The sequence below is a fragment of the Ruegeria sp. A5 genome, from assembly GCF_056543005.1.
This window is the reverse complement of record NZ_JBQGAV010000001.1, coordinates 53,650-109,506: the sequence shown is the minus strand read 5'-3', so window position 1 is coordinate 109,506 and position 55,857 is coordinate 53,650. Positions and strand designations below refer to the sequence as shown.

The 55,857-nt window shown below is 58.6% G+C and carries 55 protein-coding genes and 1 riboswitch (2 of these 56 cut by a window edge); of the genes, 24 read left to right on the top strand and 31 right to left on the bottom strand.

Annotated elements, in window-relative coordinates:
- Window positions 1-240 carry the final stretch of a DUF2244 domain-containing protein gene (locus ACR0AY_RS00600; protein WP_170510555.1) on the top strand. 246 nt of this gene lie to the left of the window's left edge, so only the last 240 of its 486 coding nucleotides appear in the window; its start codon lies beyond the left edge, outside the window; the stop codon is at window positions 238-240.
- On the opposite strand, the gene ACR0AY_RS00595 is transcribed toward ACR0AY_RS00600, so the two are convergent.
- Window positions 241-723, bottom strand: coding sequence for a GatB/YqeY domain-containing protein (locus ACR0AY_RS00595; protein ID WP_170393469.1), 483 nt, complete (start codon window positions 721-723; stop codon window positions 241-243).
- Window positions 724-905: 182 nt separating this feature from the next.
- Here ACR0AY_RS00595 and carA point away from each other — a divergent pair, with 182 nt between their 5' ends.
- Window positions 906-2,072 (top strand): glutamine-hydrolyzing carbamoyl-phosphate synthase small subunit, encoded by a 1,167-nt coding sequence (gene carA, locus ACR0AY_RS00590; protein WP_170393471.1) that lies wholly within the window; start codon window positions 906-908, stop codon window positions 2,070-2,072.
- Window positions 2,073-2,134: 62 nt separating this feature from the next.
- Window positions 2,135-4,063, top strand: coding sequence for a glycosyltransferase family 2 protein (locus ACR0AY_RS00585; RefSeq protein ID WP_480453586.1), 1,929 nt, complete (start codon window positions 2,135-2,137; stop codon window positions 4,061-4,063).
- Here ACR0AY_RS00585 and ACR0AY_RS00580 read toward each other — a convergent pair.
- Window positions 4,020-4,667: a GntR family transcriptional regulator gene (locus ACR0AY_RS00580; RefSeq protein WP_170510558.1), complete on the bottom strand. Its 648-nt coding sequence runs from the start codon at window positions 4,665-4,667 to the stop codon at window positions 4,020-4,022. The genes ACR0AY_RS00585 and ACR0AY_RS00580 overlap by 44 nt on opposite strands.
- 100 nt (window positions 4,668-4,767) lie before the next feature.
- Here ACR0AY_RS00580 and ACR0AY_RS00575 point away from each other — a divergent pair, with 100 nt between their 5' ends.
- The 3 genes from ACR0AY_RS00575 to ACR0AY_RS00565 all read left to right on the top strand — a co-directional run bounded on the left by ACR0AY_RS00575 (window position 4,768) and on the right by ACR0AY_RS00565 (window position 7,017).
- Window positions 4,768-5,412 carry a pyrimidine 5'-nucleotidase gene (locus ACR0AY_RS00575; RefSeq protein ID WP_170510560.1) on the top strand — a complete coding sequence of 215 codons (645 nt, stop codon included), beginning with the start codon at window positions 4,768-4,770 and terminating at the stop codon, window positions 5,410-5,412.
- An 87-nt stretch (window positions 5,413-5,499) separates the two neighbouring features.
- Window positions 5,500-5,748: a hypothetical protein gene (locus ACR0AY_RS00570; protein ID WP_170510562.1), complete on the top strand. Its 249-nt coding sequence runs from the start codon at window positions 5,500-5,502 to the stop codon at window positions 5,746-5,748.
- 72 nt (window positions 5,749-5,820) lie between these two features.
- On the top strand, window positions 5,821-7,017 hold the full coding sequence (locus ACR0AY_RS00565; protein WP_170510565.1) for a UbiH/UbiF family hydroxylase: 1,197 nt from the start codon (window positions 5,821-5,823) through the stop codon (window positions 7,015-7,017).
- A 31-nt stretch (window positions 7,018-7,048) separates the two neighbouring features.
- Here the strand turns inward: ACR0AY_RS00565 and ACR0AY_RS00560 are convergent, their stop codons facing one another.
- Window positions 7,049-8,176, bottom strand: coding sequence for an aminotransferase class V-fold PLP-dependent enzyme (locus ACR0AY_RS00560; RefSeq protein ID WP_170510568.1), 1,128 nt, complete (start codon window positions 8,174-8,176; stop codon window positions 7,049-7,051).
- Between the two features lie 232 nt (window positions 8,177-8,408).
- Between ACR0AY_RS00560 and ACR0AY_RS00555 the strand changes: the two genes are divergently transcribed.
- The gene (locus tag ACR0AY_RS00555) at window positions 8,409-9,110 is read left to right on the top strand and encodes a GntR family transcriptional regulator (protein WP_170393483.1); all 702 of its coding nucleotides are present in this window, start codon (window positions 8,409-8,411) and stop codon (window positions 9,108-9,110) included.
- On the opposite strand, the gene ACR0AY_RS00550 is transcribed toward ACR0AY_RS00555, so the two are convergent.
- Window positions 9,107-9,565 carry an Lrp/AsnC family transcriptional regulator gene (locus tag ACR0AY_RS00550; protein WP_170393485.1) on the bottom strand — a complete coding sequence of 153 codons (459 nt, stop codon included), beginning with the start codon at window positions 9,563-9,565 and terminating at the stop codon, window positions 9,107-9,109. The two genes, ACR0AY_RS00555 and ACR0AY_RS00550, sit on opposite strands and share 4 nt — an antisense overlap.
- Entirely contained in the window at window positions 9,562-10,017 is a 456-nt protein-coding gene (locus tag ACR0AY_RS00545) for an Lrp/AsnC family transcriptional regulator (RefSeq protein ID WP_170510571.1), read from the bottom strand. Before ACR0AY_RS00545 ends, ACR0AY_RS00550 begins: the two co-directional genes overlap by 4 nt.
- A gap of 131 nt (window positions 10,018-10,148) precedes the next feature.
- On the opposite strand from ACR0AY_RS00545, the gene ilvC reads away from it, so the two are divergent.
- Window positions 10,149-11,171: a ketol-acid reductoisomerase gene (ilvC, locus tag ACR0AY_RS00540; protein WP_170393489.1), complete on the top strand. Its 1,023-nt coding sequence runs from the start codon at window positions 10,149-10,151 to the stop codon at window positions 11,169-11,171.
- Between the two features lie 45 nt (window positions 11,172-11,216).
- Here ilvC and ACR0AY_RS00535 read toward each other — a convergent pair whose 3' ends face one another.
- Together ACR0AY_RS00535 and ACR0AY_RS00530 are read right to left on the bottom strand one after the other, a co-directional pair.
- A complete protein-coding gene (locus ACR0AY_RS00535) occupies window positions 11,217-11,672 on the bottom strand; it encodes an SRPBCC family protein (protein ID WP_170510574.1) in 456 nt (151 codons plus the stop codon).
- The gene (locus ACR0AY_RS00530) at window positions 11,669-11,977 is read right to left on the bottom strand and encodes a metalloregulator ArsR/SmtB family transcription factor (RefSeq protein WP_170510577.1); all 309 of its coding nucleotides are present in this window, start codon (window positions 11,975-11,977) and stop codon (window positions 11,669-11,671) included. The genes ACR0AY_RS00535 and ACR0AY_RS00530 overlap by 4 nt, the downstream gene beginning before the upstream one ends.
- 78 nt (window positions 11,978-12,055) lie before the next feature.
- On the opposite strand from ACR0AY_RS00530, the gene ACR0AY_RS00525 reads away from it, so the two are divergent.
- Window positions 12,056-12,958: a DMT family transporter gene (locus ACR0AY_RS00525; protein WP_170405007.1), complete on the top strand. Its 903-nt coding sequence runs from the start codon at window positions 12,056-12,058 to the stop codon at window positions 12,956-12,958.
- On the opposite strand, the gene glmM is transcribed toward ACR0AY_RS00525, so the two are convergent.
- From glmM to ACR0AY_RS00480, 9 genes are all read right to left on the bottom strand, one after another.
- Entirely contained in the window at window positions 12,955-14,298 is a 1,344-nt protein-coding gene (gene glmM / locus ACR0AY_RS00520; RefSeq protein WP_170510580.1) for a phosphoglucosamine mutase, read from the bottom strand. The two genes, ACR0AY_RS00525 and glmM, sit on opposite strands and share 4 nt — an antisense overlap.
- Window positions 14,299-14,331: 33 nt before the next feature.
- The gene (gene folP / locus ACR0AY_RS00515) at window positions 14,332-15,330 is read right to left on the bottom strand and encodes a dihydropteroate synthase (RefSeq protein WP_170510583.1); all 999 of its coding nucleotides are present in this window, start codon (window positions 15,328-15,330) and stop codon (window positions 14,332-14,334) included.
- Window positions 15,327-16,247: a dihydroneopterin aldolase gene (locus ACR0AY_RS00510; RefSeq protein WP_170510586.1), complete on the bottom strand. Its 921-nt coding sequence runs from the start codon at window positions 16,245-16,247 to the stop codon at window positions 15,327-15,329. The genes folP and ACR0AY_RS00510 overlap by 4 nt, the downstream gene beginning before the upstream one ends.
- A gap of 105 nt (window positions 16,248-16,352) precedes the next feature.
- Window positions 16,353-17,726, bottom strand: coding sequence for a multicopper oxidase family protein (locus ACR0AY_RS00505; RefSeq protein ID WP_170510589.1), 1,374 nt, complete (start codon window positions 17,724-17,726; stop codon window positions 16,353-16,355).
- A gap of 73 nt (window positions 17,727-17,799) precedes the next feature.
- Window positions 17,800-18,438 carry a cell wall hydrolase gene (locus tag ACR0AY_RS00500; RefSeq protein ID WP_170510592.1) on the bottom strand — a complete coding sequence of 213 codons (639 nt, stop codon included), beginning with the start codon at window positions 18,436-18,438 and terminating at the stop codon, window positions 17,800-17,802.
- 186 nt (window positions 18,439-18,624) lie between these two features.
- Window positions 18,625-21,186, bottom strand: coding sequence for a pyruvate, phosphate dikinase (locus ACR0AY_RS00495; protein WP_170510595.1), 2,562 nt, complete (start codon window positions 21,184-21,186; stop codon window positions 18,625-18,627).
- A 36-nt stretch (window positions 21,187-21,222) separates the two neighbouring features.
- Window positions 21,223-23,442, bottom strand: coding sequence for a glycine--tRNA ligase subunit beta (glyS, locus tag ACR0AY_RS00490; RefSeq protein ID WP_170510598.1), 2,220 nt, complete (start codon window positions 23,440-23,442; stop codon window positions 21,223-21,225).
- A gap of 9 nt (window positions 23,443-23,451) precedes the next feature.
- A complete protein-coding gene (gene gltS / locus ACR0AY_RS00485) occupies window positions 23,452-24,660 on the bottom strand; it encodes a sodium/glutamate symporter (protein WP_170510820.1) in 1,209 nt (402 codons plus the stop codon).
- A gap of 5 nt (window positions 24,661-24,665) precedes the next feature.
- Window positions 24,666-25,187, bottom strand: a complete 522-nt coding sequence (locus ACR0AY_RS00480) for a DUF6446 family protein (RefSeq protein ID WP_170421080.1) — start codon at window positions 25,185-25,187, stop codon at window positions 24,666-24,668.
- A 78-nt stretch (window positions 25,188-25,265) separates the two neighbouring features.
- On the opposite strand from ACR0AY_RS00480, the gene ACR0AY_RS00475 reads away from it, so the two are divergent.
- Window positions 25,266-25,898 carry a MarC family protein gene (locus ACR0AY_RS00475; RefSeq protein WP_170404988.1) on the top strand — a complete coding sequence of 211 codons (633 nt, stop codon included), beginning with the start codon at window positions 25,266-25,268 and terminating at the stop codon, window positions 25,896-25,898.
- Between the two features lie 8 nt (window positions 25,899-25,906).
- Here the strand turns inward: ACR0AY_RS00475 and ACR0AY_RS00470 are convergent, their stop codons facing one another.
- Window positions 25,907-26,836 (bottom strand): glycine--tRNA ligase subunit alpha, encoded by a 930-nt coding sequence (locus ACR0AY_RS00470; RefSeq protein ID WP_170404985.1) that lies wholly within the window; start codon window positions 26,834-26,836, stop codon window positions 25,907-25,909.
- 205 nt (window positions 26,837-27,041) lie between these two features.
- Between ACR0AY_RS00470 and ACR0AY_RS00465 the strand changes: the two genes are divergently transcribed.
- Window positions 27,042-28,781 carry a serine protease gene (locus tag ACR0AY_RS00465; RefSeq protein WP_170510823.1) on the top strand — a complete coding sequence of 580 codons (1,740 nt, stop codon included), beginning with the start codon at window positions 27,042-27,044 and terminating at the stop codon, window positions 28,779-28,781.
- A 56-nt stretch (window positions 28,782-28,837) separates the two neighbouring features.
- Here ACR0AY_RS00465 and ACR0AY_RS00460 read toward each other — a convergent pair whose 3' ends face one another.
- The 5 genes from ACR0AY_RS00460 to metZ all read right to left on the bottom strand — a co-directional run bounded on the left by ACR0AY_RS00460 (window position 28,838) and on the right by metZ (window position 35,436).
- Window positions 28,838-30,412, bottom strand: coding sequence for a thiamine pyrophosphate-binding protein (locus ACR0AY_RS00460; protein ID WP_170510601.1), 1,575 nt, complete (start codon window positions 30,410-30,412; stop codon window positions 28,838-28,840).
- The gene (locus tag ACR0AY_RS00455) at window positions 30,412-31,860 is read right to left on the bottom strand and encodes a TrkH family potassium uptake protein (protein WP_170393516.1); all 1,449 of its coding nucleotides are present in this window, start codon (window positions 31,858-31,860) and stop codon (window positions 30,412-30,414) included. The genes ACR0AY_RS00460 and ACR0AY_RS00455 overlap by 1 nt, the downstream gene beginning before the upstream one ends.
- A 51-nt stretch (window positions 31,861-31,911) precedes the next feature.
- Window positions 31,912-32,679: a hypothetical protein gene (locus ACR0AY_RS00450; RefSeq protein ID WP_170510603.1), complete on the bottom strand. Its 768-nt coding sequence runs from the start codon at window positions 32,677-32,679 to the stop codon at window positions 31,912-31,914.
- 281 nt (window positions 32,680-32,960) lie between these two features.
- Window positions 32,961-34,064 carry a GTP cyclohydrolase FolE2 gene (folE2, locus tag ACR0AY_RS00445; RefSeq protein ID WP_170510606.1) on the bottom strand — a complete coding sequence of 368 codons (1,104 nt, stop codon included), beginning with the start codon at window positions 34,062-34,064 and terminating at the stop codon, window positions 32,961-32,963.
- Between the two features lie 181 nt (window positions 34,065-34,245).
- Window positions 34,246-35,436: an O-succinylhomoserine sulfhydrylase gene (gene metZ / locus ACR0AY_RS00440; protein ID WP_480453581.1), complete on the bottom strand. Its 1,191-nt coding sequence runs from the start codon at window positions 35,434-35,436 to the stop codon at window positions 34,246-34,248.
- A 62-nt stretch (window positions 35,437-35,498) separates the two neighbouring features.
- Window positions 35,499-35,576: riboswitch (SAM riboswitch) on the bottom strand.
- A 130-nt stretch (window positions 35,577-35,706) separates the two neighbouring features.
- Between metZ and ACR0AY_RS00435 the strand changes: the two genes are divergently transcribed.
- Together ACR0AY_RS00435 and ACR0AY_RS00430 are read left to right on the top strand one after the other, a co-directional pair.
- Window positions 35,707-36,396 (top strand): glutathione S-transferase N-terminal domain-containing protein, encoded by a 690-nt coding sequence (locus ACR0AY_RS00435; protein WP_170510612.1) that lies wholly within the window; start codon window positions 35,707-35,709, stop codon window positions 36,394-36,396.
- Between the two features lie 131 nt (window positions 36,397-36,527).
- Window positions 36,528-37,298, top strand: a complete 771-nt coding sequence (locus ACR0AY_RS00430; protein ID WP_170510615.1) for an extensin family protein — start codon at window positions 36,528-36,530, stop codon at window positions 37,296-37,298.
- A 40-nt stretch (window positions 37,299-37,338) separates the two neighbouring features.
- On the opposite strand, the gene ACR0AY_RS00425 is transcribed toward ACR0AY_RS00430, so the two are convergent.
- Window positions 37,339-37,476: an error-prone DNA polymerase family protein gene (locus tag ACR0AY_RS00425; protein ID WP_170510618.1), complete on the bottom strand. Its 138-nt coding sequence runs from the start codon at window positions 37,474-37,476 to the stop codon at window positions 37,339-37,341.
- Between the two features lie 310 nt (window positions 37,477-37,786).
- On the opposite strand from ACR0AY_RS00425, the gene ACR0AY_RS00420 reads away from it, so the two are divergent.
- Both ACR0AY_RS00420 and ACR0AY_RS00415 read left to right on the top strand, forming a co-directional pair.
- Window positions 37,787-38,110, top strand: a complete 324-nt coding sequence (locus tag ACR0AY_RS00420; RefSeq protein WP_170510621.1) for a 2Fe-2S iron-sulfur cluster-binding protein — start codon at window positions 37,787-37,789, stop codon at window positions 38,108-38,110.
- Window positions 38,110-38,901, top strand: coding sequence for an FG-GAP repeat domain-containing protein (locus ACR0AY_RS00415; protein ID WP_170510624.1), 792 nt, complete (start codon window positions 38,110-38,112; stop codon window positions 38,899-38,901). Before ACR0AY_RS00420 ends, ACR0AY_RS00415 begins: the two co-directional genes overlap by 1 nt.
- 94 nt (window positions 38,902-38,995) lie before the next feature.
- Here ACR0AY_RS00415 and purD read toward each other — a convergent pair whose 3' ends face one another.
- A complete protein-coding gene (gene purD / locus ACR0AY_RS00410; protein ID WP_170510627.1) occupies window positions 38,996-40,258 on the bottom strand; it encodes a phosphoribosylamine--glycine ligase in 1,263 nt (420 codons plus the stop codon).
- A gap of 74 nt (window positions 40,259-40,332) precedes the next feature.
- On the opposite strand from purD, the gene xseA reads away from it, so the two are divergent.
- Window positions 40,333-41,817, top strand: a complete 1,485-nt coding sequence (gene xseA, locus ACR0AY_RS00405) for an exodeoxyribonuclease VII large subunit (RefSeq protein ID WP_170510629.1) — start codon at window positions 40,333-40,335, stop codon at window positions 41,815-41,817.
- Between the two features lie 3 nt (window positions 41,818-41,820).
- Window positions 41,821-42,483 carry a glutathione S-transferase family protein gene (locus ACR0AY_RS00400; protein ID WP_170510632.1) on the top strand — a complete coding sequence of 221 codons (663 nt, stop codon included), beginning with the start codon at window positions 41,821-41,823 and terminating at the stop codon, window positions 42,481-42,483.
- Here ACR0AY_RS00400 and ACR0AY_RS00395 read toward each other — a convergent pair.
- Complete coding sequence (locus tag ACR0AY_RS00395) at window positions 42,459-42,854, bottom strand: hypothetical protein (RefSeq protein WP_170510635.1); 396 nt, start codon at window positions 42,852-42,854, stop codon at window positions 42,459-42,461. The genes ACR0AY_RS00400 and ACR0AY_RS00395 overlap by 25 nt on opposite strands.
- A 141-nt stretch (window positions 42,855-42,995) precedes the next feature.
- Between ACR0AY_RS00395 and ACR0AY_RS00390 the strand changes: the two genes are divergently transcribed.
- The 5 genes from ACR0AY_RS00390 to ACR0AY_RS00370 all read left to right on the top strand — a co-directional run bounded on the left by ACR0AY_RS00390 (window position 42,996) and on the right by ACR0AY_RS00370 (window position 47,223).
- The gene (locus ACR0AY_RS00390) at window positions 42,996-43,634 is read left to right on the top strand and encodes a lysoplasmalogenase (RefSeq protein ID WP_170510638.1); all 639 of its coding nucleotides are present in this window, start codon (window positions 42,996-42,998) and stop codon (window positions 43,632-43,634) included.
- 58 nt (window positions 43,635-43,692) lie between these two features.
- Window positions 43,693-44,832: a signal recognition particle-docking protein FtsY gene (gene ftsY / locus ACR0AY_RS00385; protein WP_170510641.1), complete on the top strand. Its 1,140-nt coding sequence runs from the start codon at window positions 43,693-43,695 to the stop codon at window positions 44,830-44,832.
- 88 nt (window positions 44,833-44,920) lie between these two features.
- The gene (locus tag ACR0AY_RS00380) at window positions 44,921-45,823 is read left to right on the top strand and encodes a DMT family transporter (protein WP_170510644.1); all 903 of its coding nucleotides are present in this window, start codon (window positions 44,921-44,923) and stop codon (window positions 45,821-45,823) included.
- A gap of 16 nt (window positions 45,824-45,839) precedes the next feature.
- A complete protein-coding gene (locus ACR0AY_RS00375; RefSeq protein ID WP_170510646.1) occupies window positions 45,840-46,445 on the top strand; it encodes an inner membrane-spanning protein YciB in 606 nt (201 codons plus the stop codon).
- Window positions 46,446-46,554: 109 nt separating this feature from the next.
- On the top strand, window positions 46,555-47,223 hold the full coding sequence (locus ACR0AY_RS00370) for a Crp/Fnr family transcriptional regulator (protein WP_170393550.1): 669 nt from the start codon (window positions 46,555-46,557) through the stop codon (window positions 47,221-47,223).
- A gap of 229 nt (window positions 47,224-47,452) precedes the next feature.
- On the opposite strand, the gene ACR0AY_RS00365 is transcribed toward ACR0AY_RS00370, so the two are convergent.
- From ACR0AY_RS00365 to rpiA, 6 genes are all read right to left on the bottom strand, one after another.
- The gene (locus ACR0AY_RS00365; protein WP_255612143.1) at window positions 47,453-48,889 is read right to left on the bottom strand and encodes a Do family serine endopeptidase; all 1,437 of its coding nucleotides are present in this window, start codon (window positions 48,887-48,889) and stop codon (window positions 47,453-47,455) included.
- 185 nt (window positions 48,890-49,074) lie between these two features.
- Window positions 49,075-49,269, bottom strand: coding sequence for a DUF2065 domain-containing protein (locus ACR0AY_RS00360; protein ID WP_170393554.1), 195 nt, complete (start codon window positions 49,267-49,269; stop codon window positions 49,075-49,077).
- On the bottom strand, window positions 49,269-50,165 hold the full coding sequence (gene hflC, locus ACR0AY_RS00355; RefSeq protein ID WP_170393556.1) for a protease modulator HflC: 897 nt from the start codon (window positions 50,163-50,165) through the stop codon (window positions 49,269-49,271). Before hflC ends, ACR0AY_RS00360 begins: the two co-directional genes overlap by 1 nt.
- The gene (hflK, locus tag ACR0AY_RS00350) at window positions 50,165-51,307 is read right to left on the bottom strand and encodes an FtsH protease activity modulator HflK (protein WP_170393723.1); all 1,143 of its coding nucleotides are present in this window, start codon (window positions 51,305-51,307) and stop codon (window positions 50,165-50,167) included. Before hflK ends, hflC begins: the two co-directional genes overlap by 1 nt.
- Window positions 51,308-51,379: 72 nt before the next feature.
- The gene (gor, locus tag ACR0AY_RS00345) at window positions 51,380-52,738 is read right to left on the bottom strand and encodes a glutathione-disulfide reductase (RefSeq protein ID WP_170393558.1); all 1,359 of its coding nucleotides are present in this window, start codon (window positions 52,736-52,738) and stop codon (window positions 51,380-51,382) included.
- Window positions 52,739-52,867: 129 nt separating this feature from the next.
- Complete coding sequence (rpiA, locus tag ACR0AY_RS00340; protein ID WP_170510651.1) at window positions 52,868-53,653, bottom strand: ribose-5-phosphate isomerase RpiA; 786 nt, start codon at window positions 53,651-53,653, stop codon at window positions 52,868-52,870.
- 167 nt (window positions 53,654-53,820) lie between these two features.
- On the opposite strand from rpiA, the gene ACR0AY_RS00335 reads away from it, so the two are divergent.
- A complete protein-coding gene (locus tag ACR0AY_RS00335) occupies window positions 53,821-54,522 on the top strand; it encodes a glutathione S-transferase family protein (protein WP_170510654.1) in 702 nt (233 codons plus the stop codon).
- 1 nt (window position 54,523) lies between these two features.
- Window positions 54,524-55,857: the 5' portion of an L-serine ammonia-lyase gene (locus ACR0AY_RS00330; RefSeq protein WP_170393564.1), read on the top strand. 40 nt of this gene lie beyond the right edge of the window; only the first 1,334 of its 1,374 coding nucleotides appear in the window; the start codon lies at window positions 54,524-54,526; its stop codon lies beyond the right edge, outside the window.

Sequence of the window (55,857 nt, the reverse complement as noted above, 5' to 3'; positions counted from 1 at the left end):
CTGACCTTAGGCCAGACGCAAGCCCACCTTGTGCACCACCACCCAGACAAGGGCGATCAGGAATGGACCTGCAACCGCTATTGGGCCCGTCCTGAAATGCACACCAGCGGTGGTCCGGTACCCCATTACGTAACGCTGATCGGCGATGGGCGCGAAGTTGAGATCGGCGCGTTCCTGTCCGAGGACGAGCGGATCGCGCTGTTTGATGATCTGAGTCAGAAACTGCGCAAATCGACGTGACTAAGCGCCGTTCGAGTTAGCGCAAAGATGATCTTTGACCATCGGTCCTACTTTGCCGAAATCCATCTGACCGGTATAGCGCGACTTCAACTCGCCCATCACCTTGCCCATATCGCGGATTGAGCCCGCCCCAGTAGACGTGATGGCGGTCTGAATGGCCTTGCTAACCTCGTCGTCGTCCAGCTGTTTGGGCAGGAATTCCTCAATCACCTCAACCTCGCGCAGTTCCCGCTCGGCCAAATCAAGTCGTCCGCCCTCTTCGTAGGCGCGCGCGCTTTCCTTGCGCTGCTTGGTCATTTTACCCAGAATTTCAAGCACTTCGGCATCGCCGCAGCCTTTGGTCTCTTCATTGTCAGAGGCGCGCGAAGCAATATCACGATCCTTGATCGCCGCATTGATCAGGCGCAGTGTCGAAAGACGCTCGGCGGCTTTGTCTTTCATAGCTTGCTTCAGGGCAGAGTTCACCCGTGATCGCATATCCATATGGTCTGTCCATCCCCATGGCAAAGGAACCCTGACCATATCGAAACAAAAAGGTTGGTACAACAGTGGACATTAATTGTAACTCATTGATTTTTAACAATAGCCCAAAATTTGAACAGACTTGACCCTAGCGTATAACCAACTTAGTTATGCGCCCGTTTACCTTACAGGAGAGTCGCGCCATGGCCCAGAACGCCCCGTCCAAGCCCACCGCATGTCTGGCGTTGGCCGATGGAACCCTGTTTTACGGTGTGGGCTTCGGCGCAACCGGTCAAACCGAGGCCGAGTTGTGTTTCAACACCGCCATGACGGGCTATCAAGAGATCATGACCGATCCTTCTTATGCGGGCCAGATCGTGACCTTCACTTTCCCGCATATCGGCAATGTCGGAGTAAATCCCGAAGATGACGAAACCGGCGACCCGGTGGCAGCCGGGATGGTGGTCAAATGGGACCCGACCGAGCCGTCGAATTGGCGCGCGACAGAAGAGCTAAAAAGCTGGTTAGCCCGACGTGGTCGCATCGCAATCGGCGGCGTCGATACCCGCCGCCTGACCCGCGCGATCCGCCAGCAAGGCGCACCGCACGTGGCGCTAGCTCATGATCCCGAGGGAAACTTCGATATCGAAGCCCTGATTGCTGCAGCGCGTAGTTTTGCGGGTCTCGAAGGGATGGATCTGGCCAAAGAAGTCACCTGCGCCCAAAGCTATCGCTGGGATGAGATGCGTTGGGCTTGGCCCGATGGCTACCAGCGTCAGGAAGCTCCGATGCACAAGGTGGTCGCGATCGACTATGGTGCCAAGCGCAACATCTTGCGCTGCCTCGCCTCGGCGGGTTGCGACGTAACCGTATTGCCCGCCACCGCAACGGCTGCGGAGGTGCTGGCACACAAGCCGGACGGAGTGTTCCTGTCAAACGGACCCGGCGATCCCGCGGCTACCGGCGAATATGCAGTTCCAATGATCAAGGAAGTGCTGGATACAACAGATCTGCCTGTCTTTGGTATCTGCCTAGGTCATCAGATGCTGGCACTGGCGCTTGGCGGGCAGACGATCAAGATGAACCACGGCCACCATGGTGCCAATCATCCGGTCAAGGATATGGAAACCGGTAAGGTCGAGATCACCTCGATGAACCACGGCTTCGCCGTGGACGCGGAAACACTGCCCGATGGCGTAGTCGAAACGCATCGCTCTCTGTTTGACGGCTCGAACTGCGGTATCCGCATGACGGGCCGCCCGGTTTATTCGGTGCAGCATCATCCAGAAGCGTCACCCGGCCCGCAGGACAGTTTCTACCTGTTCGAACGCTTTGCCGCGGCGATGGCGGATCAAAAAGCACAAGCTTAAAGGCGAATTCAACAGCGTTAACCGTGTGTTAACCCTGACTAAGCAACCCTGCCGGATGTTACATGCGGCAGGGTTTCGTTATGGTCGAATTGAATCTCCAGCGTCAGACACTGGCGCAGCCTGTGCCCGGGCCGCATTCGCGCAAACCGCTCGGCACATGTCTCGTCGAACAAGGCATCATCACATCCGACCAGTTGGCGCGCGCCCTGCGGATGCAAGTATTCCAGAACGCGCCATTGGGAGAAATACTGGTCAGTGAAGGATGGGCCAGCCGTGCGCAGGTTCTCTCGGCGCTGTCTGACCAAACCGGCCTTCAGATCGCCGATCTTGCGCAGGTACCACCTGCCGCAGATCTCTGCTTGCTCGAACCGGTCGAGTTTTGGTTGGAGCACAATGTACTGCCCTGGATGCGTGTGGGGCCAATCCTGCTGATCGCTACAGCCAGGCCAGATACATTCGACGCAGTGGCAGACGCATTGAAAGGCCACGGTTACACGATCATCCCGGTTCTGGCAGGACCCGAGCAGATCGATGCTGCCATCGCTCGTCAATATGCTCAACCGCTGGCACAAGCTGCAGAAACTCGCGTTGAGGCGCGGCAAAGCTGCAGGAATTGGTCGGCCCAGACGCGCCGTGGGCCGATCATTGGATTTATCCTGTTCGCGGCACTCTGTGTTTGTTTCCCAATAGTTGGCCTCGGCCTTCTTTTGGGCTTTGCACTGCTGACTCTGGGGCTGTTCTTGTCTCTCAGGCTGTCGGGGCTCATTGCTTATCTATGGCGAGAAAAATCTGAGCCAACAACAAAGACCTCTGAGTCACTTCGCCTACCCCGCGTCTCGATCCTTGTGCCGCTATATAAGGAACGCGAGATTGCCGATGACCTGATCGCCCGGCTGCGCCGCCTGACCTATCCCAAAGCGTTGCTGGATGTCATTTTGGTGCTGGAAGAGCGGGATGACGTAACCAATGAGGCGCTCAGGCAAATAGAACTGCCAACCTGGATGCGCGCCATTGTTGTGCCGGATCGGAGTGACCTGACTACCAAGCCCCGTGCGATGAACTATGCCCTGGATTTCTGCCGTGGAGAGATTTTGGGCGTTTGGGATGCCGAAGACGCCCCGCAACCCGATCAGATTGAAACCGTTGTCCGCCATTTCGCGAACGCCCCAAAGGAAGTGGTGTGCCTGCAAGGTATTCTAGACTACTACAATCCGCGCACCAATTGGCGGTCGCGCTGTTTTAGCATCGAATACAGCGGCTGGTTTCGCGTCGTCCTGAAAGGCATCGCGCGAATTGGTCTGGTCGTTCCGCTGGGCGGCACAACCTTCTTTTTTCGCCGCGACAAGCTGGTCGAACTGGGCGGTTGGGATGCCCATAATGTCACCGAAGATGCCGATCTGGGTGTCCGCCTAAGCCGTGCCGGATATCGGACCGAGATCGTCAGCACCACGACCTATGAAGAGGCGAACTTTCGCGCCTGGCCATGGGTAAAGCAGCGTTCGCGTTGGCTGAAAGGGTTCATGGTCACCTATCTGGTGCATATGCGCGCACCACGCCAATTGCTGCGCGATCTGGGGTTGCTGCGCTTTTTGGGCTTACAGGCCTTTTTTCTGGGAACACTGGGCCAATTCCTTCTGGCCCCGCTTTTGTGGGCGTTCTGGCCCATCTTTTTCGGGCTGCCCCACCTGTATCAACCAATCCTGACACCCGGTTTATTGACTGCCTGCGTGGTTCTGTTTCTCGTCGCCGAAGCCGCCAACCTATTGGTGGGTATCTGCGGTGTCATCGCAGGCAAACGCAGGTTCCTGCTACCCTGGGTGCCGACCATGGTGCTTTACTATCCGCTGGGCGTGTTGGCGGCCTACAAAGGCCTGTGGGAACTGGCGGTCAATCCGTTCTTCTGGGACAAGACCCAGCACGGGCATGCGGTCGAGGAACGTGAGACCGTTATTTCTCGCGCCGGATCGCATCCTGTTTCAGCCGCGTCATGAAGGCGACCGAAATGTGATCCTGCAACGCCTTGGCCGCCGCGTCCTCGTCTCGCGCCGCAATCGCGTCCACGATGCCTTTGTGCTCGCTCTGCGCAATCTCACCACGCCCTTCTGCGGCCAGCGATGTGGTCGCCATCAAGGCCATGGTCCGATGCACCAGATCAAGCTGCTGCACCAGATAGCGGTTATGCGAAGCCAGGTGAATCTGTTCGTGAAATCTCCGGTTGGCCCGCGACAGCGCAACAGGATCTCCGATCAACTCATTATCGGCCACCACCATTTCCTGAAGGACCCGAATTTCCTCTTCGGTTGCGTGTTTTGCGGCCAGACGTGCGGCCAGCCCTTCCAATTCACGCCGGACAACATAAAGCTCGGCCATCTGGTTGTGATCCAATGAGGCCACGATCAACGACCGCCCGTCCCGTTCCAGCAACGACTGCGTTTCCAGCCGCTGCAGCGCCTCGCGGATCGGAGTACGCGAAACGCCAAACCGCTCGGCCAGTTCGCTTTCCACCAGCCGATCACCAGGCTTGTAGACACCGACGTCTATCGCTTCGAGAATAAGGCTATAGGCGTCCGTATTGGAATGTTTGGATTGGGGCATCGGCTGAATTGTCTCCTCGTTCGGACCTGTCTAGCCGCCACACGCCCCCCCGATCAAGTGCGGCATTGAAAACCGCAGCCCATCGCCCTAAACCCAAACCATGGTCAAACCTGCCTTTTCCCATGTCACCCAATGGGTGTTCGATCTAGACAACACGCTTTACCCGCCGTATATGCGCCTGTTCGATCAGATCGAAGTGCTGATGACGGATTACGTCGTGCAAGCTATCGGCGTCGACCGCCCCGAGGCCGACCGGCTGCGTTCGCATTACTGGCGCGAATACGGCACGACACTCGCGGGCCTGATGGCAGAGCACGATCTGGACCCCGATCCCTATCTGCACGCCGTGCATCAGGTGGACATGAGCCATATGGAACCCGATGTTGCGCTGGCGGAACATATCCGCGCTTTGCCCGGGCGACGCATCGTCTATACCAATGGATCTGCACCTTATGCCGAGCGCGTTCTGGCGGCACGCGGTCTGATTGGGCTGTTCGACGCGATCTATGGCGTAGAACACGCAGGCTATCGCCCCAAGCCGCAAAAAGCCGCGTTCGAGGCGATCTTTGCGCAGGATGGAATCGATACCGCGAAAGCCGCCATGTTCGAAGATGATCCACGCAATCTGGCCGCCCCGCACGAGATGGGAATGCGCACCGTACACGTCGCGCCTGACCCGCACGAGGCTGACCATATTCACCATCACACCGATGATCTGACCGGGTTTCTGGGTCGCCTGCGATAGGCTGTCACACTGCGACGATCTGTTCGTTTCGCAGGTGCAGAAATGCCCCCATATGCAGCTCAGCGACGAACAGAATCGGAGACCCCAATGACCGCGCTTGAGATGCCTCAGCGCCTGCCTCTGTGGCAGCGCCTTTTGTTTGCAATTCCCGTGTTTGGCTGGATGGCCCGGGACGCGGCGAATGCCGAAGCTGAAGACCTGTACTACACCGCTGCAGCGCTCGTCAGCATGTGGGGCTGCTCCATCCTTCTGTTCGGCCTGCCCGGCCTTTACATTCCTGCCCTGATGATGGTGCCGACGATGTTCCTTGTCCTGATTTTGATCTCTCGGGGATAGGGCACGAGACAGGATGTCACTTGGCACCCACCTCGCAACAGCACTAGTGTCTGCGGCAACGGAGACATACTCATGACTGACAGCTGTGACATCCTGATTTCAGGCGGCGGAATCGCCGGATTGACCGCCGCCGCCACCTTTGGCGCTGCCGGGTTCGACGTGATCTGCGTTGACCCCACGCCTCCGATCACCGAACGGGACGTGGACGGCTCGGATCTGCGGACAACCGCTTTTTTGCAGCCCGCCCACGGTCTGTTGGAACAATGCGGGCTTTGGGCCAAACTGGATGCCCACGCCGCTCCCCTGCAGATCATGCGCATCGTCGATGCGGGCGGAGATGTGCCCGAACCCCGCGTCGTGCGTGATTTCAACGCCGCCGATATCTCGGACCAGCCATTCGGATGGAACCTGCCCAACTGGCTGCTGCGCCGCGAGATGGTGGCGCGACTAGCCGAACTGCCGAATGTCGATTTCCGCCCCGGCACCGGTACGGTCAGCCTGTTCACCCGCACCAATGAGGCACGAGTCGGCCTGAGCGACGGCACCCGCATCCGCTGCAAACTGGTAATCGCCGCTGACGGGCGCAGTTCACCAATGCGCGAAGCTGCCGGGATCAATGTTCAAACCACGCGCTACGGCCAAAAGGCCCTCGCCTTCGCCGTCACACATCCTATCCCGCACGACAATGTCTCGACCGAGATTCACCGCTCGGGCGGGCCGTTCACATTGGTCCCCCTGCCCGATTGGCAAGGCCAGCCGTCCTCGGCCATTGTCTGGATGGAACGTGGGCCACGTGCCGTTGAACTGTTAAACCTTGAAACCGACGCGTTCGAAGCCGCCATGACCGAACGCTCTTGCGGGCTGTTCGGACCGCTGAAATTGGCCTCACGCCGGACGATCTGGCCGATCATCAGCCAGTCGGCGGAACGGTTGTCGGGTGAACGCATCGCGCTGATGGCCGAGGCCGCGCATGTGGTGCCACCTATTGGTGCGCAGGGGCTGAACATGTCGTTGGGCGATCTGCGCTGCTTGCTGGAATTGACGCAAGCCCGGCCCGAGGGCTTAGGCGATGCGCAGATGCTGGATTCCTATCACAAGGCCCGCCATACCGAGATCGAACTGCGCGTCAAGGGCATCGACCTGCTGAACCGCGCCTCGATGATCGAAGCGCGTCCGCTGCGCGACGCACGAGCGATGGGGCTGAATGCGCTCTATTCCCTACCACCCGTGCGCAAGACGCTAATGCAAATGGGCCTCGGCGTCCGCTGAACCGTAGGGCGGGCTTCTGCCCGCCACGCTATTACAGCACCTGATCCAGAACCCGTTTCAGGCGCGCAATCGTGTCGTCAACATCATACAGCTTGTCCAAGCCAAACAGGCCGAGTCGGAAGGTGCTGAACCCTTCGGGTTCGTCACATTGCAGCGGTACGCCGGCTGCGATCTGCATGCCCAGGGCCGCGAACTTCTTGCCGTTCTGCACTTCGGGGTCTGCTGTATAGCTGACCACCACACCCGGCGCGCCGAACCCTTCGGCGGCAACCGACATGACACCCTTGTCCTTCAGGTAGGCCCGGACGCCATCACCTAGCGCCCATTGCGCTGCGCGCAGCTTTTCGAAGCCGTACGCGCGCGTCTCGGCCATTGTGTCGCGGAAGGAAAGTAGAGAATCCGTCGGCATGGTGGCGTGATAGGCATGACCGCCATTCTCGTAGGCCTGCATGATCTGGCGCCATTTCTTCAAATCTATCGCAAAGCTATCGGATGAGGTCTCGGCCAGTCGTGCCTCGGCGCGTTCGGATAGCATGACAAGACCGGCGCATGGCGTTGCGCTCCACCCCTTCTGCGGAGCCGAGATCAGCACATCCACTCCGGTGGCCTTCATATCGACCCAGGCACAGCCCGAGGCGATGCAGTCCAGCACCATCAACGCCCCCACCTCATGCGCAGCAGCGGCCATCGCTGTCACATAATCATCAGGCAGAATCACTCCGGCCGAGGTCTCAACATGCGGCGCGAAGACAATACCCGGTCTTTTCTCATGGATTGTTGCCACAACTTCATCAATCGGGGCCGGAGCAAAAGGTGACGGGCTGGAATTGCCGGTTTCGCGCGCTTTGAGAACGGTGGCCGACGATGTCAGATCACCTGACTCGATGATCTGGCTCCACCGATATGAAAACCACCCATTGCGTACGACAAGCACATCAGCACCCCGCGCAAACTGTCGCGCGACAGCTTCCATCCCGTAGGTGCCTCCGCCGGGAATGACCGCAACGCCTTCAGCATTGTAAACTTCACGCAGCATTGCCGAAATATCGCGCATGACTTGCTGAAAACTTGCAGACATATGGTTCAGAGAACGGTCGGTAAAAACCACCGAGAACTCCTCCAGCCCGCCCGGGTCAACAGTATTCAGTAGTGCCGGCATGACGCATCCTTTCTATTGGGTCCTTTTTGTTCTGCCTTGTCTTGCGCGCTCGGTAAAGCGTCAAACGCGGCCTGAAGTTGACCCAAAGTAACCCACAGCCAAAAATTTCATTTTGAGTTTTTACATGCCACAATTAGCAGAAATGACGCCAACCAGAGTCAGGTCCCCTTTACACCCTAGCGTGTTTCTGAACAGATACACACACTTTGAACAAGAACGGATAATTTTACTCGTGACTGCGCAAAAGCGGATTAGTTTTCAAGTCGTTCGAGACGAGGTAAAGCGGCGGATTGAATCCCGCATATGGCCTCAGGGCTCGCTTTTACCCACCGAAACCCAATTAGCGGAAGAATTCAATTGTGCCCGCGCCACGGTGAACCGGGCGCTGAGGGAGCTCGCTGAACAGGGCTTTGTCGAGCGCAAGCGCAAAAGCGGAACGCGGGTCAAGAAAGAACCACGAAAACAAGCCAAGCTTGAAATTTCACTTGCGAGACAAGCGGTTGAGAACCAAAACTCAGCCTATCGCTATGCTCTTGTGGAACGGAACGTGGTCTACAGCCCCGGCTGGCTGACCTCGCAACTGAATGTCGAACCGGACGCGCGCGTTCTGCACGTGATCTGCATGCACTATGCAGACAACCGCCCCTTCCAGCTTGAAGAACGCTGGATCAATATCGAAGCCGTGCCCGAGGTCGAGCAAGCCGACCTCAACAAAAGTGGCCCACACGAATGGTTGTTGAATGCTGCCCCGTTCACCGAAGCTGAAATCGCCTTTTGCGCGATCTCGGCGGACAATCGTCTAGCTGATTTCATGGGCACCACCACTGGCACTTCGATGATTCAGCTGGAACGGACCACGTGGAAGGACGGGCAGCCGATGACTTTCGCCCGCATGACCCATCATCCGGGGTTCCGCATCCGCACTAAATACTAACCGATCGGCCCGGGCAGGCGTTCTTCGCTCAGCAGTACATTGGCTTCGACCTCTCCGGCCCCTGGTAAGGTCATCACCCTCCGGCGCAGAACCCGTTCGAAATCTGCCAGATCCCGCGCCACAACGCGCAGGCGATAATCATAAAGGCCAAGCACATGCTCGACCGTCTGAACCTCGGGGATGGCACTGACGGCGCGCTCGAAATCTTCAAGGCTGACCTGCCCTTTTCGCGCAAGTTTCACGCCGAGAAAGACGGTCACTCCAAAACCCAGGGCCTCGGCATTCAGACGCAGCCGCCGCCCCTTGATCACGCCTGCTTCTTCCAGTCGACGAATACGCCGCCAGGTCGCAGGCTGCGATAAGCCAAAGCGGCGCCCCAGAGCCCCCGCGCTTTGGGTCGCGTCCTGCACCAGCGCGCGCAGAATTCTGCGGTCGATCTCATCCAGTTCGATCATACCGGCAGCACCTCATCCCGTTTGACTCGGGCGATATGCATAAGGGCTTCGATATCGGCGATATGCGGTAGGGTCAGAATGCGATCGCGATAGACCTGTTGATAATGCGCCATATCTCGCGCCAACACCGATAGGCGCACATCCACCCGACCAAGGAAGGTCTGGATCTCGATCACCTCGGCCACGTTCCGCGCCGCCGCCGTGAATTCGTCGAACGCCCGTGCCTGCGTCTTGTCCAGCGTGATCCGCAAAGAGACCTCGACCGCATAGCCCAAGGCGGCCCAGTCGACAACGGCTTCCTGCCCCTCGATCACTCCTGCCGCTTGCATCTTTTCGATCCGGCGCCAGCAGACGCCCGAAGTGATGCGGCATCGCTCAGCCAATTCTGCCGTTGTCAGGCTTGGCTCGGCCTGGAAGTGGCGCAGTATACGTCGATCAACATCATCAAGCATGATTTTTTCACATTTTGTTCAATAGAAGAATTATTCTTCATCTATTTGTCAAATACCCAATCCAAACCCTATCGCCAATAGCAATCACGCAAGATAGAAGCACATCAATCGAAACTGAAAGGACCGGCGAAATGCGCGTCTATTACGATCGCGATTGCGACATCAACCTGATCAAAGACAAAAAAGTGGCGATTCTGGGCTACGGCTCGCAAGGCCACGCCCACGCGCTGAACCTGCGCGACTCGGGCGCCAAGAACCTGGTCATCGCCCTGCGCGAAGGCTCCCCCTCGGCCAAGAAAGCCGAAGCGGAAGGCCTGCAGGTGATGGGCATCGCCGAAGCCGCAGCCTGGTGCGACGTTATTATGTTCACCATGCCTGACGAACTGCAGGCTGAGACGTACAAGAAATACGTCCACGACAACATCAAGCCAGGTGCGGCCATCGCGTTCGCCCATGGACTGAACGTCCATTTTGGCCTGATCGAGCCGAAAGAAGGCGTTGACGTGATCATGATGGCCCCCAAAGGCCCCGGTCACACCGTGCGCGGCGAATACACCAAAGGCGGCGGCGTTCCTTGCCTCGTCGCGGTCGACAACGACGCGACCGGCAAAGCGCTGGAAATCGGCCTGTCCTACTGCTCGGCCATCGGTGGCGGCCGTTCGGGCATCATCGAAACCAACTTCCGCGAGGAATGCGAAACCGACCTGTTCGGTGAGCAGGCCGTACTGTGCGGCGGTCTGGTTGAACTGATCCGCTGCGGCTTTGAAACGCTGGTTGAGGCCGGCTACGCGCCCGAGATGGCATATTTCGAGTGTCTGCACGAAGTGAAGCTGATCGTTGACCTGATCTATGAAGGCGGCATCGCCAACATGGATTATTCGATCTCGAACACGGCTGAATATGGCCAGTACGTCACCGGCCCGCGTATTTTGAAATACGACGAGACCAAAGCGCGTATGAAAGAGGTTCTGAACGACATCCAGCAGGGTAAATTCGTCCGTGACTTCATGCTGGAGAACGCTGTAGGCCAACCGACCATCAAAGCGTCGCGCCGTGCGAACGATGAGCACATGATCGAGGAAACCGGTGCAAAACTGCGCGCCATGATGCCCTGGATCTCGGCTGGTAAAATGGTCGACAAAGAAAAGAACTAAGTCTGACGAATGTCAGCGAAAGGGCGGTCCCGGTGGCCGCCCTTTTCATTTGGTGACAGCATTTGCGTAGCATTCACCCAGAACATAATCCCAGCCACTGTCGTAACCGGTGCGTTTGTCCGACGCCTCAGATGCCCAGACTTCCCAGCCCGAATGTGTCAGAGTGACCGTGGTATGCCCAGCTCCGTGGGCTGCGAACCGGATCTCAACCCGCGTGGGGCGGTCGGTGTTGGTGCCGGGGTGCCAGCTGAAGGCCAAGCGAGCCCCCTGTTCGAAGATCAACACCTTGCCCCAATCAGCGCGGGTGCCATCGAACATGGTTTCATAAACCGCACCGCCGACATGAGGTTCGATCACAACTGCCAGCGCAGGCTTGCCTTGCGCCGCTGAGACAGCGTGCCCATCCAATGGCCACCATTTGGCAATGCGATTTACAAAAACATCAAAGGCGTGCTCAGGCGTTGCGTTCACAACAATGGTCTTGATGATTGGTTCGATCATGCATCTCGTCCTTCGTTTACCTCGGCGGCGAAACTCTCCAACACGTCCGACCAGTATTGCTCGAGCCAGGCGCGCAGGTCTGCCAGCCCCTCGGGTCGGGCGGCATAGATGCGGCGCGTTCCCTCGGCCCGGCAAACGACAAGCCCGGCTTCGGACAAGACCTTCAAATGTTGCGAGACCGCCGGGCGGCTTACGGGCAAATCCGCAGCCAGATCACCAACCGCCCTGGGGCGCTTGGCCACCGCCTCAAAAACCTGACGACGGGTCGAATCCCCTAAAGCCGAAAGCACTTCTTCGTAAGCCATAACTTACGGTAAGTTATAACTTACCTAATGTCAATATCAGCGCGTGACACCGTCAGATTCGCGGGATAAGTGGATGGAATGGTTCAACAACCGACAAAACAAGATTGGAGCGGTGTTTTTACGCTAGGCCTCATCTGGGGCGGGACATTCATGGTGGTTGCCATGGCTCTGGAAGGCTATGGACCGGTCACCGTAGCGACGTCGCGCACCACATTGGGTGCCGTTATGCTGCTGGTGCTGATGCGCCTTACCGGACGACGTATTCCGAGTTTGACACCCGCCCTGCTGAGTTCAATTTTCTTCATCGGAATCCTGTCGACGGCGGTTCCCTTCATGCTGTTAAGCTGGGGGCAACAATTTGTCCCTTCGGCCTTTGCGGGTCTGTCCATGGCGGCGATTCCGCTGATGGTTCTGCCGCTGGCACATTTCTTTTCGGATGAGCCTATGAACCTACGGCGTCTGGTCGGCGTTTGCCTTGGCTTCTCTGGCGCGCTTGTGTTGATCGGGCCCGGTCTGGCGCAATTGGGTCAGGGTACGCAGCCACTGGCGCAAATGGCCTGCGTCACGGCAGCCTTGTGCTACGCCAGTTCGTCGATCCTGACCCGCCGCTGCCCTCCGATTGAACCGATGGCTCTGGCAGCCCTGACGCTGCTGGTTGGCGCAGTACTATTGATACCTATCATGCTGCTAACCGAGGGGCTTCCCTCGTGGCAGGGAACGCGCCCCAGTCTGGCCCTGATCGTTCTGGGCCTTGTCCCCACAGCCTTCGCCACCCTGCTGCGAGTATCCATCACCCGCAGCGCCGGGTCCGTCTTTCTGACGCTGGTGAACTATCAGGTGCCCGTTTGGTCGATGGTGTTCGGGGCCTGGATTCTATCCGAAGCCCTGCCACTGCGGTTCTATATCGCGCTTGCCATGATCCTGACCGGGCTGGCAATCAGCCAGTGGTTCACTCTGCAGAAAATGCTGCTGGGGCGTTAGCCCGTCGCCGCCTCAACCTCGGATACGATCCCATCGACCACTTGGGTCAGCAGTGCAGCATCCTCGCATTCCGCCATCACCCGGATCAGAGGTTCCGTGCCCGATTTGCGGATCAGCAAACGCCCCTGCCCATTCAGACGCGCCTCGGCCTCGGAAATCGCGCTTTTGACGCTGGCCGCTTCCAGCGGGGCCTGCCCCGCGCTAAAGCGCACATTCTTCAGCAATTGCGGCACCGTCTCAAACTGGCGCGATAGGTCCGAGGCTTTCTTGCCGGATTGCACCATCTCTGCCAGAAAATGCAGCCCCGCCATCAGACCGTCGCCGGTTGTGGCATAATCGCTCATCACGATGTGACCTGACTGTTCGCCACCAAGATTGAAACCACCCTCGCGCATCCGTTCAACCACATAGCGGTCGCCAACGGCAGTCCTCTCCAGACGCAGCCCCTGCCCGGCCAGGTGCCGCTCCAACCCGAGGTTCGACATCACAGTGGCCACCAAGGCGCCGCCTTTCAGCTGATCCGCGCGGGACCACGCGGTCGCCAACAGAGCCATCAACTGATCCCCATCGGCGACAGCGCCAGTTTCGTCGATCACAACGACGCGGTCGGCATCCCCATCCAGACATATACCTACATCGGCGCCATGTGAAACCACGGTTTCGGCCGCAACACAAGGCTGGGTTGAGCCACATCCGAGGTTGATGTTCTTGCCGTTCGGCGCGATGCCGACCGGGATCACATCTGCTCCCAACTCCCAAAGAACTTCCGGCGCAGTACGGTGCGCGGCACCGTTGGCGCAGTCGATCACGACCTTCAGCCCATCCAAGCGCAGATTGCGCGGCAGCGATGATTTCACACGCTCGCCATAACGGAACCGCGCATCATCGACCCGACGCGCACGACCAATATTCTGCGCCTGTGCGGGGCTTACGCCTTCTTCGATCAGCCGCTCGATCTCAATCTCGGCCTGATCGGAAAGCTTGAACCCGTCCGGCCCAAAGAATTTAATTCCATTGTCGATCGCCGGATTGTGACTGGCCGAGATCATCACGCCCAGATCCGCGCGCATCGAGCGCGTCATCAACCCTACCGCAGGAGTCGGCACCGGCCCCAGCAGAAGCACGTTCATACCGGTCGAGGTCAAACCTGCCGTCAGCGCATTTTCCAGCATATAGCCCGACAGCCGCGTATCCTTGCCAATGACAACGCGATGTACGCCTGAGGCATCGCGGCGGAAATACCGCCCCACAGCCGCGCCAATCCGCAAAGCCATTTCCGCCGTCATAGGGTGCCTGTTGGCGGTGCCCCGCACCCCGTCGGTTCCAAACAGCTTGCGCATAAGTCGGTCTCCTGAAAATTCCTTTTGCCCGGATTACCGGACGGCGGCCCATAGACGCAAGGCCTGAGCCGTCTCGGCCACGTCATGTACCCGTACAATCTGCACGCCCTGTGATATTCCCGCCAGAGCAACCGCGATTGACCCCGGCGCGCGGGCATCCTTGCGCGGCTCTTTGCCGATCTGACCAATAAATCCCTTGCGCGAAACGCCCAGAAGGATCGGACAACCCAGCCCGTGAAACAGGCTGAGATTGCGCAGAAGGGTCAGGTTGTGGTCCAGATTCTTGCCAAACCCGATGCCCGGATCGATGACAATCAGATCGCGGCTGAGACTCAGTCCTTCAAGATGCGCGATTTGCCCCTCAAGGAAATCGTAAACATCCAGCAGAACATTGTCATAGTGCGGGTCATCCTGCATCGTGGTCGGATCACCCTGCATATGCATCACACAAACCGGAGCCTCAATCTGCGCGCAAAATGGTGCAAGTTTGGGATCGAAGGTAAATCCTGACACATCGTTGATCAGTCCCGCACCCGCCTGATGCGCTGCCTTGGCAACACCGGCCTTGCGAGTATCGATCGAGATCAACACATCCGTCTCGCCCCGAATTGCCTCAATCAAAGGGCGTGTGCGGGCGATCTCTTCGTCTTCAGGCACAAAATCAGCGCCCGGGCGCGTGGATTCGCCGCCAATGTCCAGAATACTTGCACCATACGCTACCATGCCGGCGGCAGCGGTCCGAGCGGCCTCGACCGAGTTATACAGCCCCCCATCCGAGAAGCTATCCGGCGTGGCATTCAGAATGCCCATGATCTGCGTTCGCGCCATATCAAGCCCGGCAATCGCTGGACGCGCACAGGTCAGACGATCCAGCTGTTCCTTTGGGATTTCAACGGCATCGACGATCTGGGTGCTTTGCCCGCGCTCAATCCGCTCGGCCTGTGAGAACCACAGCACCTGCCCTGCCAGTGGCACCGCCCCGTCGACGCGCGTGCTCCCATGCTGGACCAATGGGCGGTAATAGACGGTCACAGTTGCGCCTGCTCCACCGGAACTGCGCGCAATGGCGTTTTGGGGGCTTCGGGCAGGTCTCCGCCAATAACCAGCATCTCGCTGGCTTCAAAGGTTGCCGCGAACCAAGCAGCCAGCGCCACCGCGTCAGACGGCGCGGCTGAGGGGCCATCGACCGCATCCAGAACAATTTTGGAGGGTGCCCAAACACAGATCTGGCCGTTTTTCATCGCCCAATCCAGCTCGGTCCGGGTTGAAACGACCACGCAACGGTGATCGCGCGCAGCCAGAACCCAGGCGTTCTGTTCAATTGCCAACAGATCTATCCGGCGTTGGGTCATTGCGTGACCCGTCTGCGGCACATCCAGATCAGACGCCCCAACACACAGGATCAGCGGGCGCTGGCGATTCTCAAGCTGGTCGATCCAGCCGGTGAGATTACCTGATGAAATCGCTGCATTCGACAGAAAGACCAACCGTGGATGTGGCCGCTCTTCTTCGGTCACATCATGATGTAGCGCATCCTTGCCGCGCACGATCTCGACGCCAAGCGCGCCAGGTCCACGATCCAGTTTTTCAATGCGAACAAAGGCTCTTACAGCCTGAGGCTCAAGCAGAATACGTTCCGCCACGCGATCTGCCAGTGTCTCGAGCAAATTTAGTCGCTCAGCAGCCAGCTCGAACGCAATCGCTTCGGTTACACGGTCGTAAGACAGAATACGATCCACGTCATCATCGATGGGGTCTGTCAGCGGACGCACCTCGACCACGATGTTAAAGCAGATCCGTTGCGTGGTACCGCGTTCGGCCTGAAACGCCCCGATCTCGACCTCAACGATGTGATCGCGCAGCGAAATGCGGTCCAGCGCACCGCGCGCGGCGGTAGCCTCGGACCGTTCGGACGGGTGCGCAAAGGCAAGACGGATTTCAGAGCTCATGCGGCGGACCTTTTCGGGCTCGGTGGACTGATGATCAGCCCACTTTAGGCGTTTCGCGGGCGTATAGCATCGCAGCAAACGCCTTTCCAGCTACGGAATGCGGCGTTACGTGACCCGGAACCAGCTCATCATACCCGATGCCGCATGGCCAAGCATGTGACAATGCAACAGCCAGTTGCCCGGATTGTCAGCTACCAACGCTACCTGCCGCACCTGCCCTCGCTCGACTAGAACAGTGTCGCGCCACGGCCCTAGTGTACCGTCCTGCAGGATAATGCGAAAATGGTGTCCATGCAGATGCATCGCATGTGGAAACGCCGTTTCATTTGCGAATTCAATCCGATGAACTGATCCCAATCGCGCATCCAGAAACGGATCATCTGGCCGCTCTGCATATCCGTTCAAAGCCCAGAATCGTCCAAGCTGAGCCAACTCGCGCCCCGACAGCTCGGAATCGCCCAATTTGGCGCTCTCCAGCCAGCGCATTGCACCCCCCTGCATCGTCATACGATGCAGAGGTGTATTCTGCAGTTCAATTTCGGGCATTCGGTTTGCTGGCAACGGTCTAACTTTTGCATCAGCAATACGCGATGCTACTCCGAACACATCAAATTTGACGAGTCCGTAAGCGCCATCCCGTTCTACACTCACAATACTTGCCGTCTGGCCGGATTCCGCTGAGACATCAACGATCAAGTCAACCCGCTGCGCAGGCGCCAAAGGAAAACTGCTCTCAACTCGCAATGGAACCTCAAGCGGCATACCGTCAAGCGCAACAATCCAACCAGCAAGCCCGTCGAGCGCTACGTCGAATACCCGGGCATTCGCGGCATTGATCACCCGCAATCGCAATCGTTCAGACGCCTGCACCGGATAAGAAGGGTCAAACTCTCCGTTCACCGTTACAATGTTGCCCAGCCGACCCGCATGGCTCAGATCATGACCATTGTCGAAATCGCTCGATATCTTTGCGCTCTCGGTGTCAAGGCGCCAATCGTCCAGCATTAAGGTCAGGTCCTGATCAACATCGGGTCCGCTGGCTTCTTCGACGATCAAAGGGCCATAAAGCCCACGCGCGACCTGCTCCATCGATTGGTTGTGCGCATGATACCAATAGGTTCCCGCATCCGGCACCACGAAATCATATTCAAAGCTGGAATCTGGCTGCACAACTTCCTGCGTCAGGCCGGGCACTCCATCCATCGCATTGTCGATCCGGATGCCATGCCAGTGAACGGTCGTTGGTTGCGGCAGCATGTTTACAAGCTTGCGGCGTACCCGAGCCCCCTGCGGAACACGGATTTCCGCGCCCGGAACACCGCCGCCATAACTCCAGACCGGAGTTTCCGGATATCCCTGGGGCGCGATCTGCTGGAGGGAAGTCTGTGCCACCAGTTCGGTGCCAGATGCCATCGCCACGCGTGGTATCATCGACAAGGCCAGGGTCGATTGCAGAAACTGTCGGCGTGTTATGGTCATTGCGAGGCTCCTGGCTCGCAACATAGTTGGTAAAACGCCTGTTGCCAGCACCCTTCCAGCGCTGGTGCGTCAATCAGTTGCTGGCCGTGCGATAATTGTGCTTGTAGAAGATATGCACGCCAATACGCGCCGTTTCTTTATAGACGCGGGACCAGGACGGGCGCACTGCCTTGGTGTGGTAGTGCGTGGCACCTGCGGTCATCTCTTCAGCTACACCATCGATTGCGGCACGGGCGACTTTCGAAACGCGATCATAAGCGCGTTTTTCGTTGATAATCTCTTTCTGCCCGTCACAGGTGTAGGTGAACTGGCACTGATATTTCTTGCCCGTTCCTTGCTTGATCACACCGCACAACGAATTCGGAAAGCGACCGCTTTCAACCCGGTTCAGGATAACCTCGGCCACTGCAAACTGACCGCGTACGCTTTCACCGCGAGCCTCGAAATACAGCGCTTCGGCAAGACAACGGAAATTTTCATCTCCGGTCGCCTTTGGCTGCTGGTCCAGCCAGGCTTTGGTGTAGGAGATTTCGACTTTTTCCGGCGCCTTACGCGGCTTAAACAGTTTCAGGTAATCGCGGAAGCTTTGTGCTGGCAACTCGTTACGTGTGACCAACTCAACAGATCTTGTATCGCCTTGCCTATCGGCAAAGGACAAACTCGGTAGCAAGGCTGCGGCCCCCACGGCAACAGCCACTATGTAGCGTCTCATCAGATAACCTCGCACAGGCACAAACGCGCCATACCCTCCCCCGGCGGGCGCGACGAGGCTAATACCCCAGACGAAGCGAGACGTCCAGTTCTGAAAAAAATGCAAGAGAAAAACCGCTCACGCTGCCAATTATTATCGACAGCGGAACGTTTCTTACGCCACTATTTCTAGGTAGGAGACAGTTAGTCAACCCCCAAGTTTGGACGAAATCGCCAGTTGAGCGGCAGACAGCCGAGCGACAGGAACCCGGAAAGGAGAACAGGACACATAGTCGAATCCAAGTGACCGGCAGATTGCGATTGATTCGGGGTTACCACCATGTTCACCACAGACAGAAAGCGTAACGTCTGGTTGGGCTTGGCGCCCGCGCTCGGCCCCCAGCTTCAGCAATTCACCTACCCCATCTGCATCCAGAACGTGAAATGGATCTTCGCCAAACACGCCTTGGCGGACATATGCCGACATGAACCGCCCCGCGTCATCGCGCGACAATCCGTAGGTCATCTGGGTCAGGTCGTTTGTTCCAAAGCTTAGGAAAGCGGAATGTGGCGCAATCTCATTCGCGCGCAGACAGGCCCGAGGCGTTTCCACCATCACTCCCAATCGATAGTCGAACTCCTGCCCCTGCTCCGAGGCAACCTCGGCCGCTACAGTATCGATGCGTGTTTTGACCAGTTCAACCTCGCGCTTGGCCGAGACCAGCGGGATCATGACCTCGGGCACGACAGGGGCACCTTCTTTGCTGGCCTCAACCGTCGCCTCGAAGATCGCGCGTGCCTGCATGTCGTAGATTTCCGGCACGGTGACACCCAGACGAACCCCGCGCAATCCCAGCATCGGGTTGTACTCGCTCATCGCCTCGACCCGACGTTCGACATCCGAGATTGGCAAATCCAGCGCCTCAGCCAGCTCGCGCTGACCAGTGCGCGTAGTGGGCAGAAACTCGTGCAAGGGCGGATCGAACAGGCGGATGCAGACCGGCTGCCCCTCCATAATCCGGAACAACTGCACAAAATCCTGCCGTTGCATCGGCAGCAACCGTTCCAGCACAGCGGCACGTCCAGACGGGGTCTGCGCAAAGATCATTTCGCGCATAACGGTCAGGCGGCCAGGATCGAAGAACATGTGCTCCGTTCGGCACAACCCGATCCCTTCTGCTTTGAAGTTTCGCGCAGTTTGCGCGTCAGCGGGTGTATCGGCGTTGGCGCGGATGGCGATGTCCCGCTCGGCATCGGCCCAGCTCATCAGGGTCTGAAAGCAATCATCCAGCGCCGCTTCAAGCATCTCGGGTTGTCCGGCCAGAACCTGACCAGAAGTCCCATCGATGGTCAGAATATCGCCTGTCTTGAACACTCGCCCATCTGGTGCGCTTAGCAGCTTTTTCTTGGTCTGGAATCGCATCTCGGACGCGCCGACGATACACGGCAAACCCAGACCACGGCCAATCACCGCCGCATGGCTGGTGATCCCGCCCTTTTCGGTCAAAACAGCTACTGCGGCATGCATTCCGCGCACATCTTCGGGCGAGGTTTCTCGGCGCACAAGAATACAGGGCTCCCCCCGCGCGGCGCTGGCCTGCGCTTCGGCAGCCGTAAAGACAATTCGACCGGTCGCTGCACCGGGGCTGGCCGCGATGGCTGTGGTCAGCACATCACGCTCGGCCTCAGGATGGACCTGCCGGTGCAGAAGTTCATTCAGCGAATGCGGGTCGATCCGCATCACGGCCTCCTGCGGCGGAATGATCCCGTCTTCGGCCAAGCGCACCGCGATCCGCATCCCGGCCCGCGACCCGCGCGGAACCCGTACACCATCCAGAATATGCACTTTGCCGTTCTGCACAACGAACTCAACCTGCATCTCTTCGCGCAGCTTCTCGCGCATTAGCGCAGCGTGGGCCTTGAGATCGGCAAACGCTTCGGGCGCCACATCCTCCAGTGATTGACCGCGTTCATCCTTTTCCAGATACAGCGCAGCGACACCTTCGCCCAGAGCATCGCGCCCCTGGCTCTGGCTCAGATAGCGACCCGTGATTTGGGGCATACCCGTCGCTGGATCGATCAGTTGCAACACGCCCGAACCGCATTCCCCCTGCCCGACGCCCGGGATCATCTCTTGAATCACCAGACCCAAACCGGCATCCGCAGGCGCGCCTTTGGCCTGCCGCAGCAAGCGGGCCGAGGTGCCGTCCCATGCACGTGCCATCGAGCGCAGAACACCGATCAGCTGCTCTCCACGATCCTGCGGGAAGGCCTCGTCGGTTTCGTCTTCGTACGCCCGCAACGACAAGCTCAGCCCTTCGCGCCCGTCCGCCTCGGTGGTATCGAATACATCTGGGTCCAGACGCGCAATATGGAGCGCATAGCTCTGCACAAACCGCAGATATAGCGCCGCCGCCGCATCCGCCCCCATTTCCGCAGACCGATCCAGATATCGGGCATCGTTCATGCCGATATTCAGCACCGCACCCGGTCCACCCCAGTCAGGATCTTCCGAACTGGGCCGTACACACAGCAATGACTCGGCGTCGAACTGTTCCAGAATGGCCGCGATGTCGGGAATGTCGCCCTTGGCAATTCGCTGCACCGCGTCAAAAGAAAGGGCCACTGTCCGAGGCACCGGCATGTCCAGCCTGACCAGTCGTTGCAGGCACTTCGCCCGGCCGCCATGCGTATTGGCGGCAACGGGCGCTTTTGGAGTGATAAGCGTGGTATGCGGATTATTCTGCACTGCGGCACCTTTTGGTTTCACCGCAGCATAAGCCCCTGCGCCCTTGGCGCAAGGGCGTTATCCCTCGATACGGGTCAGATCAGCAACGCTAGAGCAGACCTTGCGGATCTGGCTCAGCAGGTTCAGACGGTTGCGGCGCAGAATGTCATTATCGGTATTGACCTGCACGTCCTCAAAGAACGCATCCACCGGCCCGCGCAGTGCGGCCATTGCCGCCATCGCTGTCGGGAAATCCTCGGCCTTCAGCGCGGGATCGATCTTGGCCTCTGCCGCGTCAAGCGCTGCAAACAGTGCCTTTTCGCTGTCAGTTTCAGCAAACTTCACATCCGCGCCGTAAGAGTATTCGACTCCATCCTTCTCTTCCGCCTGAGACAGGATGTTGTTCGCACGCTTGAACCCCTGCACGAGGTTCTCTCCATCCTCGGTCGCGATTACCGCATTCAGAGCGCGGGCGCGTTTGACCAGCAGGTTGAGGTCGTCATTCCCCTCCATCGCGATACAAGCGTCGATGACATCATGGCGGATGCCCTCGTCTCGGAGGAAGACTTTGAGGCGGTCGTGGAAGAAAGAAAGAAGATCGTCAGACGCGTCAGGAACCTTTTTCTCAAGCTCAAGAAATGCTGCTGCGGGCGATCCTTCAAGCTTTTCTTTGACAGTATGGAATGAAGCACCAAAGACACCATGTTTTGCGATTTCTTCCAGGAGATCGCGGACATTCGCTTCGGGCAAAGCCTCATTGATAGCGCGTTCTGATCGAACCAGTTGACTATCGAAAAAACGGTCCAACCGAAGACGCAGATCATTATTCACGATTAGTCGAATTACCCCTAACGCCGCACGACGCAAAGCAAAGGGATCTTTCGAACCCGTGGGTTTCTCATCTATCGCCCAGAACCCGGTCAGCGTGTCCAGCTTGTCGGCTAGCGCCACTGTCACAGACAACGGTGCGGTCGGAACATCATCCGACGGCCCCAACGGCGAGTAATGTTCCTGCGCAACGGCGGCCACTGCGGCATCCTCGCCTGCCGCTTCGATGTAATACCGCCCCATAAGCCCTTGAAGTTCAGGGAATTCATAGACCATTTCGGAGTTCAGATCAGCCTTGGCCAAACGCGCGGCTTTCTCGGCCTGATCCGCATCCGCCCCGACCACCGGGGCCAGTTCTCGGGCCAGCGCGGCAATGCGGTCGATGCGTTCCGCCTGAGTGCCCAGCTTGTTGTGGAAAGTCACATTCTCCAACGCGCGGGTCCATTGGGCGATGTCCGACTTGGCAACGCGCAGGTCGTTCTCCCAGAAGAATTTCGCATCGGCCAGACGGGCCGACAAAACCTTCTGGTTCCCCGCCAGAATGGTTGCGCCGTTATCGGCGGTCTCGCGATTGGCGACGGTAATGAAGCGCTCGATCCGCCCCGTCTTGGGGTTCTTCACAGAAAAGAACTTCTGATGCTCTTTCATCGAGGTCTGCAGTACCTCGGGCGGCAGCTCAAGAAACTCCTCGTCGATCTGCCCCATCAGCACAACGGGCCATTCGACCAGACCGGCAACTTCTGCCAGCAGACCCTTGTCGTCGACGACTTCCAGACCTGCGGCGAAGGCCATGTTCTGGGCATCGTTCCAGATATGTTCGGCGCGCTCTTCGGGCGACAGCACCACGAAGGCGCGTTTCAGCTTGGCGGCATAATCCTCGAACGAGGTCACCGTAAACCGGTTCGGGGCCATAAAACGATGGCCCTCAGTCGTATCACCGGACGTGATCCCTTCGATCGCAAGCGGCACGACCTGTGCACCTGCTTCATCGGTCAGGATGCACAGGATCGAGTGCAAGGGCCGTACCCACCGCATCGATCCAGCCCCCCAGCGCATGGATTTGGGCCAGGGGAAGTTTCGAATGGTAGCTTCTAAGACCTCGGCGATGATTTCAGCTGCTGGACGACCCGCCTTTTCAATGGTGGCGAAATACACTGCGCCTTTGGGCGTGTCGCGCTCTTCCAACTGGTCTCGGGTCAGTCCCGCGCCGCGTAGAAAGCCTTCGATGGCTTTGTCAGGCGCGCCGACCTTTGGGCCTTTGCGTTCTTCGCGGATTGTCGGGCTTTCCGCCAGCAGGCTTTCAACCGCCAGCGTCAGGCGACGCGGCGTCGTCAGTGCAGCGGCAGAGGCATAGGTCAGACCGCCTTCGACCAGACCATCGGTGATCCGCTTTTTCAGGTCTTCACCGGCGCGGGTCTGCATGCGCGCGGGGATTTCCTCGGAAAACAGTTCGATCAGCAGGTCGGGCATTTTCGGTCCTTAGAAATTGACAATCGTCTGAATGACGATGGCATTGGCGATGTCCACAAAGAATGCGGATACAAGGGGCAGTACGATAAAGGCAATAGGCGACGGGCCATATCGCTTGGTTACGGCGGTCATATTTGCGATAGCTGTGGGGGTAGCACCCAGAGCGAACCCCCCGAACCCGGCGGCCAGAACGGCGGCGCGGTAATTCGATCCCATCAACGGAAACAGAACCCAGATCACGAACACCACGGCAAACAGGGTCTGGGCGGTCATGATCACCGCAATCGCAAGGCCCAGTTCGGCGATGGTCCACAGTTGAAGGCTCATCAGCGACATCGCCAGAAATGCACCAAGCGCGAATTCCGAGATCAGCGCCAGCGAGGGCGTGCGTGAGACCGGCTTGGCATTCGGCGCGAACATGGCGCGGAGATTGGCAATCACGATCCCCATGATAAGGCAGGGCACAAACAACGGCAGTTTCAGCCCTGCGGCGCTGATTGCTTCGCTCAGGATCGCGCCTGAAATGATCGCGAGGTTGAGGTACAGCAGCACCCGCATGATTGTCAGATGATCAATCTCGGATTTCTGGTCGACCTCATTGGGCAGGCCCACCGTATGCTCTTCCCCGGGGCGTTCGGGGCTGAGATTGCGCCCCTCGATCAGCAGCCGCGCAATCGGCCCCCCGACCAAAGCGGCCAGCACGAGACCCAATGTGGCCACGGCCACCCCCAACTCGGTTGCGCCACTCAAACCGGTGGCGCCCGCAACTTCGGGGGCCCAGGCGATCGCGGTTCCGTGCCCCCCGATCAGCGCAGCAGACCCGAACAGCACCCCGGCTTGCGCCGGATAACCGAACATCGCGGCCCCCACTGCGCCGATCACGTTTTGCGCAACGATGGTCAGAAGTGTCAAAATCAGAAGCAAAAGCAAAGGCTTGCCGCCCGCGATCAAATCGGACAGACGGGCATTTAGACCAATCCCGGCAAAGAACAGAACCAATAGAAAGTCTCGTGCGGTCAAGCCAAAGGATAGCTCAATGCCGAAACCAAGATACAGCGCCAATACCACGAGCGAGGCCATAAGGCCCCCGGTTACCGGCTCGGGGATGTTGAAGCTGCGCAATTGTGCGACACGGGCGTTGATCTCTGCCCCCAGCAGATAGACCGCAAAGCCCAGCGTTGCTGTCAGGAACTCCGGTATCTCAACGACCATCCCCATCTGCATCAGCCCTCGGGCCTGGGTGGGCACTCCTCGCCCACAACCGTGCCGTCATAGGCTTTTTCACCGCAATTGTTCAGCGCATGCCAGACGTAGCCTTTACCATCCTGTGTAATGGCAACGATCCGGTCGACACCATAATGGATGTTCTTGGTGCCCAAGAAAGCCTGTGCTTGACCCGATTTCAATACGTTGGCCAGCGCAACTGCGTCGTAGCAGTCAAACCACCCTGGCGCGGTCAATGGCTCGGGGTTCTCGACAGGGGTAAAATCCACCATTTGATCCGGCCTCAACTCGGTTTCGAAACAGGCCCGATACCGGATCGGAGAGCTGTCGGCGTCAATGGCCTTAAACCCAGCATAGGCGATGGCTTCGGGCGCTTCCGCCCCTTGCGCCAGCAGGACCACATCCTGGCCCGGGCGCGGTTCTACCTCATAATAGAACCCATAAACCTGCAGGTAATACATGCCAGCACCGGCCAGAACGCCAGAAATCAGAAGGATTAGCGCAACCAATTTTCCAGTCATCGTTTACGCCACCTCTTTCAAGTTCATAGAAAATAAGACAGGTTCCCAAGCAGTACGGTCAGAAACGAGGCTACTCGCATGGAAACCACTCTTGCCGTCGGATTCTTTGGCGCGCTTTTTGCAATCATGAATCCGATTACCAACTTGCCTGTGTTCCTGAGTGTCACGCAAGACCTGCCCATTTCGGATCAACGCAAAGTGGCTGTGAAAACTGCGCTTTATTGCACGATCCTCGGTGGCGCCTTCGCTGCGATCGGCAGTCAAGCGCTTGGGCTCTTTGGCATCAGCGTCGATGACCTGCGCGTCGCCGGTGGCCTCGTTGTACTGATGATCGGCCTGAACATGCTGAACGGGAACGAGAGCAGCTCGCATCACGGAACCGACGGAGAAAAGAAATCCTATCCCGCGCCCGAGACCGTTGCGTTCTATCCCTTGGCTTTTCCCATTCTGGTCGGCCCCGGAACAATCACAACACTGATCCTTTATGCGCACCACATCAAAACCCCGGTCGAAGCCGTTGTCTATGCAGGTGTATTTCTGTTCGTGGTGGCCTTGCTTTTGATCACGTTCTGGAACGCATCGGCGTTGGCTAAGCGGCTGTCGGACAATGCTCGCGTGATAATGAGCCGCTTCATGGGCATGATTCTTGCGGCTATCGCAATCAGCATGATCGCAGACGGCCTGAAGGCGTTGTTGCCCGGACTGGCCTAGGCGCTGCATCAAACTTCGAACCCGGCAGCCTCGGTCTGCACGAACGCATCGGCGCATTGCTTGGCCAATGCGCGAACGCGGCCGATATAGGCCTGTCTTTCGGTAACCGAAATCACCCCGCGGGCGTCCAGCAAGTTGAAGATGTGGCTGGCCTTGATGCACTGATCATATGCGGGATGCGCCATGATGATGCGCTTGCCCGTCTTCGGGTCGTCATGTTCCTGCGCCAGAATGGTCGCGCATTCGGTTTCAGCCTCTTCGAAATGACGCAGCAGGACCTCGGTATTGGCAATATCGAAGTTCCAGCGGGCGTATTCCTCTTCGGTCTGCTTGAAGATGTCGCCATAGGTCAGCGGGCTGGGCGACTGAGGATCGTTGAAGGGCATGTCCATCACATGGTCGATGCCCAGCACATACATGGCCAGACGTTCCAAACCATAGGTCAGCTCACCCGAAACCGGCGCACAGTCATGGCCGCCGACCTGTTGGAAATAGGTGAACTGGCTGACTTCCATGCCGTCACACCAGACCTCCCATCCCAGACCCCACGCACCCAGAGTGGGGCTTTCCCAGTCGTCCTCGACAAAGCGGATGTCGTGCAGATCCATGTCGATGCCGATGGCCTCGAGGCTGCCCAGATACAGTTCCTGCAAATCAGGCGGACTGGGTTTGATCAGCACCTGGTATTGATAGTAATGCTGCAACCGGTTCGGGTTTTCGCCATAACGTCCGTCTGTCGGGCGACGCGAGGGCTGAACGTAGGCCGCTGCCCAAGCCTTGGACCCCAAAGCGCGCAACGTGGTTGCTGGATGGAACGTACCTGCGCCGACCTCCATGTCATAGGGCTGGAGGATCGCACAGCCTTTCGACGCCCAATAGGACTGAAGCCTTAGGATAATCTCTTGAAATGAACGTGGTGCGCTATTGGGTTCGGTCATGACAATTCCCTTGGACGCCCAAGCGCCCGGTTCCGGTGGGTTCGGCCCTTCCTATGCAAGGCATCCAAGGGCGTCAACGGGCCAATCGGCCACTCTGTCGCTGAGCGGCCACACACAGAATTCCCCGTATTCCGGGCATGGCAATCGGACCACGATTCCGCGTAATCTGCGCCAAAGTGAAAACACTGCAGAACACGGGCAGACAATGACACGCGTATTTACGGTTATTACATTCTTTATCCTCTTCGGCCTGCGCGCCGCTTTTGCCCAGCAAGATGCGGGCGTCTTTGTTCAGATCGAGGCGCAGCCGTCGCTGCGCGAGGCGCAGGAACGGGCGCAGGTCTATGCGAACGCACTGCCCGATGTGAACGGGTTTCGGCTGAATTCCGGCTGGTATGCCATTGTTATCGGGCCCTATTTACGCGACGACGCCGAACAGGTGCTGCGCGTTTACCGGGCCGAGCGTCAGATCCCATCGGACAGTTTCATCGCATTCTCCAGCGCGCTGGGGCAACAGTTCTGGCCCATCGGTGCCAACATCCTGAACCGCGGCGTCGTCACCGCCCCGATCCAGCCCGAGCCGCAACCAGAGCAGCCCTTGGCCGGTCTTACCCTGCAGGACGCAGATGAAACCCGTTCGCAGGCTCTGCAGGGCGAACGCCTTTTGACCGCGCAAGAGCGCAGAGACTTGCAAACCGCGTTGCAGGCAGCCGGGTTCTACAATTCAACAATTGACGGAGCCTTTGGTCAGGGCACCCGCCGCTCGATGGGCGATTGGCAACGTTCCAACGGGTTCGACGCGACTGGCGTTCTGACCACGCTGCAGCGCAAAACCCTGATGGATGACTACAACGCTCCACTGATCAGCGTCGGGATGGCACGCTATTCCGACCCGCAAGCCGGGATCGAACTGGATATGCCAATGGGTGTCTTGGGCTTCGAACGTTACGAGGCACCCTTTGCCCATTTCAACCCCACTTCTGATCTGGACGCCAAGGCGCTGCTGATCTCGCAGGAAGGCTCTGCCGCAACCCTGCGGGCGCTCTATCAAGTGATGCAGTCGCTTGAAATCGTTCCTCTGGACGGTGAGCGCAGCCTGCGCGGCAACAGCTTCACGATTGAAGGGCGCGGAAATGGCATGACCTCGTTCACGCAAGCAGCTCTGAAAGACGGCAAGATCAAAGGTTTCACGCTGGTCTGGCCTGCTGGGGATGAGGCTCGCCGCGCCCGAGTTTTGACCGCGATGCGCGCAAGCTTTGCCACGACCGATGCCGTACTGGATGCCGGTGCTGGAGCGGATGCTGACCAGCGCATCGATTTGATGTCAGGACTGCAAATCCGCAAACCGCGGCTATCGCGATCGGGCTTCTTCGCCGACGCTGATGGTACGGTTCTGACGGTCACCGAGGCCGCTGAAAGCTGCACCCGCATCACGCTGGACGGTGACCAAGAGGTTCAGCTGGCTTGGCAGGATGCCGACCTTGGTGTCGCTGTGCTGCGTCCTAGCCAGACCCTTGCCCCGATCAGTGTTGCCGAGTTCCGCGCGGGCGTTCCGCGTATTCAGTCTCAGGTCGCTGTTTCGGGCTTTTCTTACGAAGGCGCGTTGGGTGCCCCTACTCTGACCTTTGGCGAAATCGCTGATATCCGTGGCCTGAATGGAGAAGATGGCGTCAAACGCCTTGCACTGTCCGCCCAGCCCGGCGACGCGGGAGGACCTGTCTTTGACGATAGCGGCAGCGTTGTTGGCATGTTGCTACCTGCCCCTTCCGATGGGCGTACCCTGCCCGACTCGGTCAGCCTTGCGGCGAATGTGGCACGTCTGACCGAAGTTCTGACCAAGGCGGGCATCTCAGGTCAGCCCGCGCAAGGCTCAGCCCAGATTTCACCCAACGAACTGAGCCGCAGAGCCAACGGAATGACCGTTCTGGTGCACTGCTGGGACTGAACAATCAGGTTCAGGGAAAAGGCGCTGCACGAAGGTGCACGCCTTTTTTCATAGGTTTACAGGATATCCGGTGTGACCCGTATCAATGTGGGAACCTCGGCCTGAAAGGCGGCGCGCACTGCGGCCTGCATCTCATCCAGCGTCTTCGGTGCAGCTGACAGCGCCCCGAACGCCTCGGCCAGTTTGCAGAAATCCGGGTTTCGCGCGATCACCGCATTAGGCGCGATCTGTCCGCGCACCATGCTCTCTTCAATCTCTTTGAGTTTACCATTGTCCCACAGAATGATGGGTAGCGGCAGGCCGAGTTCGACAGCAACCCCAAGCTCTTGCATTGTGTAGTGAAAACCATAGTCACCCGCGATGACCGCTGTGGGTTTGCCCCGCCGTGCTACTGCACCACCGATCCCGGCTGGCAGGGCGTAACCCAGCGTGCCAAATCCAGTCGGGTGGTGCCAATGATAAGGAAAGCCCATGTCCCAGACTTCTTTCGCGACATACGCGAATTGGGTCATGTCCGAATAAATCATCGTATCCAAGGGCATGGCCGCCCTGAGTGCATCGACCACAGGGACAATGCCCGGGCGCTCGGCATCTACCTCGGCCCGCCAGCGCGCGCGCGCCTCGCGCACCTCGTCCGCGGACCAACCAGCGGCTGGTTTTACCTGATCGGACACTGCCCACAGCGCATGCGCAAAACTCTCACCATCTGCCTGCAGTTTGACAGCCGCACGATGGTGGTCTGACAGCACTTGCGGGTCCAGATCAACACGCACCATAGTTGCGTTGTGGCCCAGATCATGGCGCCACAGATCAACCTCGCCCAGTTCAGCACCGACAACAACGACAAGATCAGCCGAGGCAATTACTTTGGCGCTGCCCGGTCGTGGCAGCATCGATCCGAAATCCAGCGGATAATCGGACCCGGCCAGCCCGCGACCGGCATACGTCGTGAAGCACGCCGCCCCCAACTGGGTCAGGATCTGTCGCCAAAGGTTAGACCGGCACCCGCCGCCTAATATGAACAAAGGCCGCTGCGCGATATTCAGCAGCGACAGAACCGGTGCCACATCCGGTGGAACAGTCTGGTTGCGCAAGGCAGTTTGGTTTGGAAAAGGTGCAGGCGCTGCCTCGGCCTCCAATTGCGCGATGGGTACCTGAATGTGTTTCGGTCGCGGGCGCGACAGCTCAAACTCTTCGAAGGCGCGCTCGATCAGACCATAGGCAGCCTTGGCATCGTTCGCCTGACAGGACCAGTCTGTAACTGTCTCGGCCGCAGCGCGTTGATCCTTCATCTGATGCAATTGGCCACGCAGTGCTTGTGTCTCTTCGAGGCAAGAAGACAACACCAGCATCGGCACCGAATCCGAATAAGCCTGCCCCATCGGCGTCATGATGTTGCACAGGCCCGGTCCGGTGATCACATAGGCCACCCCCGGCTTGCCAGACGCGCGGGCATATCCATCGGCCATGAAACCGGCCCCCTGCTCGTGCCGGGCCAGAACATGCGTGATCCCGGCCTCTTCGATACCGCGATACATTTCCTGATTATGCACGCCCGGTATGCCAAAGATCACGTCAACGCCACGATCCTTAAGCATGTGCGAGATTTGCGCCCCAAGGGGTCGTTTCATTAGCCTCTCCAGAATTGAACGGTAAAGATTGCGTAGACAGCCAGCAGTTCAAGGCGTCCGACCAGCATCCCGATCGTCAGCAGCCACTTGGCACCGTCATTCAGCCCCGCAAAGTTGCCTGCTGGCCCGATCTGTTCCCCCAGTCCCGGCCCCACATTAGCCAGTGCCGTCGCGGCCCCCGATACCGAGGTGATAAAGTCCAACCCAGTCAGGGCCAGCGCCCACGACAGAACCCCCATCGATAGTGCAAAGAACATGAAGAAACTCATGACCGAGGTCAGCACGTCGCGACTGATCGGTCGTCCATCATAGCGCGGCACGAACACACCATGCGGCGAACGAATTCGGCTGAGCTGGGTTTTAATCGACGCAAACAGCAATTGATAGCGGAACACCTTGATCGAACACGCGGTGGACCCCGCGCAACCGCCAATCAATCCGATCAGGAAGAACAACATGACCGGAAAACTGCCCCAGCCCATATAGTCGACACTCGCGTACCCGGTGCCCGAAATGATCGATGTGATGTTGAACAGCGACTCGCGGAACGCCTGCTCCCAATGGTGCGGAAAGACCGAAGTCAGGAAGATCGACATAATCACAACCAGAACCACGATGGTTGCCAGAAACGCCCGAATCTGGCTGTCTTTCCACAACGAGCTTGTGTGACCATTGGCCAATTGCACATACCGCACAAATGGCAGCGCCGCGAGGATCATGAAGATGGCAGCGGCATATTCCAGAGGTCCCGAAAACCGGGCGAAAGAACTGTCATAGTTTGAAAACCCGCCCGTCGCGATTGTGGTCATGGCATGTACGACGGCGTCAAAAAAGCTCATGCCGAAACCGGCATAGACCAATGCGCAGACCACCGTCAGAAATACGTAGATCAAGGAAATCTGCCCGGCGATCTCTTGCGCGCGGGGCAGAATTTTCCCCATGGTTTCAAACCCTTCCGAGCGGAAGATCTGCATCCCACCAACGCGCAGCTCGGGTAGGAACACCATCGCCACGACGATGATTCCGATGCCCCCCAACCATTGCAAAACGCCCCGCCAGAGCAACAAGCCCTGTGGCAATTCGTCGAGCCCCGAGATCACGGTTGAACCTGTGGTGGTCAGCCCCGACATCGCCTCGAAATAGGCATCGACGAAACGCAGTTCAGTTTCGCCGAACAGAAACGGAATTGCGCCAAAAACCGGCAACGCCACCCAGACACCCGAGGTCAGCAAAAAGGTCTGACGGATGGTCAGACCTTCGCCCACCCCGTTGGAACAACTCATCGCAAGAACACTGCCGGTCAGCAGTGTGATGACCGCGCTTTCAAAGAAAACATGCCACTCGCCCCGCCCCTCGATCATGTCGACAAGCATGGGCAGCAGCATGGTCGCCCCTAGAATGGCGACCAGCAGGCCAATCACATATCCGACCGGGCGAAGATCCATCATGACGGGCAGCGTTGGCGCGCCAGCTCGACGGTGTCAAGCAGATGATCCGTGTTAACTGTCGGATTTTATCTCAACGCCCGGCATCGCGGGTGGCTTCGACGGGGCGCGTGCACGACGCGGTGCCGGTTTGGCCTGCTCAGCCGACGCAGCTGCGGGTTTCTTCGTCGCAGGTTTTGCAGCGGCAGGTTTCGGAGCCGCTGTGGCCAGAGGCGCAGCTTTTGCCGGGGCGGGCTTGGCTGGGGCGGGCTTAGCCACCGCAGGTGCCTTGGTCGCAGCTTTTGCCGTGTTTGCCGATGCTTTTGGCGCTGTGGCTGCCGGTCGTGCCTTGGCCTGTGCGGAAGATTTGAACTCCGCAACCGGCTTGGCCGCCGTTGATACTGGCTTGGCCGCTTTCGAGGCGGGTTTTGCAGGTACTTTGGCCTTCGCCGGTGCTGCTTTCACAGCCGGTTTGGCTACCGGGGCCGCCTTGGGTGCAGGGGCCGCAACCTTAGGAGCCGCCGCTTTCGGCGCAGGTGCCACCGCAGGCTTAGCCGCCGCCTTCGGCTTTGGTGCTGCTTTGGGTTTCGGCGCCTCTTTAGGCTTTACTGCAACCTTGGCTTTTGCAGCCGGTCTGGCTGGCTTTCGCGTTGCTGGTGTCGCCACTTCGCGGGCAACCGGTGCGGGTGCCTCGGCTGTCTTCAGTCCGTGCAGAGGTGTCATCGGCAGATCAAAAGCCGCGCGGGTCATGATCTGCATGATCTCCATCTGACTGGCCATTGCGTAACCGGCCATCCGGATGGCGGCTGCCTGAAACTCAAGTGGTTGAGTAATCGGATTCATTGCATGTCTCTCCTGATAAAACCGAGGCAGCGGGTAGATGAGTAAAGGACCCCGCCCGCCCCAATCGTCCGGGCGGATTTGCAGGTTGGCGGTCCAAGGCGTTGCACGTCCCGGTTTCCTTTCGGGCTGCGCGACCCGGTTTTTACGGATGCGCAGCAGCTGCACTCGGGGACAATCTAGCGCAATTCAGGGTGCAGATGCAGCATTTCCTGCTGCATTGCGGCAAAAAAGCGCCCATGCAGGATTTTTGACTGTTTTTCCAGCAGCTTCCGCGGGGTCAATCAGCCCACATGAAACAGCGTCGTGAACAAACGCGGGTCCAGGCTCGCGGATTCGAAGGTTGGACCTTCGGTCAGAATCGAGACCGCATCATGGCTGTGCAGGCTTTCCTGATGGCTGGCGATCACACGGAAATCGCCGACATGATGATCGGCCTGCAGCTCGGCGCAGAACAGACGCGCGGCATCTTCCACGAATATGGGATTGGCAGCGTTCAGTTCGGCAAAGGCCTGTTCATCTTCGCGCTTGACCATCACCTGAGTTTCGGTTGGCACCGCGCGGCGGCACAGCGCGATCAGATCTTCGAACCACAGACAATTGGCGTTGCAATCGATAACCACCGAAATCCGCGCCACCGAGCGCTGGGAATGCGGCGTCGCCAGCTGCCCGCGGGTTGCGCGCGCGTGTTCGCTCAGTTCCAATGAACAGGGGCATGTGGACGAATAGACATAGTCCAGATGCATAATCTTCAGACGTTCTCCGCCTTGATCAACCAGTTCCAGCGCGATGTCGTAATACTGGTATCCGGACAAGCCCGAACGCAGGCTCTCAATCCGATCGGGATAGGAAAACCGCATCTGTATGCGCGCATCCAAACTATCCAGATCAGTCAGATAGTCGTTCAGCGCTGCCTCCATCACCTCAAAACTAAAGGTGCGCTCGGCGTGCTTGTAGAAGGACCGCATGATCCGAGACATGTTGATGCCCTTCTTCTCGGCCTCAAGGCTGACAGACCCGGTGACCGAGGTCTCAAGTGTCAGCTCGGCACCACTTTTGCGATGGAACCGGATCGGCAGGCGGAAATTCGAGATGCCGACATGCTGGATCTGCTGCTTCGAACCCCGGATCAGGCTGGACGGACCGTTTTGCAGATCCGGCAATGTGGCCTTATAGGCTGCATCCGCCTCGAACTCGTGGGGATATTCGCGCGACAGGGCCGGATAGTTTGACGGCAACAGCCCCGGGACAAGCTGCGCAATTGCCGGGTCAAGTTGACTGATCTCGGCCGCCGAGGCTGATTTCGCCCATTCGCGCAGCACCTTGAGCGCTGCTGCGGCCTGATCGTGATCGGGTGTCTCGTTGATGTCGCGCGGATGAATGTTCATTGGCACGGATCCCTTGCTAGGCCGACGGTTATATACCACCGAGGTTTAATTACCAGTCCTGAACGATACGCGCGGAATAGCAGTCCGGATCGAAATTCGAGGCAAGAAATCGTCATTTTACAACCAAATGCGCCGGATCAGGCGGATCACATCCGCCTGATGATGCATTCCCGGCGCATCACTAGCCCTGAGATACGTCTAGCGCGCGCTGGATATCCGCAAGCAAATCACCGGCATCCTCAAGCCCAACCGAAAGTCGGATCAGGCCCGGCGTGATACCCAACTCATCGCGTTGTTCGTCGCTCAGACGCTGGTGCGTTGTGGTGGCCGGGTGCGTTGCGATCGACTTGGCATCGCCTAAATTATTCGAGATCACAGGGATCGTCAGCGCATTCAGGAAAGCAAACGCCGCCGCTTTGCCGCCCTTGATGTCCAGCGATAGAACCGTGCCGCCCTTGCCGCCCAGCTGCTCTTGCACCAACGCGTTTTGCGCATGGGTTCTCAGCCCGGGATACAGTGTCCGCTCCAGTGCAGAATGCCCTTCTAAAGCTTCTGCAATCTTCTGCGCGCTGTCGGCTTGGGCGTTTACGCGCAGGGCCATGGTTTCAAGACCTTTGACCATGATCCAAGCGCTGAACGGGCTAAGCGCACCGCCGGTGTGCTTCATGTAAGGCTCGACCGTGCCACGGATGAATTCCTTGGTGCCGATGATCACGCCGCCCAGCGCCCGGCCCTGCCCGTCGATATGCTTGGTCGCCGAATAGACCACCACGTCGGCTCCCTGTTCGATCGCGCGCGAGAACACGGGTGTCGAGAACACGTTGTCCACGATTACAACCGCACCCACCGCATGGGCCAGCTTAGACACGGACGTGATGTCGATCACTTCAAGCGTCGGGTTCGACATGGATTCAAAAAACACTGCCCTGGTGTCAGGCCGGATCGCGGCCTCCCACGCGTCCAGATCGGTGCCGTCTACAAAGGTCACCTCAACGCCATAACGCGTCAGGATGTTTTCGAGGATATACAGACAGGACCCAAAAAGCGCCTTGGCTGAAACCACATGGTCGCCCGCCTGCAGCATCGAAGTCAGCGCACCGTTCACAGCGGCCATACCTGAAGCGGTGGCAAACGCATCCTCGCCGCCTTCCAAAGCTGCGATACGCTGCTCGAACATCGACACGGTGGGGTTGCCGTAGCGGGCATAGATGAACTCATCCGGGCCGCTTTCGATAAACCGGGCCTCGGCCTGCTCGGCGTTTTCGTAGACAAACCCTTGCGTCAGAAAGATCGACTCAGAAACTTCATTGTACTGACTGCGACGGACGCCGCCATGGACGGCTTGGGTGCGTTTGTTCCAGCTCTCGCTCATCTCATTCCTTTCAGCCCCGCATTGGAGGCAAACAAAAAACCCCAGACGCGGCCAAGCGAAAGGGGTCTTTCATCCTGACCTTTTAGCGGTGTTGTTTAACGTGGCCCGCAATCCGGTAACAAATCGCCACATGAATGAAGATGCGTTTACGCCCCGCCCCGGAACACGTCAAGCCCGACTGATCACCGGTCACGCTTTCGTAACACGGCCGGGCGCGCTCTTGCCGTTTGTGCAGAAAGCTTCATGATCGCCCAAACTCAAGGAGGCCCCATGATTGATCTCTATTTCTGGCCCACGCCCAACGGCTGGAAAGTGTCCATCGCTCTGGAAGAGATGGAGCTGCCCTACAAAACCCACTTAATCAACATCGGCAAGGGCGACCAGTTCGATCCCGAATTTCTAAAGATCTCGCCTAACAACCGTATGCCCGCCATCGTTGACCCGGATGGCCCTGACAGCGCGCCTGTTTCGGTGTTCGAAAGCGGCGCGATCCTGATGTACCTCGCCCGCAAGACCGGGCGATTCTACGGCAATACCGAACGTGACAGGATCGCAGTCGAGGAATGGCTGATGTGGCAAATGGGCGGCGTAGGCCCGATGGCCGGCCAAGCGCATCACTTCCTTAAATACGCTCCACATCTAGACCCGCCACAAGACCATTCCTATCCGAAAGACCGCTATCGCAGTGAGGTCGGGCGTCTCTACGGCGTACTCGACCGCAGGCTGGCCGAAAACGAATACGTCGCCGGCGATTTCTACTCCATCGCCGACATGTCGATCTGGGGCTGGGCCAGCCTATGGGAAGGCCAGCAACAGGTGCTTGAGGACAAACCGCATTTCACCCGCTGGCTGGACATGATGAGCGCCCGACCCAGCGTGCAGGCAGGTCGCGCACTACATGCGGAGTTGCGTGGCGATAACCGGGACAAGCAGGCGCAAAGCAATTTGTTCAAGCAGTAGGACTTCGCTGCTATACTGTCATCTTGAACAGAAATAGGATATTATTCAGCCCCATCCGATGCGCCCAACGCAGGGGCACCGAGACAGATAAGGATGCAATTGATCGGACCTGCAAGGGAACGAGTAACTTCATGCGAGTTTTAGCCCTTTCGTTTATCATATGCGCGGGTATTGCAAGTGCCGCACCGGATTGCGAGGAACCCGAGCAGGCGCAACCTCACGAACTTGTCGCCCTTGAACCGCCCGTTGAACTAGACGTGATCATAGAAGAAGAAGTCGATGGGCCTCCTGAACGAGAGTTGACGGTTTCCGCCAGACCACGACTGCGCCCCTGCAAATTTCGTCAGATTGAAATCGGGCGAGATCGTATGCGTCAACGCGGTGCGGTATGTGGCGACTGGACCATACTCGGCGAGAATCGAAAGCCTTTTACAGGTAAGTTTCGGGGGTGCGGCATAGCCGATCCAGTGCTTATCCGCATGGTGTCTAACATCTTTCTCAGCCAATTGGCATTGATGGATTGCAAGACGGCCATTACGCTGAAGACATGGTTGGAGAATACGGCCAAACCGGCCTTTGCGGACCAAGGAGGCGGCCTGAAAGGAATACGTTTGGCTGGTCATTATGCGTGCAAGACACAGAACAATCAACCGGGCGCACGGATTTCTGAACATGCACGAGGGCGCGCGATTGATATTTCGTCCTTCATATTGATGGATGGCACCGTGATTACCGTGCTTGACGGCTGGGGCGACGAAGGGTCAAGCGACGTTATGCGCGAACTTCACGCAGGTGCATGCGGATTGTTCGGAACGGTGCTTGGCCCCGACGCGGACCACAATCATAAAGGGCATTTTCATTTAGATACTGCTCGCCGCGGTAAGGGCCCTGTTTGCCGCTAGCCTGTTTCTCCTGCCCCTGCATCAAAGCATGTTGCTTGCCCTAGATATGCGCGATCATATGGGTCACCAAACTCACCAGCTGCATCCGGCTCGTGATCCTTAGTAGGCGTCCCGAGTTCAAGGTACGGCGGAAGCATTCGCAGATCTCGCTCCAGACCAACACATTTACGATGTCCATCTCATCCTCCAGCTTGACAAATTCACAACTTGGTCGTCCCAGGCCTTTGCCACGGGATCACAGCCCGGCCACTGCCATCAGCGCCCCCTATGACGGATTGTTCAGCCGGATAATGGGCAGGCAAGCAGGTGGGCATCGACAGTCCCGGTTTGAATCCGCAGGGAAAATAGAGGCAACAAGCATGAGAACATATAGGGAACAACCTACAGGAATGTCCAGACGTGGCATCATGAGATGCAGATGATGCTGGAAAGACCAAGCGCCCTTCACTAATGAAGACTCCGACACATGCAAAAGGAAGACGCACGCAATGGCAAAGATCACCTATGTCGAGCATGGCGGTACCGAACATACAGTCGAGGTCGCCAACGGACTGACAGTCATGGAAGGGGCCCGTGACAACAACATTCCCGGCATCGAGGCCGATTGCGGCGGTGCCTGCGCCTGCTCGACCTGCCACGTCTATATTCATCCTGACTGGGTCGAGAGAATCCCCGCCAAGGACGACATGGAAGAAGACATGCTGGACTTCGCCTATGAACCCGACCCGACCCGCTCGCGCCTGACCTGTCAGATCAAGGTCACCGACGCGCTGGATGGTCTGGTTGTGCAGATGCCCGAAAAGCAGATCTGATGCACCCTGATGCGCCGCGCCAGCCCAACCGCCTTTGGCACCGTCGGGCGCGCGGCGCTGTTCTGATGGTTTGCATTTGGCTAACGGGGAATATGCCCGCAGCCAGCGGCGAAACCAAAGTATCTGCTCGCTTCACGGAACCAACAACACGCTACGCCCATGGGGTGCTTGGCGACGCCATCGAATACGGTGCTTTGGAAATCGGCGTCGGTACAAGTCTTTCCTCGGCGGTGCGGCGAAAAGTCGATAGCTCCAAACGCTCGACCGTTACAATACGTCTGCCTGAAGACCGCGTATTCGAAGATCTTGCCCCACGCCTGGCCGATATCGATCAGGACGGGTTGCCCGAAGTCATCGTTGTAGAGACCCAGCAGCATACGGGTGCTCAACTGGCGATCTATGACGTCAATGGTCAAAAAATCGCCGCCACCCCCCATATCGGCACGCGCAACCGCTGGCTCGCCCCCATCGGTGCCGCCGATCTGGACGGTGATGGACATGTGGAGATCGCCTATGTCGACCGCCCACACCTTGCCAAAACTCTGCGCATCTGGCGTTACAAAGACGGTGAACTCATTGAAATCGCCACAATCCCTGGCCTTACCAATCACAGGATCGGAGAAGATTTCATTTCAGGCGGCCTGCGCCAATGTGAAACGCACCCAGAGCTGATCCTCGCCAGCGCCGACTGGTCGCGGATCATAGGCGTCTCGTACAGCAAGGGCTGGCGACAAAAAGACCACGGACCACTCAACAGTCTCACAGATCTGTCCAACGCACTAAAGTGCTGATCCGCCCTTCATCTGGCCATAAATCTCTTGGGGAGCGCGAGGGGCTGGCCCCTCGCTCACAAATATTCAAGACGGGCGCAGCCCGACTACTGAGTTAAAGCGCGCGCCAGCCGATGTCGCGACGGAAGAACCCTTCAGGCCAATCAACACCTTCAACCATGTCATACGCCCGGTCGCGTGCGTCTTTCAGCGTTTCCCCACGCGCAGTCACATTCAGAACGCGGCCACCCGCGGCCTGAACCTTGCCTTCAGCCGCTTTTGTCCCCGCGTGGAATACCATGTTGCTACTATCCTCGGCCAGATCGCCCAGGCCGTTGATCACAGTGCCTTTTTCATAAGAACCAGGATACCCCTTTGCCGCCATCACGACCGTGATGGCGTGATCGTCGGCCCAGTTCACCCGCGTCTCAGCCAAGCGACCCTCGGCCGCCGCGTGCATCAGGTCCATGGCCTGAGCGCCAAGGCGCATCATCAGTACCTGACATTCGGGATCTCCGAACCGCACGTTGTACTCCACCAACCTGGGCTGACCATCCTTGATCATCAAACCGGCGTAGAGCACACCCTGAAACGGTGTCCCGCGCCGCTTCATCTCGGCCACCGTCGGGCGCACGATCTGATCCATCGCAAGGGCCTCGATCTCGGCGCTCAGCACCGGGGCCGGAGAATAGGCGCCCATCCCCCCAGTGTTCAGCCCGGTATCGCCCTCGCCGACGCGCTTGTGATCCTGCGCTGTGCCGATCGACAGGATATCCTCTCCGTCACAGAGCACGAACAGAGACGCCTCCTCGCCCTCCATGAAATCCTCGATCACCACTTCGGCCCCCGCGCCACCAAAGGCTCCGCCGAACATGTCGTCAATCGCGTCCAGGGCGGTTTGCTCGTCCATCGCAACGATCACGCCCTTGCCGGCAGCCAGCCCATCGGCCTTGACCACAATCGGGGCCCCCTGCGCACGGATGTATTCCTTGGCGGGCTCAGCCTCGGTGAACCGGGCATAAGTCGCCGTCGGCGCGCCGGATGCGTCACAGATTTCCTTGGTGAAGCTTTTTGAGGCCTCCAGCCGCGCCGCTTCTGCCGAGGGCCCGAAAACCAGCACACCCGCTTCGCGCAGCCGGTCAGCAACCCCTGCAGCCAAAGGCGCTTCGGGGCCAACGATCACGAAATCAATCGCGTTTTCCTCGGCAAAGTTGACCACAGCACCGCCATCCTCGATATCCAACGCCGCGCACTCTGCGATCTGGGCGATCCCGGCATTCCCCGGCGCCACAATCAGGCGATCACATTTGGGGTTTTGCATCACCGCCCAAGCCAGACTGTGCTCGCGTCCACCGCTGCCGAGAATGAGGATATTCATGAAACGCTCCGATCTGCTTGGCCTTGCCTGCGCGGCGTTCTAAGCTGCGCAGAGATTTGACACAAGGCGCTGAAATGTCCGACCTGCTAGATGACCCGATTCCGGGTCAGAACACCCCCGAATACACTGTCTCGGACATCTCGGGCGAGGTGAAGCGCACGCTCGAGGGCACCTTTGGCCGAATCCGTGTGCGTGGAGAAGTGGGCCGCGTGTTCAAGGCCCGCTCGGGTCATCTGTATTACGACATAAAGGACGACCGGAACGTGCTGGCCTGCACAACTTGGAAAGGGCAGATTTCTGGTCTTTCAGTTGTTCCCGAAGAAGGCCTCGAGGTTGTCGTCACCGGGCGCCTGACAGCTTTTGGAGCCCAGTCGAAATACAACCTGAACGTCGATGAAGTCGCCGTCGCCGGGCAAGGCGCGCTAATGGCATTGCTGGAAAAGCGCAAAAAGCAGCTCGAATCCGAAGGTTTGTTTGCGGCTGAACGCAAGAAACCCCTGCCCTACTTGCCGCAGATCATCGGCGTTGTCACTTCGCCCTCCGGTGCGGTGATCCGAGACATCTTGCATCGGCTGCGCGATCGGTTCCCGCGCAAAGTACTGATCTGGCCCGTCGCGGTTCAGGGGGCAAACTGTGCCCCCGAAGTGACCCGCGCCATCGAAGGCTTCAATCAACTCACACCGGGCGGGGCCCTCCCGCGACCCGACCTGATCATCGTCGCGCGCGGCGGTGGGTCCATAGAAGACCTCTGGGGCTTCAACGAAGAAAGCGTCGCGCGCGCGACTGCAGCCTCAGAAATCCCGCTGATCTCGGCCGTCGGGCACGAAACGGACACCACCCTGGTCGACTATGTCTCGGACCGCCGCGCGCCTACGCCAACCGCCGCTGCCGAACTTGCCGTACCGGTCCGCATGGAGCTGCTGGCTTGGACCAACGAACAAGGGGCCCGCCTGTCGCGCGGCTCCACGGATGCCGTACAACGCCGCAGCCAGCGTCTGCGCGACCTGTCCCGCGCCCTGCCGCGCCCAGACACACTGCTGGAAAGCCCGCGCCAAAGGTTAGACCAGATATCCGAGCGCTTGCCTAACGCGCTGATCCGGGGTGTTCAGAACCGCCGCGTCAAACTGCTGGACAGTGCGGCGCGTCTGCGCCCCTCGACCCTGCGCAGCTTTGTCGAAACCCGCCGCGATCGCTGGCGCAACCTGTCCTCGCGCCTGTCAATGCGCCCGATCCAGCGCGAACTGGAAACACGCCGCGACGCTCTGAATCGCCTGTCCGAGCGTTTGAATGCCGCACAATCCACACGGCTGGACCGCCTCCGCCAGCAGATGGAGGCCACCGATCGCCTGCGCGAAACGTTGAGCTACAAGGCGACGCTCGGACGTGGCTACGCCGTCGTGCGCGCCGAAGGAGAGGTCATCACAACCAAAGCTCAAGCCTCCGGTCACGCTGTTCTTGAGATCGAATTCGCTGACGGTCGCCTCAGTACCGGGGCTGCGGGCAAGGCGCCACCCAAGAAATCCAAACAGGCACCTCCTGATCAGGGATCGTTGTTCTGACCGATGTTGACGATCTGGGGCCGTAAAACATCCTCGAACGTTCAGGCCCTAATGTGGTGCGTGGGTGAGCTTGGCCTAGAATACCAGCGTCACGATCTTGGCCATCGCTTCGGCGGGCTGGACACCGCAGCGTTTCGGACACTGAACCCAAACAAAACCATCCCCGTCCTGCAAGATGGCGACAACCCACCGCTTTGGGAAACCGGCGCCATCCTGCGATATCTGGCCACCCAATATGGCGAACAGGCATTCTGGCCTTCAGATCCTACCCGGCGCGCCACGATCGACAAATGGGCCGAATGGGCGAAACTCAACGTGGCGATGGCGTTTACCGTTCCGGTGTTCTGGAAAATTGTGCGAGCACCCGTTGAACAGCAGGACCAAACAGCGATCCATCGGGCCGTCAGCGATTTGGAAATCAAACTGGCAATCGCAGACAAGGAGCTGGACCAAAACACGTTCCTTGCGGGTGAGCATTTTACACTGGCGGATATACAGTTCGGCCACGTCCTTTACCGCTACTACGATATCGACATCGTCCGCGCTCCGTTACCGCATTTGCGTCGATACTATGAACGGCTAACCGAAAGGCCCGCGTTTCAACATCACGTCATGCTGGACTATGAAGACCTGCGACCATTTCAGACCCCGACATCCGGTCCGTAGCACAACATCTCTTCGCCAATATCCTCGGCCTCGTACAACTCGGTCGCGGTCGGGTCACCCTCAAATTGCGCGATCAAACCGCCCCCGGATTGCCAGAACACCCAGCATTGCGGCGCCAGTTGATCCTCATAGATGAAACAGATCTGATCTTCCTGCTCGTACCAAACTCCGTTCATGCAATTGCCATCCAGAAATGACCAGATGACTCGGCGGTCTGGCAGATACCGTTCGACTCCGTAGGCCTGCCCATCGAACCCGTAATACAAGGTTTTTCCACGCGTATACGCATCAAACTCAGGCCCTGTCAGAGGCGACTGTGCCGCAACGGGCTGTGAGGCAAGGGTCAGCAGAATCAAGCAAATTCGGATCATGACCACACTGTGTCAGAAGCAGCCCACAAGTGCCATTCAACCTTTCCACATCGCGGCGATCGGCAAGATAACTCCACGTCACGCCTTGATGCACCGCCGAGATCATGGCGATGATTGACTCAAAAACATCGGGGACGCACCATGACGACACTTCTTTTCTGGATTGCGGCGGCCTGCGCGCTGGCCTACCTGCCACTTACCGCGCGCCCGGCCAGCACCCTGCGTAGCATGCTGAAAACAGCATCGGTCGTGCTGCTGGCAGGCGTCGCCATACTGGCAAGCGCGCCATGGCTCCTGATCCTCGCCCTCACCTTCTGCGCGATAGGCGATGCCCTTCTGTCGCGCGAAACCGACAGCACATTCATGGCAGGCATCGGTGCATTTGCTGCGGGGCATTTGGCCTATATCGCCTTGTTTTTGATGAGCCCCAGCAGCAACCCTGAACTGATCTTCGACCACCCCGCGATCTTCTGGTCCCTGATCATCCTGGGCATCGTTATGGCCACGCTGCTCACCCCCCGCGCCGGAGACCTCAAAATCCCCGTCCTCGCTTATATTCCAATCATCCTGGGCATGGGCATCACCGTTCTTGCCCTTCCCGAAACTGGAGCCTTACGCTGGGCCCTTCCCGCCGCAATGGCCTTCATCGCCTCGGACCTGGCGCTTGCGACTGAAAAGTTCCTGCTACCTGACAATCACCCGGCCCTGAAGCTTACGCCCTATCTGGTCTGGCCGCTTTACTGGGCGGCCCAAGCCGGGTTTCTGATCGCCTTCACCTGACCCTTTGCAACTGCCTTCAATCCACATTAGGTGAGGGGAACACCTGCGGAGATCAAAAATGGCGTTTTTCTCAAAGCTCAAGGCCAAGCTGTTCAAATCCTCATCGCGCCTCGAAGAGGGGCTGGATGCAATTGTCGAGGATGGCGGCGAGGAAACCCCAAATCCTGATCCGGTGATCCCCGAACCAGAGCCCGAACCGCAACCGGTTCCCGAAGTGCCAGAACCCACGCCCGCGCCCCAACCGGTCGAGCCTCCCGCTCCGATCCCGGCTGATCCCACACCGGCGCCTCCACCCCCAGAGGTTCCGGAATCCAAGGGTTTGATGGGTCGTCTGTTCGGCCGAAATGAATCCAAGACCGTTGTCCGCCGCACGCTGGATGACGACATGCTGGAGCAACTCGAAGAGCTTCTGATCGCCTCGGATATGGGCGTCGACACCGCCTTGCGCGTTACGTCCAACATGGCCGAGGGGCGCTTTGGCCGCAAACTCTCGACCCAGGAAATCAAACAGCTGCTGGCGCAGGAGGTTGCCCGCGTGATGGAACCCGTGGCCAAACCAATGCCGATCTACCCCAAGCGCCCGCAAGTGGTGCTGGTTGTTGGCGTCAACGGTTCGGGCAAAACTACGACAATCGGTAAGCTTGCCAGCCAGTTCAAAGCCGCTGGCAAGAAAGTCGTCATCGCCGCCGGAGACACATTCCGCGCCGCCGCCGTCGAACAGCTGCAGGTCTGGGGTGACCGCGCAGGCGTGCCCGTATTGACGGCACCCGAAGGGTCCGACCCTGCTTCGCTGGCCTTTGATGCGCTGACCAAAGCGCAAAACGAAGGTGCCGACCTGCTGATGATCGACACAGCAGGCCGCCTGCAAAACCGCGCCGACCTGATGGAAGAGCTGGCCAAAATCGTCCGCGTCATCCGCAAGGTTGACGACACCGCACCGCACAACACTCTGCTGGTGCTGGACGCCACCACCGGGCAAAACGCCCTCAGTCAGGTCGAAACCTTCCGCAAACTGGCCGATGTCTCGGGCCTCGTGATGACCAAACTGGACGGCACAGCCAAAGGCGGCGTGCTGGTCGCCCTCGCCGACAAGTTCGGCCTTCCGATCCACGCCATTGGTGTCGGTGAGCAAATCGACGACCTCGCCCCGTTTGATCCCGAAGAATTCGCCGCCGCCCTGACGGGCTTACAATCCTGATCCGCCCCTTCATCTGGCCGAAAATACCTTCGGGGGGCGTGGGGGGCAGACAGCCCCCCACTCTCTCCGCCCAAGCGAAAGCCCCGATTTGAGCGACTGGCTGATCTCCCTCGAAGGCACCGAAGCAGGCCACCAACTCGCCCTCGCGCTCGCGCTGATGGCGGCCTTCCTGCATGCGGTTTTCGGTGCACTGCAAAAAGGCCGCCACGACCCGTGGATGTCGCGCGGGGCGATCGATGCCTGCTACTGCCTTATGGCGATGCCATTCGCCTTCTTCATCGTGCCATGGCCCGAACCATACATGTGGCCGATCTTTGGCGTCGTTTGGCTGATCCATATCGGCTATAAGGTGCTGCAGGCGATGGCCTACACCAAAGGCTCCTATACCGTTGTCTATCCGGTCGTGCGCGGTACTGGCCCGCTCTTCACTGTGATCGGAGCCTATCTTTTGTTCGGTGAAACCTTCTCGGCCATCCAATGGCTTGGAGTGGCGACGCTTCTTGCGGGTATCTTCGGCCTTGCCGCCTATAACCTGCGCTACCTTGAGACCAATCGAGATACGCTGCGAATCGCGCTGGTGCTGGCGGTCGTCACGGGTCTCTTCGTGGCGCTCTATACGACCTATGATGCCTACGGTATCCGCGCTACGGCCGACCCGTTCACCTTCCTTGCGTGGTTCTTCATGATCGACGGGGCCGCGATGCCGATCTATGCTGCGCTCAGATACCGCGCAATGATCCACCGCCCTGCGCTCGGACCTCTGATGTTTCGCGGGTTCGCGGGCGGCATCATCGCGCCGATGTCCTTCGGTGCCATCATGCTCGCCACGCGACTGGACAAGGTCGGAGAGGCGGCGGTCCTGCGCGAAACCTCCACCGTTTTCGCAGCACTCATCGGCTGGCTGGTGCTGAAAGAAACTGTCGGCCCCAGACGCATTGCGTTGATGGCATTGATTGCACTCGGCGCAGTAATAGTTGAAATGGGCGGGTAAGCAGCAGGTCGGAATCATGGCAGAGAAAAAAGACATCAACCCATTCCTCAAACAGCTACTGGAACTTGGCCCCCCACTGGCCTTCTTCTTCATCTACCTGCGCCTGCGTGATGACAATTTCGTGATCGGCGGCACCGAGTATTCTGGGTTCATCGTCGCCACCATCCTGTTCGTGCCGCTGATGCTGGCTGCCATGGGCATCCTCTGGTACCTGACGGGCAAACTCAGCCGGATGCAGATTTTCACCGCATTCATGGTGATTTTCTTCGGCGGCCTCACCGCGTGGTTCAATGACGAGCGGTTTTTCAAGATGAAAACAACGCTGGTCTATGGCTTCTTTTCCGCCATCCTCGGGATCGGGCTTTTGCAGGGGAAATCCTACCTGGCATATGTTCTGGACGAGATGCTACCCATGCAGCACGAGGGCTGGATGATCCTCACCCGGCGTCTGTGTGCCTGTTTCGCAGTACTGGCCGCAGCCAATGAATTGGTCTGGCGCACGATGTCAACGGACCTATGGGTCAAGATCGAAACCTTCGGCTTTCCCATTGCCTTGATGGCGTTTCTGATGATGCAGTTCAACCTGCTGCAAAGCTATATGGATGATCCCGACAAGCAATAACTGTTCTTGCCCAAGCGTAACAAGCTAACAAAATTTCTTGGCTTAAGCTTGAAGCTGTGAAAAGTTGGGTCACCACCCGCACCGCTCAACCCCGGAGATCAGCGCCCGAATGATGGCATTTCCCAACAGTGGATTCCTGTCCGAAGCCTCTGAAGAGCTGCGCACCATGTTGGCAGCCCAGGCCACCGAAGTCACATTGGATCGGGGCGATGTCCTGTTCGAGCAGGACGATGAAGGCGATGCGCTCTATGCCATTCTTTCCGGTGCGCTCGAAGTGTCATTTCTTGCGTCGAGCGGGCGCAAGCTGTCTCTCAGCATGATGCGCCCAGGTGAGGTGTTCGGGGAAATCGCGTTGTTCGACAGCGGTCCCCGCACCGCAACCGTAACAGCAGCTGAGCCCTCCAAAGTCCTGCGCGTTCGCCAGAAAGACATGATGGCGCAGATCCGGGAACATCCTGACCTTGCGGTGGATCTGATCCGCTTGGCCGGTCTTCGCATGCGTTATATGGGCGCTCAATTGAACGAGCAGGTATTCCTGCCAATGCCGATCCGACTGGCGCGCAAGCTTTTGCACCTGGCAGGACAACAGGACAGCCCAACGGCACGTATCACGCTTTCGCAGAGTGAATTGGCCGAATTTGTCGGTGCGACGCGTGAGGCAGTGTCAAAGACCATTTCGACATGGAAACGCGACAATGTCGTCGAAGCTTCGCGCGGCGGGCTGCAGATCCACGACTTTGACGCGCTGCGGCAACTGGCCGAATCCGATTTAATCTAAATTTTCGGCACAGATGTGATCCGCTTCACATACGCAGCTTTAAGATTGCCCTAAGGTCAATCCCGTTACCGTAGGAGGTCGGTTTTATCATCCCCGATATCTGTCCACCGACCTCTCCCTGTACAGAGCCATATGCCTTCCCCGGCATATGGCTTTTTTCTTAACGAAGTATGAAAAAGGCCGGGAAAATATCCCGACCTTCTAATTTCGGATCTGTTCGCTGAGTTTATTATTCTAGGCTCAGCGCTACGAACCGGGGTTCCCCGCCCCGCCGCACCAGCAGCAGCAGAGATTTGCGTCCTGCTTCACGCGCCTCATCCATCCGCGTCTCCAGATCAGTGATCGAAGTCACCTTCTGCTGCCCCGCCTCAGTGATAAGATCACCGGCGCGCAGACCCTTTTCAAAGGCTTCCGAGGATTCATCAACATTGGTCACCAACAATCCTTCGGCATCGGCATCCAGACCCAATTCCTCGCGCTGGCTATCCCCCAGCGGAGCGATGGTCAGGCCAAGAATATCCTTGTCTTCCTCCGTCGGCGTTTCGGCTTCCGGCTCTTCGCCGTTCTCGGCACGTTCGGCGTCTTCGCGGCGGCCCAGCGTCACCAGCACGGTCTGGGTGCCTCCATCACGGTGCACGACCACACGCACAGATTTGCCAACGGTGGTCTCTCCCACCTGCCGCACAAGACCGCGTGTATCCTCGACCTCGACGCCATCAAAGCTGATGATCACGTCTCCGGCCAGCAGGCCCGCTTCTTTTGCCGGGCCGTCCGGTACATCGCTGATCAACGCACCTCCGGGTTTGTCCAGCCCCATCGCCTCGGCCATATCCTCGGTCACGTCCTGAATGCGCACGCCCAGCCAACCGCGGCGGGTCTCCCCGAACTCACGCAGTTGATCAACGACCTTGATCACCACGTTCGAAGCCATCGAGAAACCAATCCCGATCGAGCCACCATTGGGCGACAGGATCGCAGTATTTACGCCGATCACCTCGCCATTCATGTTGAACAGCGGCCCACCCGAGTTGCCCCGGTTGATCGCAGCATCGGTCTGGATGTAGTCATCATATGACCCGCTCAGTGCCCGATTCCGGGCCGAGATAATCCCTGCTGACACCGAAAAGCCTTGCCCCAGCGGGTTCCCCATCGCGATCACCCAATCGCCCACGCGGGCAATGTCGCTGTCACCGAACTGCACGTATTTCAGCGGCCCTTCCGCCTCGACTTTCAGCAGCGCGATGTCGGTCTTTTCGTCCCGGCCGATTACCTTGGCAACCAAATCTTTCGCGGGCTGGCCATCACCGGGAAAAAACTCGACCAATATCTCATCGGCTTCGGCAATCACGTGATTGTTGGTGACGATATAGCCGTCTTCCGAGATCACGAAGCCCGAGCCCAGCGCATTGCTGCGACGTGGGCGATTTTCATTGTCCCCGCCATTGCGATCCTGAAACTCTCGGAAAAAGTCTTCGAATGGTGAGCCCTCAGGCACGATCCCTTGCGGGCCAGTCTGGCCTTCGATCAGCGTCGACGTGGTGATATTGACCACCGCAGGGCTAATCTGTTCAGCCAGCGGCGCCAGGCTATCACCCCGCGCCTGCGCGGACACAGATTGAGCCAAAACCAGCAGCACCCCCACTAAGGTCAGCCACATCAGCCGCATCTTCGTAACAAAATCGTCCCGTCGGACGGACACACTGCGCGCCTTAGCCTGCACTTGGGGTCTCCTTGTTGACTAATTCTCTGTTGGCATCACCCGGATGCCCTTCTTTGCAACCAATGTAGTCAGTTTGTCCCGGCCCGCAACTCGGGATCGCGGGGAAATCACCGGTGCGTGAAACCATCGCATCAAAAACCGACCTGATATGCGCCCCACAGCAGCACCAGCCCACTGACCACACAAAGCAGCCCGACCAGCCGCCGCGCCTGTTCCGGCAACGCGCGCAGCGCCTCAAGCATGCGTTCTATAAGCGAAGGGGCCAGCGCATAGGCCAGCCCCTCGACAATCAGTACCAGCCCGAAGGCCAGAAGGATCATGCCCATCACTCAGCGGCCGCAGCTGCCGGTGCCCGACGCCCGGTCGGAGAAGCAAGGTAGTTGAAGAACTCCGAGTCCGGGCTCAGGATCAACGAGCTGTTGCTGCCTTGCAGAGCGTTCTCGTAAGCAGTGAGCGACCGGTAGAATTCAAAGAATTCCGGATCGGCACCATAGGCTTCGGCGAAGATCGCGTTGCGTTCGGCATCGGCCTCACCGCGAATGATCTCGGCCTCACGGTTGGCGTCGGAAACCAGTTCAACCACGGTCCGGTCGGCCTGCGCGCGCACACGCTGCGCGGCTTCGTTACCGCGGGCGCGCTCGTCGGTCGCTTCACGTTCACGTTCCGCCTTCATCCGGTCAAACGTCGCCTCAAGGTTGGCCTGCGGCAGATCGGTCGCCTTCAGACGCACGTCGATTACGTTCACGCCCAGCGCACGTGCCTGTGCAATCGCGCTGTTGCGGATACGCAGCATCAGTGCGGCACGATCCGAGCTGAGGATGTCACGGGACGAAACCGAACCCAGTACTTCGCGGGTTTCGGCGCGCAGAATGCGGTCCAGACGATCCTCGGCAACCGGGATACCGCCGACACCAACGGCCTGACGGAACTGTTCCAGATCAGAAATCCGGTAGCGTGCGAAGGCATCGACCACCAGACGACGATCGTCCAGAGGCGTCACTTCCAGCGGCTGAACGTCAATCGACAGGATACGGTCGTCATACCGCACCACTTCCTGAATCAGCGGGATTTTGAATGCCAGCCCCGGATCTTCCTTAACCGCAACAACGCGACCAAATTGCAGAACCAGAGCGCGTTCACGCTCGTCCACAATGAAGATCGAGGACAGAACACCGACTATCGCAAGAAAGATGATCGGCAGAATAAACGTTGTCTTACGCATCAGTTGCTCTCCCCTGCAGGGTTACGGCGCAACTCGTTGAGCGGCAGATAAGGCACAACGCCCTGCCCCGATCCTGTCGAGTTTTCATCCAGAATGATCTTGTCCACGTCACCCAGCACCTGCTCCATGCGTTCCAGATACAGACGTTTGCGGGTCACATCAGGTGCTTTGGAATATTCCTCCAAAACCGCGCTAAAGCGGCTGGCTTCACCCTGTGCACCGTTGATCTGCTGGGCACGATAAGCTTCAGCCTCTTCCAGTACCTGCGCGGCTTCACCACGCGCCTCAGCGAGAACGCGGTTGGCATAGGCGTCAGCGACGTTCTGCAACCTGTCACGCTCCTGCGCGGCGGCCTGAACGTCGCGGAACGCGGCAATCACGTCCTGCGGTGGATCAGCCTTGTCAAAGTTCACACGAACGATGTTCACACCCGAATCGTAGCTGTCCATTGTCTCTTGGATCAGTTCCTGCAGGCGATCAGCAATGATACCGCGATCCCGGTTCAGGATCGGCGCAAGTTCGCTCTGCGCAATAATCTCACGCATCGCCGATTCAGACACGGCGCGGATCGTCTGGCGCGGATCACGCAGGTTGAACAGGAATTTCGCCGGGTCGTTGATGTTCCAGACAACCTGATAATCGATATCAACCACATTCTCGTCACCGGTCAACATCAGACCATCGTCGCTGCCACGAGCACCGCCCATGTCTTCGTTCTGTTCGCGGGTCACCGGAATGACCTCGGCGGTTACAAACGGCCACGGGGCAAAATTCAGGCCCGGATTTCCCACAGCCGAGAATTCGCCCAGAAACAGTTCGACGGATTGTTCTTCCGGTTTGACGGTATAGAAGCTCGCCAAACCCCAAAGACCAGCCGCGACAAGCAGTCCGATCGCAACGGTTCCCTTAGTAAACGCGGGGCCACCGCCGCCGCCCGAACCATTTGTACCACGGCCACCGCCGCCACGACCGCCCATCAGGACGCGCAGCTGTTCCTGGCCCTTTTTCATCAGCTCATCGATCTCGGGGATCTGCGGGCCGTCACCTTCGGGGGGCTTGCGCCCATCCCCGTTGTTACCCCGATTTCCTCCGCCTCCGGATGAGCCTCCGCCCCCCCAGGGGCCGCCGCTGTTGCCCGCCATATGTATCTTTTCCCTTGTGTTGGACCGTGTGATCACGGGTTCCCTTGTAACGTGTGTGCGCGCGCTTGCAAATCAAGCCGTGCGCACAGGTTGCCGCATTGTCACCAGTTCTTCGGCCATCACCGGATGAACTGCAACCGTACGGTCGAAATCTTCTTTGGTGGCACCCATCTTTACGGCAATTCCGGCAAGTTGGATCATCTCACCCGCGCCCGGCGCTACGATGTGACAGCCGAGTATTTTCCGCGTCTCTTGCGACACGATCAGCTTCATCAGCACGCGCTGTGTGCCTCCGGCAAACGCCTTCTGCATGGGCTTGAATGAGGTCGCATAAACCTCGATCGGTTCCTGTTCCGCAGCCGCTTCCTCGCTGAGGCCCACAGTACCCATTTCCGGCTGGGTAAAGATCGCGGTCGGGATCAGTTCGTGATCAACGGGCGTTGGGTTGCCTTTGAAGACGGTTTCGACAAAGGCCATGCCTTCGCGGATCGCCACAGGGGTCAGGTTCACCCGATCGGTTACATCACCAATGGCAAATATCGAGGGAACGCCTGTCTGGCTGTACTCATCCACGATGATCTCACCCTTGCGACCGCGCGCGACGCCCAAAGCCTCAAGCCCCAGATCATCCGCATTCGGCGCGCGACCCGTGGCATACATCACAACGTCGAACAGCTGCTCGGAGCCATTTGTGGCCTTCACCCAGATTTTGTCGCCTTGCTTTTTCATCTCAAGCACGTTGGTGCCCAGATGCAGGTCGATGCCGTTCTGGCACATCTCTTCACTGATCAGCCCGCGCGCCTCATCATCAAAGCCCCGCAGAATCTGCGCCCCGCGATAGAACTGAGTCGTTTTGACCCCCATCCCATTCATGATCCCGGCAAATTCACAGGCGATATAACCACCGCCAACGATCAGCATGGATTCGGGCAGTTCCTCCAGGTGGAAAATCTCATTCGAGGTGATTGCAAGATCAGATCCGGGGAACTCGGGTACAACCGGACGACCGCCCGTTGCGACAAGAATATGCTTGGCTGTCTTGCGGGTACCATCAGCCAGTTCCACCGTATGCGGATCAACGACATGGGCGCGCTGGTCGAAACTCTCGACACCATTGTTCTTCAGGATATTGCGGTAGATACCTTCCAACCGATCGAGCTCTGCGTGCAGCTTAACTTTGAAAGTGTTCCAGTTGAACGCACCCGGCTGCATGTCCCAGCCATAAGCCTGCGCGTCCCCGACCGTATCCGCGAACTCGCTGGCGAAAACCATCAGCTTCTTGGGTACACAGCCACGGATCACGCAGGTTCCGCCGTAACGATCCTCTTCCGCCAGAGCCACCTTGGCGCCGTTTTCACCCGCCGCCACCCGTGCCGCGCGAACTCCGCCCGAGCCGCCTCCGATGACGAACAGATCATAGTCAAAGCTCATGTACGAGTTCCTTTTATTCCGCGTGGCCAAAATTCACTGGATATCTGGGCGCAAATCCTGAACTGCCAACCCCTGACGCGGGAAATAGTGATTTTTCTTCTGCAGTTTATCGCGCTACTTGCCTGATCTTTAGTCCGCCAGATCGGAAAACAGGTTGTCCCCACCGTCACCCAGCATATCGGTCAGGACTGTACCCTCATTGATATCACGCAATTCGACCCGGCCATCGCCATAACCAATGACAACCTTGTCGCAGATATCAATGAACAGCCCATTTTCGACCACACCCGGGATCTGATTCATCACCAGTGCCAGTTGGCGGGCATTGCCGATCCGCTTGAGATGCAGGTCCAGAATGTGATTGCCCTCATCTGTAACCTTGGGCGCCTCACCGTTCATGCGCAAAGTGACCGAGGTGCCCAGCACATCCATTGTGTCCAGCGCTTCTTCAATCAGGGTGCGGGTGGTCTGCCAGCCGAACGGGATCACCTCAACCGGCAGAGGGAATGCGCCCAGCGTCTCAACCTCTTTGCCTGCATCCGCGATCACCACCATCTGATCGCTGGCTGTGGCCACAATCTTTTCCTGCAACAGCGCAGCACCACCGCCCTTGATCAGGTTGAACTCGCCATCAAACTCATCCGCGCCGTCGATTGTCAGGTCCAGCCAGCCGGCCTGATCCAGCGAGACGACCTCGATCCCTTCTTCCCGCGCCAATTGCGCCGTCGCGGTCGACGTCGGAACGCCCTTGATTTTCAACCCCTCATCGCACACCCGTTCACCCAAGCGGCGCACCAACCATGCGGCGGTCGAGCCTGTCCCCAATCCCACACGCATCCCGTCCTGAACAAGATCGGCGGCGCGACAGGCAGCAACGTATTTCGCTTTGTCGATGGGCGACAAGTCTCTGGTCATGGCAGCTTCCCCCAAGAATACTGCCAGACTTATACGGAATGCCCCGCGCAACTGCGAGAGGCAAAACACGCCATACCTGTGCTAACATGTCGCTGAAATACGCGTTTCCGATAGGAAACGTCGCAATCAGCCTCTATTGTGATCGCCAGACCCCCTAGATAGTCGCCATGGAATCGCCATACCGCCTGCACTACGCCCCCGACAACGCCTCGCTGGTGATCCGACTGGCGCTGGAAGAGATGGGCCTATCCTATGAGACCATACTGGTCGATCGCGCCCGTGATGCACAGAATAGTGCGGCGTATCGGGCGTTGAATCCGAACGGGCTGATCCCGGTGCTGGAGACGCCCCAGGGTCCGATCTTCGAGACCGCCGCAATCCTGCTGTGGCTGGCTGATACGCATGGGCAATTGGCCCCGACACAGGTCAGTCCTGATCGGGCGGCGTTCCTGAAGTGGCTGTTCTTCGCCTCTAATACCCTGCATGCCGATCTGCGAATCCTGTTCTATGCCGAGAAATACGTCGCGGCAGATCAGGCCGATACACTACGCTCCGGCATCCGCCCCCGGCTGCGGCAGCACCTGAAACTGCTGGATGCTCAAGCCCAAAAAGCGCCCGACTGGTTCAGTGCTGATCACCCTTCAGTCCTGACGATATATGTCGCCTGCATGATGCGCTGGATGGCGCTTTATCCCGCTAAGGCGGACCGCAGCTGGTATCAACTCGCCGACACGCCTTATCTGCAAAAAATCCTGGTGCAGCTAGAATCAAACCCGTCGACCCGCGCCGCCATTGCCGCCGAGGGGCTGGGGGTCACTCCCTTCACCTCGCCGACCTACGCCAACCCTCCAGAAGGCTCAGCTACCTGATATGTTTCTCTCTGTCTTCGATATGTTCAAGGTGGGCATCGGCCCATCTTCTTCCCACACCATGGGTCCGATGGTGGCCGCCGCACGATTCCTTGACCTGATGCGCGCCTCACCGTTCGAGTTTTCGGGCCTGCGCGGCTCGTTGCACGGCTCGCTGGCCTTTACCGGCGTCGGCCACGCCACCGACCGCGCTACCATTCTGGGCCTCGCCGGGTTTGTGCCTGACACCTATGACAACGACAAGGCCGAAGCCACACTGGCAGCTATCGCAGAATCCCATACGGTGACACCCGAAGGCCTGCCGACGCTGAGCTTTGATCCCAAAGCCGATCTGATCTTCGACTACGACAACAATCTGCCCGGTCATGCCAATGGTATGATCCTGATGGCCACTGACGCACAAGGCGATGTCATCCTGCGTCAGGTCTACTACTCCATCGGTGGAGGATTTGTTCTTACGGAAGAGGAATTGGCCGAAGGCAAGGCAACTGACGAAGGTGCGCCTGTGCCCTTCCCGTTCAAATCCGCCGCCGAAATGCTGCAAATGGCCAAAGACAACGGTAAAAGCATCGCTCAGATGAAGCGCGAAAATGAGATCGCGCGCGGTTGCGCGGATAGCTTTGCCAAAGGCACCGCGCGTCTTTGGCAGGTCATGAATGACTGCATCGAGCGTGGGCTAAAAACGGATGGCATCCTGCCCGGTGGTCTCAGCGTGCGCCGCCGCGCCAAAGGCATTCACGATGCCCTGCTGGCGGAACGCGGCATGAACCTGAATGCCCCGCATACGATCAACGACTGGATGAGCGTCTACGCCATGGCCGTGAACGAGGAAAACGCAGCCGGTGGGCAAGTTGTCACCGCCCCCACAAATGGCGCGGCAGGCGTGCTGCCATCAGTTCTGCGCTATTACCTCGATCACGTGCCCGGCGCGTCCGAAAGCCATATCGAGGATTTCCTGCTGACCGCCGCCGCCATCGGTGGTCTGGTCAAATTCAACGCTTCGATCTCGGGCGCTGAAGCGGGCTGTCAGGCCGAGGTTGGCAGCGCGTCAGCCATGGCTGCGGCAGGCATGTGCGCCGTGATGGGCGGTACGCCTGAGCAGGTTGAAAATGCCGCCGAGATCGCGTTGGAACATCACCTTGGCATGACCTGCGATCCAGTCGCGGGCCTTGTGCAGGTGCCGTGTATCGAGCGTAACGGATTGGGCGCGATTAAGGCCGTCTCGGCGGCCTCGCTGGCCCTGCGTGGCGACGGCAAGCACTTTATGCCTTTGGACGCGGCCATTGAAACGATGCGCCAGACCGGCGAGGATATGCACGAGAAATACAAAGAAAC

Bases quoted from the DNA above. Each gene is read 5' to 3' on its own strand.
- ACR0AY_RS00545 (WP_170510571.1), bottom strand. From the start codon at position 10,017: ATGCTTGATGATGTTGATCGACGTATACTGCGCCACTTCCAGGCCGAG.
- ACR0AY_RS00415 (WP_170510624.1), top strand. From the start codon at position 38,110: ATGCACCCTGATGCGCCGCGCCAGCCCAACCGCCTTTGGCACCGTCGG.
- ACR0AY_RS00375 (WP_170510646.1), top strand. From the start codon at position 45,840: ATGGCAGAGAAAAAAGACATCAACCCATTCCTCAAACAGCTACTGGAA.
- ACR0AY_RS00420 (WP_170510621.1), top strand. From the start codon at position 37,787: ATGGCAAAGATCACCTATGTCGAGCATGGCGGTACCGAACATACAGTC.
- ACR0AY_RS00335 (WP_170510654.1), top strand. From the start codon at position 53,821: ATGGAATCGCCATACCGCCTGCACTACGCCCCCGACAACGCCTCGCTG.
- glyS (WP_170510598.1), bottom strand. From the start codon at position 23,442: ATGCCCGACCTGCTGATCGAACTGTTTTCCGAGGAAATCCCCGCGCGC.
- carA (WP_170393471.1), top strand. From the start codon at position 906: ATGGCCCAGAACGCCCCGTCCAAGCCCACCGCATGTCTGGCGTTGGCC.
- ACR0AY_RS00480 (WP_170421080.1), bottom strand. From the start codon at position 25,187: ATGACTGGAAAATTGGTTGCGCTAATCCTTCTGATTTCTGGCGTTCTG.
- purD (WP_170510627.1), bottom strand. From the start codon at position 40,258: ATGAATATCCTCATTCTCGGCAGCGGTGGACGCGAGCACAGTCTGGCT.
- ACR0AY_RS00500 (WP_170510592.1), bottom strand. From the start codon at position 18,438: ATGAGACGCTACATAGTGGCTGTTGCCGTGGGGGCCGCAGCCTTGCTA.
- ACR0AY_RS00505 (WP_170510589.1), bottom strand. From the start codon at position 17,726: ATGACCATAACACGCCGACAGTTTCTGCAATCGACCCTGGCCTTGTCG.
- ACR0AY_RS00525 (WP_170405007.1), top strand. From the start codon at position 12,056: ATGGTTCAACAACCGACAAAACAAGATTGGAGCGGTGTTTTTACGCTA.
- ACR0AY_RS00390 (WP_170510638.1), top strand. From the start codon at position 42,996: ATGACGACACTTCTTTTCTGGATTGCGGCGGCCTGCGCGCTGGCCTAC.
- ACR0AY_RS00585 (WP_480453586.1), top strand. From the start codon at position 2,135: ATGCGGCAGGGTTTCGTTATGGTCGAATTGAATCTCCAGCGTCAGACA.
- ACR0AY_RS00550 (WP_170393485.1), bottom strand. From the start codon at position 9,565: ATGATCGAACTGGATGAGATCGACCGCAGAATTCTGCGCGCGCTGGTG.
- ACR0AY_RS00360 (WP_170393554.1), bottom strand. From the start codon at position 49,269: ATGGGCATGATCCTTCTGGCCTTCGGGCTGGTACTGATTGTCGAGGGG.
- ACR0AY_RS00570 (WP_170510562.1), top strand. From the start codon at position 5,500: ATGACCGCGCTTGAGATGCCTCAGCGCCTGCCTCTGTGGCAGCGCCTT.
- ACR0AY_RS00400 (WP_170510632.1), top strand. From the start codon at position 41,821: ATGTTGACGATCTGGGGCCGTAAAACATCCTCGAACGTTCAGGCCCTA.
- metZ (WP_480453581.1), bottom strand. From the start codon at position 35,436: ATGAGCGAGAGCTGGAACAAACGCACCCAAGCCGTCCATGGCGGCGTC.
- ACR0AY_RS00580 (WP_170510558.1), bottom strand. From the start codon at position 4,667: ATGCCCCAATCCAAACATTCCAATACGGACGCCTATAGCCTTATTCTC.
- ACR0AY_RS00370 (WP_170393550.1), top strand. From the start codon at position 46,555: ATGATGGCATTTCCCAACAGTGGATTCCTGTCCGAAGCCTCTGAAGAG.
- gor (WP_170393558.1), bottom strand. From the start codon at position 52,738: ATGAGCTTTGACTATGATCTGTTCGTCATCGGAGGCGGCTCGGGCGGA.
- ACR0AY_RS00535 (WP_170510574.1), bottom strand. From the start codon at position 11,672: ATGATCGAACCAATCATCAAGACCATTGTTGTGAACGCAACGCCTGAG.
- ACR0AY_RS00565 (WP_170510565.1), top strand. From the start codon at position 5,821: ATGACTGACAGCTGTGACATCCTGATTTCAGGCGGCGGAATCGCCGGA.
- glmM (WP_170510580.1), bottom strand. From the start codon at position 14,298: ATGCGCAAGCTGTTTGGAACCGACGGGGTGCGGGGCACCGCCAACAGG.
- rpiA (WP_170510651.1), bottom strand. From the start codon at position 53,653: ATGACCAGAGACTTGTCGCCCATCGACAAAGCGAAATACGTTGCTGCC.
- ACR0AY_RS00395 (WP_170510635.1), bottom strand. From the start codon at position 42,854: ATGATCCGAATTTGCTTGATTCTGCTGACCCTTGCCTCACAGCCCGTT.
- ACR0AY_RS00430 (WP_170510615.1), top strand. From the start codon at position 36,528: ATGCGAGTTTTAGCCCTTTCGTTTATCATATGCGCGGGTATTGCAAGT.
- ACR0AY_RS00530 (WP_170510577.1), bottom strand. From the start codon at position 11,977: ATGGCTTACGAAGAAGTGCTTTCGGCTTTAGGGGATTCGACCCGTCGT.
- ftsY (WP_170510641.1), top strand. From the start codon at position 43,693: ATGGCGTTTTTCTCAAAGCTCAAGGCCAAGCTGTTCAAATCCTCATCG.
- ACR0AY_RS00470 (WP_170404985.1), bottom strand. From the start codon at position 26,836: ATGACCGAACCCAATAGCGCACCACGTTCATTTCAAGAGATTATCCTA.
- ACR0AY_RS00575 (WP_170510560.1), top strand. From the start codon at position 4,768: ATGGTCAAACCTGCCTTTTCCCATGTCACCCAATGGGTGTTCGATCTA.
- ACR0AY_RS00365 (WP_255612143.1), bottom strand. From the start codon at position 48,889: ATGCGGCTGATGTGGCTGACCTTAGTGGGGGTGCTGCTGGTTTTGGCT.
- hflK (WP_170393723.1), bottom strand. From the start codon at position 51,307: ATGGCGGGCAACAGCGGCGGCCCCTGGGGGGGCGGAGGCTCATCCGGA.
- gltS (WP_170510820.1), bottom strand. From the start codon at position 24,660: ATGGGGATGGTCGTTGAGATACCGGAGTTCCTGACAGCAACGCTGGGC.
- xseA (WP_170510629.1), top strand. From the start codon at position 40,333: ATGTCCGACCTGCTAGATGACCCGATTCCGGGTCAGAACACCCCCGAA.
- ACR0AY_RS00595 (WP_170393469.1), bottom strand. From the start codon at position 723: ATGGATATGCGATCACGGGTGAACTCTGCCCTGAAGCAAGCTATGAAA.
- ACR0AY_RS00475 (WP_170404988.1), top strand. From the start codon at position 25,266: ATGGAAACCACTCTTGCCGTCGGATTCTTTGGCGCGCTTTTTGCAATC.
- ACR0AY_RS00460 (WP_170510601.1), bottom strand. From the start codon at position 30,412: ATGAAACGACCCCTTGGGGCGCAAATCTCGCACATGCTTAAGGATCGT.
- ACR0AY_RS00455 (WP_170393516.1), bottom strand. From the start codon at position 31,860: ATGATGGATCTTCGCCCGGTCGGATATGTGATTGGCCTGCTGGTCGCC.
- ilvC (WP_170393489.1), top strand. From the start codon at position 10,149: ATGCGCGTCTATTACGATCGCGATTGCGACATCAACCTGATCAAAGAC.
- hflC (WP_170393556.1), bottom strand. From the start codon at position 50,165: ATGCGTAAGACAACGTTTATTCTGCCGATCATCTTTCTTGCGATAGTC.
- ACR0AY_RS00425 (WP_170510618.1), bottom strand. From the start codon at position 37,476: ATGGACATCGTAAATGTGTTGGTCTGGAGCGAGATCTGCGAATGCTTC.
- folE2 (WP_170510606.1), bottom strand. From the start codon at position 34,064: ATGAACATTCATCCGCGCGACATCAACGAGACACCCGATCACGATCAG.
- ACR0AY_RS00435 (WP_170510612.1), top strand. From the start codon at position 35,707: ATGATTGATCTCTATTTCTGGCCCACGCCCAACGGCTGGAAAGTGTCC.
- ACR0AY_RS00560 (WP_170510568.1), bottom strand. From the start codon at position 8,176: ATGCCGGCACTACTGAATACTGTTGACCCGGGCGGGCTGGAGGAGTTC.
- ACR0AY_RS00465 (WP_170510823.1), top strand. From the start codon at position 27,042: ATGACACGCGTATTTACGGTTATTACATTCTTTATCCTCTTCGGCCTG.
- ACR0AY_RS00510 (WP_170510586.1), bottom strand. From the start codon at position 16,247: ATGAGCTCTGAAATCCGTCTTGCCTTTGCGCACCCGTCCGAACGGTCC.
- ACR0AY_RS00450 (WP_170510603.1), bottom strand. From the start codon at position 32,679: ATGAATCCGATTACTCAACCACTTGAGTTTCAGGCAGCCGCCATCCGG.